The 57671-nt window shown below is 56.0% G+C and carries 44 protein-coding genes and 1 tRNA gene (1 of these 45 running past the window's edge); 21 read left to right on the forward strand and 24 right to left on the reverse strand.

Features of this window, described 5'->3' with window-relative positions; genetic code table 11:
- The first annotated feature begins 491 nt into the window (after positions 1 to 491).
- Complete coding sequence (locus RBB82_RS00005) at positions 492 to 3626, forward strand: TonB-dependent receptor domain-containing protein (protein WP_433973072.1); 3135 nt, start codon at positions 492 to 494, stop codon at positions 3624 to 3626.
- 252 nt (positions 3627 to 3878) lie between these two features.
- Here RBB82_RS00005 and RBB82_RS00010 read toward each other — a convergent pair whose 3' ends face one another.
- A complete protein-coding gene (locus tag RBB82_RS00010; protein ID WP_433973073.1) occupies positions 3879 to 5075 on the reverse strand; it encodes an anti-sigma factor in 1197 nt (398 codons plus the stop codon).
- Complete coding sequence (locus tag RBB82_RS00015) at positions 5065 to 5703, reverse strand: sigma-70 family RNA polymerase sigma factor (protein ID WP_433973074.1); 639 nt, start codon at positions 5701 to 5703, stop codon at positions 5065 to 5067. The genes RBB82_RS00010 and RBB82_RS00015 overlap by 11 nt, the downstream gene beginning before the upstream one ends.
- A gap of 392 nt (positions 5704 to 6095) precedes the next feature.
- Here RBB82_RS00015 and RBB82_RS00020 point away from each other — a divergent pair, with 392 nt between their 5' ends.
- The 5 genes from RBB82_RS00020 (at position 6096) to RBB82_RS00040 (ending at position 14308) form a co-directional block, all read left to right on the forward strand.
- Entirely contained in the window at positions 6096 to 7754 is a 1659-nt protein-coding gene (locus RBB82_RS00020; protein WP_433973075.1) for a DUF1254 domain-containing protein, read from the forward strand.
- Between the two features lie 270 nt (positions 7755 to 8024).
- Positions 8025 to 10379, forward strand: a complete 2355-nt coding sequence (locus tag RBB82_RS00025) for an arylsulfatase (protein WP_433973076.1) — start codon at positions 8025 to 8027, stop codon at positions 10377 to 10379.
- Between the two features lie 25 nt (positions 10380 to 10404).
- Positions 10405 to 11322, forward strand: a complete 918-nt coding sequence (locus tag RBB82_RS00030) for an OmpA family protein (protein ID WP_433973077.1) — start codon at positions 10405 to 10407, stop codon at positions 11320 to 11322.
- Positions 11323 to 11460: 138 nt separating this feature from the next.
- The gene (locus tag RBB82_RS00035) at positions 11461 to 12516 is read left to right on the forward strand and encodes a DUF481 domain-containing protein (protein WP_433973078.1); all 1056 of its coding nucleotides are present in this window, start codon (positions 11461 to 11463) and stop codon (positions 12514 to 12516) included.
- A gap of 895 nt (positions 12517 to 13411) precedes the next feature.
- Positions 13412 to 14308, forward strand: coding sequence for a mechanosensitive ion channel family protein (locus RBB82_RS00040; RefSeq protein WP_433973079.1), 897 nt, complete (start codon positions 13412 to 13414; stop codon positions 14306 to 14308).
- 219 nt (positions 14309 to 14527) lie between these two features.
- Here the strand turns inward: RBB82_RS00040 and RBB82_RS00045 are convergent, their stop codons facing one another.
- The 14 genes from RBB82_RS00045 to pqqA all read right to left on the reverse strand — a co-directional run bounded on the left by RBB82_RS00045 (position 14528) and on the right by pqqA (position 30084).
- The gene (locus RBB82_RS00045) at positions 14528 to 14884 is read right to left on the reverse strand and encodes a YceI family protein (RefSeq protein WP_433973080.1); all 357 of its coding nucleotides are present in this window, start codon (positions 14882 to 14884) and stop codon (positions 14528 to 14530) included.
- A 203-nt stretch (positions 14885 to 15087) separates the two neighbouring features.
- Positions 15088 to 17280, reverse strand: a complete 2193-nt coding sequence (locus RBB82_RS00050) for a patatin-like phospholipase family protein (protein WP_433973081.1) — start codon at positions 17278 to 17280, stop codon at positions 15088 to 15090.
- A gap of 56 nt (positions 17281 to 17336) precedes the next feature.
- The gene (locus RBB82_RS00055) at positions 17337 to 18323 is read right to left on the reverse strand and encodes a SphA family protein (protein WP_433973082.1); all 987 of its coding nucleotides are present in this window, start codon (positions 18321 to 18323) and stop codon (positions 17337 to 17339) included.
- A gap of 202 nt (positions 18324 to 18525) precedes the next feature.
- The gene (locus RBB82_RS00060) at positions 18526 to 19119 is read right to left on the reverse strand and encodes a hypothetical protein (RefSeq protein ID WP_433973083.1); all 594 of its coding nucleotides are present in this window, start codon (positions 19117 to 19119) and stop codon (positions 18526 to 18528) included.
- A gap of 83 nt (positions 19120 to 19202) precedes the next feature.
- On the reverse strand, positions 19203 to 20597 hold the full coding sequence (locus RBB82_RS00065; RefSeq protein ID WP_433975450.1) for an endonuclease/exonuclease/phosphatase family protein: 1395 nt from the start codon (positions 20595 to 20597) through the stop codon (positions 19203 to 19205).
- A 608-nt stretch (positions 20598 to 21205) separates the two neighbouring features.
- Positions 21206 to 22039, reverse strand: coding sequence for a phosphatase PAP2 family protein (locus RBB82_RS00070; protein WP_433973084.1), 834 nt, complete (start codon positions 22037 to 22039; stop codon positions 21206 to 21208).
- A gap of 287 nt (positions 22040 to 22326) precedes the next feature.
- On the reverse strand, positions 22327 to 23436 hold the full coding sequence (locus RBB82_RS00075) for a Fic family protein (protein WP_433973085.1): 1110 nt from the start codon (positions 23434 to 23436) through the stop codon (positions 22327 to 22329).
- A gap of 652 nt (positions 23437 to 24088) precedes the next feature.
- Positions 24089 to 26332, reverse strand: a complete 2244-nt coding sequence (gene katG, locus RBB82_RS00080; protein WP_433973086.1) for a catalase/peroxidase HPI — start codon at positions 26330 to 26332, stop codon at positions 24089 to 24091.
- 63 nt (positions 26333 to 26395) lie between these two features.
- Positions 26396 to 26842, reverse strand: a complete 447-nt coding sequence (locus RBB82_RS00085; RefSeq protein ID WP_433973087.1) for a Fur family transcriptional regulator — start codon at positions 26840 to 26842, stop codon at positions 26396 to 26398.
- Positions 26843 to 26915: 73 nt separating this feature from the next.
- Positions 26916 to 28040, reverse strand: coding sequence for a pyrroloquinoline quinone biosynthesis protein PqqE (gene pqqE / locus RBB82_RS00090; RefSeq protein WP_433973088.1), 1125 nt, complete (start codon positions 28038 to 28040; stop codon positions 26916 to 26918).
- 5 nt (positions 28041 to 28045) lie between these two features.
- A complete protein-coding gene (pqqD, locus tag RBB82_RS00095) occupies positions 28046 to 28333 on the reverse strand; it encodes a pyrroloquinoline quinone biosynthesis peptide chaperone PqqD (RefSeq protein WP_433973089.1) in 288 nt (95 codons plus the stop codon).
- Positions 28330 to 29100: a pyrroloquinoline-quinone synthase PqqC gene (gene pqqC / locus RBB82_RS00100; RefSeq protein ID WP_433973090.1), complete on the reverse strand. Its 771-nt coding sequence runs from the start codon at positions 29098 to 29100 to the stop codon at positions 28330 to 28332. Before pqqC ends, pqqD begins: the two co-directional genes overlap by 4 nt.
- Positions 29073 to 29987 carry a pyrroloquinoline quinone biosynthesis protein PqqB gene (gene pqqB, locus RBB82_RS00105; RefSeq protein WP_433973091.1) on the reverse strand — a complete coding sequence of 305 codons (915 nt, stop codon included), beginning with the start codon at positions 29985 to 29987 and terminating at the stop codon, positions 29073 to 29075. Before pqqB ends, pqqC begins: the two co-directional genes overlap by 28 nt.
- Positions 29988 to 29997: 10 nt before the next feature.
- Positions 29998 to 30084, reverse strand: coding sequence for a pyrroloquinoline quinone precursor peptide PqqA (gene pqqA / locus RBB82_RS00110; RefSeq protein WP_179586853.1), 87 nt, complete (start codon positions 30082 to 30084; stop codon positions 29998 to 30000).
- A gap of 234 nt (positions 30085 to 30318) precedes the next feature.
- On the opposite strand from pqqA, the gene mutS reads away from it, so the two are divergent.
- From mutS to RBB82_RS00125, 3 genes are all read left to right on the forward strand, one after another.
- The gene (mutS, locus tag RBB82_RS00115; protein ID WP_433975451.1) at positions 30319 to 32985 is read left to right on the forward strand and encodes a DNA mismatch repair protein MutS; all 2667 of its coding nucleotides are present in this window, start codon (positions 30319 to 30321) and stop codon (positions 32983 to 32985) included.
- A 54-nt stretch (positions 32986 to 33039) separates the two neighbouring features.
- Complete coding sequence (locus RBB82_RS00120; RefSeq protein WP_433973092.1) at positions 33040 to 34233, forward strand: anhydro-N-acetylmuramic acid kinase; 1194 nt, start codon at positions 33040 to 33042, stop codon at positions 34231 to 34233.
- 122 nt (positions 34234 to 34355) lie between these two features.
- Positions 34356 to 35849 (forward strand): ABC transporter substrate-binding protein, encoded by a 1494-nt coding sequence (locus RBB82_RS00125; protein WP_433973093.1) that lies wholly within the window; start codon positions 34356 to 34358, stop codon positions 35847 to 35849.
- 229 nt (positions 35850 to 36078) lie between these two features.
- Here the strand turns inward: RBB82_RS00125 and RBB82_RS00130 are convergent.
- Positions 36079 to 36152: transfer RNA gene (locus tag RBB82_RS00130), tRNA-Gln, on the reverse strand.
- Positions 36153 to 36286: 134 nt separating this feature from the next.
- Between RBB82_RS00130 and RBB82_RS00135 the strand changes: the two genes are divergently transcribed.
- Positions 36287 to 36790 carry a DinB family protein gene (locus tag RBB82_RS00135; RefSeq protein ID WP_433973094.1) on the forward strand — a complete coding sequence of 168 codons (504 nt, stop codon included), beginning with the start codon at positions 36287 to 36289 and terminating at the stop codon, positions 36788 to 36790.
- Here RBB82_RS00135 and RBB82_RS00140 read toward each other — a convergent pair.
- Positions 36726 to 37580, reverse strand: a complete 855-nt coding sequence (locus RBB82_RS00140; protein ID WP_433973095.1) for an ABC transporter substrate-binding protein — start codon at positions 37578 to 37580, stop codon at positions 36726 to 36728. The two genes, RBB82_RS00135 and RBB82_RS00140, sit on opposite strands and share 65 nt — an antisense overlap.
- A 468-nt stretch (positions 37581 to 38048) precedes the next feature.
- On the opposite strand from RBB82_RS00140, the gene RBB82_RS00145 reads away from it, so the two are divergent.
- Positions 38049 to 39587 (forward strand): glycoside hydrolase family 1 protein, encoded by a 1539-nt coding sequence (locus tag RBB82_RS00145; RefSeq protein WP_433973096.1) that lies wholly within the window; start codon positions 38049 to 38051, stop codon positions 39585 to 39587.
- Positions 39588 to 39671: 84 nt separating this feature from the next.
- Here the strand turns inward: RBB82_RS00145 and RBB82_RS00150 are convergent, their stop codons facing one another.
- The 4 genes from RBB82_RS00150 to RBB82_RS00165 form a co-directional block, all read right to left on the reverse strand.
- Positions 39672 to 40484: an SDR family NAD(P)-dependent oxidoreductase gene (locus RBB82_RS00150; protein WP_433973097.1), complete on the reverse strand. Its 813-nt coding sequence runs from the start codon at positions 40482 to 40484 to the stop codon at positions 39672 to 39674.
- 125 nt (positions 40485 to 40609) lie between these two features.
- Complete coding sequence (locus RBB82_RS00155; RefSeq protein WP_433973098.1) at positions 40610 to 41197, reverse strand: TetR family transcriptional regulator C-terminal domain-containing protein; 588 nt, start codon at positions 41195 to 41197, stop codon at positions 40610 to 40612.
- A 199-nt stretch (positions 41198 to 41396) separates the two neighbouring features.
- Positions 41397 to 42569: a VWA domain-containing protein gene (locus RBB82_RS00160; protein WP_433973099.1), complete on the reverse strand. Its 1173-nt coding sequence runs from the start codon at positions 42567 to 42569 to the stop codon at positions 41397 to 41399.
- A 46-nt stretch (positions 42570 to 42615) separates the two neighbouring features.
- Entirely contained in the window at positions 42616 to 43113 is a 498-nt protein-coding gene (locus tag RBB82_RS00165; protein WP_433973100.1) for a YybH family protein, read from the reverse strand.
- Between the two features lie 70 nt (positions 43114 to 43183).
- Here RBB82_RS00165 and RBB82_RS00170 point away from each other — a divergent pair, with 70 nt between their 5' ends.
- The 10 genes from RBB82_RS00170 to RBB82_RS00215 all read left to right on the forward strand — a co-directional run bounded on the left by RBB82_RS00170 (position 43184) and on the right by RBB82_RS00215 (position 56798).
- Entirely contained in the window at positions 43184 to 45031 is a 1848-nt protein-coding gene (locus tag RBB82_RS00170; protein ID WP_433973101.1) for a SpoIVB peptidase S55, read from the forward strand.
- A 167-nt stretch (positions 45032 to 45198) separates the two neighbouring features.
- Positions 45199 to 46206 (forward strand): NAD(P)-dependent alcohol dehydrogenase, encoded by a 1008-nt coding sequence (locus tag RBB82_RS00175; protein WP_433973102.1) that lies wholly within the window; start codon positions 45199 to 45201, stop codon positions 46204 to 46206.
- Positions 46207 to 46319: 113 nt separating this feature from the next.
- The gene (locus RBB82_RS00180) at positions 46320 to 48536 is read left to right on the forward strand and encodes a hypothetical protein (RefSeq protein ID WP_433973103.1); all 2217 of its coding nucleotides are present in this window, start codon (positions 46320 to 46322) and stop codon (positions 48534 to 48536) included.
- Entirely contained in the window at positions 48533 to 49183 is a 651-nt protein-coding gene (locus RBB82_RS00185; protein WP_433973104.1) for a trimeric intracellular cation channel family protein, read from the forward strand. The genes RBB82_RS00180 and RBB82_RS00185 overlap by 4 nt, the downstream gene beginning before the upstream one ends.
- Before the next feature lie 141 nt (positions 49184 to 49324).
- Positions 49325 to 50593 carry an FtsX-like permease family protein gene (locus RBB82_RS00190; RefSeq protein ID WP_433973105.1) on the forward strand — a complete coding sequence of 423 codons (1269 nt, stop codon included), beginning with the start codon at positions 49325 to 49327 and terminating at the stop codon, positions 50591 to 50593.
- Positions 50586 to 51101 (forward strand): carboxymuconolactone decarboxylase family protein, encoded by a 516-nt coding sequence (locus tag RBB82_RS00195; RefSeq protein WP_433973106.1) that lies wholly within the window; start codon positions 50586 to 50588, stop codon positions 51099 to 51101. Before RBB82_RS00190 ends, RBB82_RS00195 begins: the two co-directional genes overlap by 8 nt.
- Complete coding sequence (locus RBB82_RS00200; RefSeq protein WP_433973107.1) at positions 51098 to 51901, forward strand: ABC transporter ATP-binding protein; 804 nt, start codon at positions 51098 to 51100, stop codon at positions 51899 to 51901. The genes RBB82_RS00195 and RBB82_RS00200 overlap by 4 nt, the downstream gene beginning before the upstream one ends.
- A gap of 153 nt (positions 51902 to 52054) precedes the next feature.
- Positions 52055 to 53401, forward strand: a complete 1347-nt coding sequence (locus tag RBB82_RS00205; RefSeq protein ID WP_433973108.1) for a glycosyltransferase — start codon at positions 52055 to 52057, stop codon at positions 53399 to 53401.
- 397 nt (positions 53402 to 53798) lie between these two features.
- Complete coding sequence (locus RBB82_RS00210; protein WP_433973109.1) at positions 53799 to 56267, forward strand: ATP-dependent Clp protease ATP-binding subunit; 2469 nt, start codon at positions 53799 to 53801, stop codon at positions 56265 to 56267.
- Positions 56268 to 56345: 78 nt separating this feature from the next.
- On the forward strand, positions 56346 to 56798 hold the full coding sequence (locus tag RBB82_RS00215) for a cupin domain-containing protein (protein ID WP_433973111.1): 453 nt from the start codon (positions 56346 to 56348) through the stop codon (positions 56796 to 56798).
- Positions 56799 to 56858: 60 nt separating this feature from the next.
- Here RBB82_RS00215 and RBB82_RS00220 read toward each other — a convergent pair whose 3' ends face one another.
- Positions 56859 to 57155: a YtxH domain-containing protein gene (locus RBB82_RS00220; protein WP_433973112.1), complete on the reverse strand. Its 297-nt coding sequence runs from the start codon at positions 57153 to 57155 to the stop codon at positions 56859 to 56861.
- 350 nt (positions 57156 to 57505) lie between these two features.
- On the reverse strand, positions 57506 to 57671 hold the end of the coding sequence (locus tag RBB82_RS00225) for a uracil-DNA glycosylase (RefSeq protein WP_433973113.1). The gene runs 551 nt beyond the window's last position; only the last 166 of its 717 coding nucleotides appear in the window; its start codon lies beyond the right edge, outside the window; its stop codon occupies positions 57506 to 57508.

Here is a 57671-nt window from a genome sequence, read left to right on the forward strand (position 1 = left end):
CCAGCCGATGTCCTCTGCGAGCATGAGAGTGGGGATTCCGCACAGCAAAAGCACATATGCAATGACCTTTCTCATACCACCCTCTTTCGTTGAAGAAAATTTACTTGTCATCTCAGGAACCTCAGTTCAAACTGAATGTCGATCTTGATTGCAGACGGCCAGGGCCCAGCTTCTCGAACTGCTGTAGCGTTGATCAATTTGGCATCACCATCTACGCGGGTCCATTCGCGTCAGTCTTATCCTTCCGAATCCACGTTTATTCGTAGAACCACCATCACCGCGAGATTCGGCAGTTGGTGGGCTTTCACCGGGAGTCGGTTGTCTCATTCAGGTATGCCGGACAACGGCCTGATTTGTGCCACGTTATTTTTTCTCCAGATTCATATCGCGAGATGAGTCGAATTTTAGGCAAGCAAACGATTACAGGTAGTCCAACGGCCAACAAGTCCCACTAGCGAAGTCGAGCACAGCAGCACAAGGGGAAAGCTTCGATGAAGGGCCTGCTCATCCTGGCACTCTCTGTGATATCTGCGACGGTCTTCGCGCAAACAGAAGGCGCGCGTATCTCCGGCAGAGTGACCGACGTAGGCGGCGCAGTGATCGTCGGGGCCAAATGCACGGCCACCGACATCGACACCAACATCTCGGCCTCTACTGCAACCAACGAAGACGGGATCTACGTCATCCAGGGCTTGCACCCGGCCCACTACCGGTTGACCATCGAAAGGGATGGCTTTCGCACCGTCGTCCAACCCGACCTCGAACTCTACGCACAGGACGCCGCCAACGAAAACTTCATGCTCGCACTCGGTCCCAGGACCGAGACGATAACCGTCGAAGATAGCGTTCCCCTGCTTCAAACCCAATCGGCATCTGTCAGCACAGTGGTCAACCAGCAGTTCGTGGACAACATGCCGCTGAATGGACGAAGCTTTCAGTCCCTGATCTCGGTGGCGCCTGGCGTAGTCTTCACCGCCTCCCAAAGTGAAGGACCAGGCCAATTCAGCGTGAATGGACAACGTAGCGACGCCAACTACTTCACGGTCGATGGTGTCAGCGCAAACTTCGGCGTTCAAGTAGGGCAACTCAGTCAATCGCTGGGCGGCGCGATCCCCGCATTCACCTCGCAGGGTGGCACCAACGGATTCGTCTCCGTCGATGACATGCAGGAGTTTCGCATCCAGACCTCATCGTACGAAGCCGAATTCGGACGTACTCCCGGCGCACAGATCTCCATCGTTACAAAATCCGGTGCCAACAACTTCCACGGGTCGGCCTTCGACTACCTACGCAACGACATCTTCGACGCCCGCAACTACTTCGACGCGCCTCCGCTCCCCAAACCCCCGCTCCGCCAGAATGACTTCGGAGGAACCTTTGGCGGGCCCATCGTCAAGGACAAGACGTTCTTCTTCTTCTCCTACGAAGGGCTGCGGTTGAGCCTGCCCCAGACGGCCTCACAGGGGTTCTATACCGCGTCTGCACGCGCCGCCGTTGCGCCGGTCTATCAGCCGCTGATCAATGCGCTTCCGCTCCCGGATCCCAACGCACCACTCATCGACCCCTCGTGCGACAACATCACGAATCCATGCCTGGCGAACATCGTCGCTGCCTACTCAGACCCCTCCAGCATTGACGCAATCAGCTTCCGCATCGACCATAAACTGACCAAGAAAATCAACCTGTTTGCGCGCTATAGCCACGCGCCGTCGTATGACGCAACCCGCTATTGGGAAGAGGTGGACTATAGCAACGTCGGTATGGATACCTTCACCGCGGGTGCCACGATTCTGCTCACTCCCGCCATACTGAACGACTTCCGCGCAAACTGGAGCCGAAGCTCCGCGAGCAATACCAACTACCTCACCGACTTTCATGGTGCGGTGGTGCCTCCTCTGGCGGCTCTATTCCCGACATCTTCCCCCTATCCTCCCGGCACAGGCCAGGCTCTCATCTCCTTTCCGGATGGCGAGGTCAGGCAGGGTAGGCTGTACGACAACTCAGAGCGACAGCTCAATTTCGTGGATACGCTCTCCTGGGCCTTCAGGACACATCTGTTCAAGTTCGGCCTGGACTATCGACATTTGACCGCCACGGCTGGACCCGATAGGGGGTATGCTTTTTTCCCATCAAGTTTCCCGCTATTGAGAGCAGGGACCGTAGACACAGCCGTTTTATCAGCGGGCGATCCTTTTGCCGTAAACGTGAATAACTACTCTTTGTTTGCCCAGGACACCTGGAAGATATCAAACCAGCTGACGCTCACCTATGGGTTACGGTGGGAGATCAATACTCCGCCCGTCTCCGCTTCAAGCCAGCCTGTCTACGCGACACAGGGAATCTTCGACTCGAATCCGCTTGCGGTGGTACCCGGTGCCCTCTGGCACACCAGATTTAACAACTTCGCCCCACGGATTGGAGCTGCATACCAGGTCACACCAAAAACAGTGGTAAGGGGAGCGTTTGGCCTCTTCTATGACCTGGGCTACGGCAGCTTCGGAGACACCTCTGGTTTGTTTCCTTATCAGCGCTCGAGCTTTGTCTCCCTCTCCTCTCCTGTGCCACTTGATCTGACCAGTCCAGTCTTCCAGCCTCCGCCACTGTCAACCACCATCGATGCGAATGTACTCTACATCGTCGCCGTCGATCCAAACCTGCGCCTTCCCCTAATCCTGCAGTGGAACGCAGCCATTCAGCGGGAACTGGGGACGAACCAGAGCTTATCGGCAACCTATGTGGGTGCTGACGACATGCGCCTGTTACGCGAAGACAGTATCTATCCCCCGCTGCTTGTGAGCCTGGGCACTGGCGGCCATGTTTTCGCTATAAGGAACGCCGGATACTCCCACTTCAATGCTCTTCAGATTCAGTTCCAGCGCCGGATGTCTCACGGCTTGCAGGCGCTCATCTCGTATAACCTCGCGAAGACAAGCGATCTAGGGTCCTCTGATGAGAGCGGCCTTGCAGCAGGAAGCATCAGCCAGGTTGTTCTGCCACCGCTGACACCCTCCGACTTCGACATACGAAATTCAGTCGCCGCAGCCGTCTCATACGAGCTGCCTGCACCCGCGTGGGGCCGCATCAGCAATGCAATCCTGAAAGGCTGGGCAGTCGACGGTCTGGTGCGCGTAAGTTCGGCGCCACCGATCAATATCACCGTAGGTGTGGTCTCGCCCGTATTTGGTTTCTATAGAACACAGGCTCAGATCGTGCCGGGTCAGCCCTTTTGGATTCCAGATTCGACCCAACCCAGCGGCACAGCATTGAATCCAGCCGCCTTCACGACACCCCCCGCAGGGCAGGTTGGAGATTATTCCAGGAACAGTCTGCGCAGCCCCTACTCCATAAACCAAACCGACCTCGCCGTGCGGCGTCGTTTCAAGCTGACCGAACGCCTGAACCTCAGTGTGCGCGCGGAGTACTTCAACCTCTTCAACCATCCCATGTTCGGAGCCCCTGGATCGCCCGAACCAGGCAACATCTTCGATTCCACTTTCGGCAAGATAGGCCCCGGCTCCACAACGAACCTCCTCCTGGGCGGCGGCGCAGCTCTTGGAGGACAAAGCCCCTTATATGCCTTAGGCGGACCCCGCTCCGCACAGTTCACCCTCAAACTTCAGTTCTAAGACGCCCCGCGCCCAACAGAACCACCACCCACCATTCCCAAAACGGGAGCCACCAAAAATAAACGCAAAATCAGTGGCATGATTTTCAAACCAGAAAAACGACTGTCAACACACCATCTTTCACCAGCATTCCACCACGTTCTCCCCACCCAAAAACCACGTCCTAACCACCCATTTTCCCCAAAACCCCCAACAAAAACGCGAATTCTCGCGCCAGAAAAAAATTCACAAATACAGTCTGGCGAAGTAAGCCTACGGATGATTCGCTTCTCCAAGATAAGCAAACAAGAGACGCTGACCGCTAGGCGTCGTAGCGCCACCCTGCGGCTCCACGGTAACAAATAAGGAGTTAATCTCCTTAAATGTCGCCGTATCGTTCGACTTCAGCACCCATCGTTGTTGCGCCTTGTTATCAACATTCAAGAAACCCAGACTACGCACCGAACCCGCTCTACCCTCGGTCTGCCCCCATACCTGATACGTCTTTTTTGAGCCATTCTTCGTCGGGTCATTCAGATCAAAGGCATAGAAAACAAGCGACTTTCCTTCAGTCAAAAAGATCCGCCCGAAAGCTTTTCCAGGCTTTCCATTTGGACCGGAGTCTCGAACGTCCACCACATGCAACTGACGCGCTCCCATCAAATTTGGAACATCTCCCGTCGCCAACTGCCTCTGCAGATTCGCATTCACTTTCGCCGTTTTCAGCTGGTCGGACAGTTCGTTGATTCGTACTTGGTCAGCAACGATCGACGCTTGGTCAGAAGCACGCGCCTTCTTCAATTCCGCTAGCTCCGCTCTGGCATCTTCCAGCAGTTTTTCCTGCTCGGTTCGTTGATTCCCAGCCTCTTCGAGCGAGCCGTCGACGCCAGAAGCTAGTGGCGCGGTGTTCGCCGGTTTCCGCGCATCGACTCGAGAGGCGTTGCCCGCAGCAGCGGTTAGTGTAGCTACTTGATTTCGCAATCCTTCCGTTTCACGCTTCAGTTCTGCGTTTGTTTGTTGCAACTGGGAGATAGTAGATTCAGGTGCGGAGCTTTGCTGGCTAAGCTGATGAGAAGGCACATCGCGATGATCCGAGAGAAACAACACTCCAGCAACAATCGCGGCAGCGACGCCAGCGCTCGCAGCAGCAAAGATAAACCGTGGTCGCGGAGAGGCGGCAGTGGCTCTGACCTCGGGCGAGAAAGTTATACCTTCGAGCGACGCTCTCCTGATGAACCGCTCTCTTGCACCGGGATCGGGGCGGCTCGTGATCATGTTGATGCTCCGACGGAGGGCGCTCTGCGCCAGGGGAAGTCCAAAACTTACCACTTCATGGAATTCTGCCAACGCGTTTTTGCACTCCGCGCAGGTTTCAGCGTGCCGCTGAACGTCCATCAGATCCTGGTCGCTTAGGTGGCCCCCAGCCGCAAGCGCGGCTAACTCCTCATAGTGTGAATGGTCAATCATCATTGCTTACAATCTTGCCCGAATTCAGAGGTCGTGTCATGAAGGAACGCAATTGCTTTAGGCCTCGATAATAATGATGCCGCACGTTCGAAAGAGTATTTCCAGTCTTATCCGCAATTTCTTTCATCGAAAGTCCATCGTAGCTAGCCAACTCAATGACCCGTTTTTGGGATTCGCCCAACGAGGCTAATCCTTCTTGCATCAATCGTTGAAGTTCCGCAGGTGCATATTTTTCAGGTGTCGATTCAGCAAAAGCAAAGGAATCTACATCTTCTGGGCTCTCCTGACTGTAAAAGTTCCTCACGTTCAAATGCTGTTTGCGGTTGAAAGCGCGGTGGTAGGCGAATTGCAGGAGCCATATCTTAAGTGTGCCCTTCGCAGGGTCGAATTGTGCCACCGAGCGGAAAATTTCAAGGAAGACCGTTTGCGTGACGTCCTCAGCCTCGCCTCGGTCCCGAACAATTTTGAGCGCGATGCTGAAGACAAGCCGTTGGTATCGATCAAACAACACCGCAAGACAATCATTCGCGCCATCCCGCAACAGAGCCATCAACTGTTCGTCAGTAAGCAGTTTCAGGTCAGCAAGGGTCGGTCTTGTTGCGCCAGAGGTCGAATGAACTCCCGGATTCACTACTGATCCTCCGACTTGCGTGCTAGAGAAAGCTTGATCCGCGGGCATCCTTCAGGTCCATACAAATGATAACCACTTGACGGCACATATCGACTAGTAGGATTAGCAGTTTTGCGGCATTTTTTCTTTGTGCAACCGTAGGACACACCATATCTGGATTTGATGGAAAAGTCCCATAACTGACATGTAAATGAACTGTCTAAACGTTGCTGCTCCGTCCCTAATCCGCATTCTCGTCCGAGAAGTGGAGAAAAGCTTTGGGACCTTGGCACAAATCAATCCACCAAGCGGCATTCATAAACAAAGGGCCTGCCAAATGCTCAACACAGCTCGTTCTGATTTTTAGATCAAGCGCGCTACGGTCTCGCTTTGTCCGCGGGTATCGGAACTTTTTGCAGAGACAAGCAATTTTCATCGGTCCTAACGCGATATCACCGGAAGAGGCGAAAGAAATGCCGCTAACAAGATCTGCTGGAATCGTGAGTTCGGTTGTGCAGAATATTCGACTCGCGCCTCGCTCCCTCACCTGCATCGTCGCCTTCACCTTCATGGCTACCCTCGGCTGCAACGATAAGTCTGCGCCTTCCTCTGCAACTACTAACCAGACACAGTCCCCGCCGAAGATGAAAATGACGACGGCCATACCGCCATCGATCACGACGCCTGACACCGTGGACACACGCCTCGGCACCCTCAAGTTCAACGACGGCTTTCCGGACGACGCCACCGTTCAGAAGGTTTATGACAACCTCGATTTCTCGCGTGGGGTGCAAGCGTTTATGAGTGGCATGCCCGGCGCGTCGCTGGTCGCAATGCGCACGGGTTTCCAGAAGCTACGCGTTGTCAATGGCACTATTTTGATCTACGAGGACCGTCTGGACTCCAAGTCGCTCTTTCTTACCGGTAACACCGATTCCGTCTATTTCAGCACCTGGCTCAATTTGAAGGACGGTCCTTTAGTGGTTGAGTCGCCTCCCAAAGTGCTCGCATTCCTCGACGATGCTTGGTTCCAATACGTTACCGATATCGGCAATGCAGGTCGTGACAAAGGTCAAGGCGGCAAATATCTCGTGCTTCCGCCGGGCTATAAAGGCGAAGTTCCCAAAGGTTACCTTGTCACGCAGCCGCGCACTTATAACCTCTGGCTTATGGGCCGGGGCTTTCCAGTGAACGGCGACATCAAACCGGCCGTGGAGGGCATCAAGAAGAACCTACGCATCTATCCGCTGGCGCAGGCGAAGAATCCGCCCGAAACGAAGTTCATTAATGGCTCCGGTGTCGAATTCAACACGGTTCACTCGAATGACTTTAATTACTTTGAAGAGCTAAACGAGGTCGTGCAGGCGGAGCCCAACGAAGCGTTAGATCCTGAGAGGCTCGGGTTATTCGCATCCATCGGCATCGAGAAAGGCAAGCCCTTTGCGCCCGATGAGCGAATGAAGAAAATTCTGACCGAAGCGGCTGCGGTGGGAAACGCTACCTCGAGGGCAATACTCTTCCGTACGCGGTCGAACGATGCCCACTTTTTCCCGAACAGTGCGTGGGTGACAACCTTTGCTGGCGGCTATGAGTTCTTGTCTCAACCCGGCGTGCGCAATCTCGACGCACGAACTATGTTTCATTACTATGCCACCGGTATCACCCCGGCCATGGCTTTGAAGATGATCGGTATCGGCTCGCAATACGCCGCCGCGTTCGTGGACTCGGAAGGCAAGCCGCTGGATGGAAGCAAAACGTACAAAATTCACTTGCCATCTAACATCCCTGCGAAGGACTTCTGGTCATTCGTCGTCTATGACAACCAAACTCGCTCGATGCTGCAGACCGATCAACAATTTCCCAGCATTGGCAGCCAAACAAAGGGTATCGTCGTGAACCCTGACACCTCAGTCGATGTCTGGTTCGGTCCCACCGCGCCAGCAGGCCACGAAGCTAACTGGGTGCAAACCGTACCTGGAAAAGGCTGGAATGTCCTACTGCGCCTCTACGGCCCGTTGCAACCGTGGTTTGACAAGACGTGGAAGCCCGGTGAATTTGACTTGGTCAACTAAGTGAAACCGTCCCGGTAACGGGCCGCCAAAGGAAAGGATCATGCTCCCATGTTTAGACACGGATCACTCAAAAGCAAGAATAGCCAACGAGAGGTTTTGGTTCGAGTTTCACGAACAGTTGCGGACGTGGTTGAGAAGCTTACGAGGGGAAGCGTTGAAAAACAAAGAATTAGGCCAACAGCTCAATCCACGTCTCCTGATCTACGGCTCAGCGCGATGAAAGTAAATCGTTCATTCGTAGCGCTCTGGTTCATATTCAGTATTCCGGCCATGGCACAAGAAGTCCTGCCATTCCCGCCTACTCCGTCTGCCTCCACTCCCGGGCTGACGATGAAAGACTCCACCTACAAGAAGCGCGTCGACCCGAAGCATTTGCCTTCCGATGCGCCGAACATCCTCATCATCCTGATGGACGATGTTGGTCCGGGACAGGCCTCTACATACGGAGGCGAGATCAACACGCCGACTCTAACGCGCGTCGCCAACGCGGGTATTTCGTATAACCGCTTCCACTCCACTGCAATGTGCTCGCCGACGCGTGGCGCGCTGCTCTCAGGCCGCAATCACACGCGCATTGCTAACGGTCAGATCGCCGAACTTGCGAACGACTTCGACGGCTTCAGCGGTACGATTCCGAAGTCTGCAGCAACCGTAGCCGAGGTGCTCAAGGACTATGGTTACAACACAGGAGCATGGGGCAAGTGGCACAATACGCCCGCTGAACAGACAACATCAAAAGGTCCGTTCGACTATTGGCCGACGGGCTATGGGTTTCAATACTTCTACGGCTTCCTCGCGGGTGAGGCCTCGCAGTACGAGCCCCGCCTCGTACGCAACACGACCGTACTCGACCCGCACGAATATGAGCACCCGGGGTATCACCTCTCCGAGGACATCGCTACCGACGCCATCAAGTGGCTGCGTGAACAGCAGGCTTTCACGCCAGACAAGCCATTCCTCATGTACTGGGCTCCCGGCGCGGCGCATGGTCCGCACCAGGTTCCGCAGGAATGGGCCGATAAGTACAAAGGCAAGTTTGACGACGGGTGGGATAAGTATCGCGAGCGCACCTTCAAGCGCGCCAAAGAGATGGGCTGGATTCCGCAGAACGCTCAACTCACGCCACGCCCGCCGACGATGGCCTCATGGGATTCCATCCCGGAGAGCGAAAAGCCCTTCCAGCGCCGCCTGATGGAGGTCTTCGCAGGATTTGCGGAGCACGCCGACTACAATGCCGGCCGCGTGATCGACGAGATTGAACAGGAAGGAAAGTTGAACAACACGCTCATCTTCTACATCTGGGGTGACAATGGCGCCTCGGCCGAAGGTCAGAACGGCACGATCTCCGAACTGCTCGCGCAGAACGGTATCCCGACCACGATTCAGCAACACATCAAAACAGTCAATGAACTTGGCGGACTTAATGTGATTGGCTCCGCGAAGACCGACAACATGTATAACGCGGGTTGGGCCTGGGCTGGGGGGACGCCATACAAATCCACCAAGCTTGTCGCCGCGCATTTCGGGGGCACGCGCCAACCGATGGCTGTCTCCTGGCCGGCGAAGATTAAACACGACGGCACCCCTCGTTCACAGTTCCACCACGTCACCGACATCGTGCCGACGATCTACGAGGCAGTTGGCATCACGCCGCCCCGCGTAGTCAACGGTGTCGACCAGATGTCCATCGACGGTACCAGCATGGTCTACACCTTTGCCGACGCGACAGCGAAGGGCCGCAAGACGACGCAGTTCTTCGACATCATGGGTAGCCGCGGTATCTATCAGAATGGCTGGTTTGCCGATACCTTTGGCCCGCGAACGCCGTGGATGCCGGGACTGCCCAAGGGCATCGGGGAGTGGAACCCGGAGAATGATGTGTGGGAGCTCTATAACCTCGATGAAGACTGGTCTCAGGCGAACGATCTTGCCGCGAAGATGCCGGAGAGAGTCGCCTACATGAAGAACCTCTTCCTGATTGAGTCCACCAAGAACCAGAATCTGCCCATCGGCGGAGGTCTGTGGACGCCCGTATTCCATCCGGAAGATGGGCCCTCCACGCCGTATACCGAATGGAACTTCAGTGGTCCAATCACGGGGATGCCGGAGTTCGCGGCACCGAAGCTCGGAAAGTTCAACAACACCGTCAGCATGGAGATAGATGTACCTGATAACGCCAACGGTGTTCTTTACGCCCTTGGCGGATTCTCCGGGGGACTGTCTTTATATGTCAAAGATGGCGTACTCCATTACGAATACAACCTCTTTGAGATCGACCGGACAAAGATCAAGGCAACAGATAAGTTGCCGACCGGCAAGGTAAAGATCGAAGTAGAATCGAAGCTCGCTACACCCCAACGTGGCGGTCCGCTGGACGTCACCCTTAAGGTCAACGGTCAGGTTGTAGCCCAAGGCCGCGTACCGGTTACTGCCGCAATGGCCTTCACCGCGAACGATTGCCTCGACATCGGAAGCGATCTAGGCTCGCCCGTATCCCTCGAATACTTCGATCAGGCACCCTTCGCCTTCAATGGAAAGATCATCACGACGAAGATCTCCTATCCAAAGAAAGAAGTGAAAGAAGATCAAAACTCTCTTTCCGCTTCTCCAGACGAAGGACAGTGAAGGTCAGCAAACTAAGGAGCAGACAATGAAAAGAAGCCGCCAAGCAGTTGTCCTATCAGGATTGTTAGCCGCCCTTCTACTACTGTGCCATGTCGGGAGCGCTCAGACCGTCAAAATCAGTGGACTGATAACCGGGCGAAACGCAGCCAACATGACGGTGCAGACTTCAACGGACCCTAGAGTAGTGGTCGTACTGACTGATACCACCCAAGTGGCCCAGATACAGGGCGTGTTCAAAGCGCGACGCAAGCAAATGTCGATGACCGCGCTTATACCTGGTCTCCAGGTACAGGTAGAAGGGTCTTACAACGGTCAGAACGAACTCGTAGCAAGCTCCGTCAAGTTCAAGGGTAATGACCTTGAGGATGCTCAAACCATCCAGGCGGGCTTGCAACCGGCAAAGGAACAGATCGAGCAAAGCCAAGCGGAACTAGAACAGCAGAAAGCGGCGCTTGATCGGCAACAAAAAGAGATGCAGGAACAACAGCAGCAAATGGCCGCAGCACAGGAAAAGATCGATGCGAACAAGGCCGCGATCCAGGCCGCCAACAAACGTTTCGGACAACTCGATGACTACAACATCATGGACGAGGTGACAGTTTACTTCGCCAACGGGAAAGTGACTCTCGATTCGAAGTACAAGCCACAGCTTTTGCAGCTGGCAGAAAAGGCCAAAACAATTACCGCATTCACAATTCAAGTCAAAGGCTATGCCTCATCGGCAGGCAGCGCTTCTCTGAACCAGAGGCTAAGTGAAGATCGGGCCAACAGTGTCACGCAGTTTCTTCAGCAGCAGGGTCACGTTCCTTTGACCAATATGCTGGCGCCCGGAGCGATGGGTGAAAGCAGGCAGGTAGGAAATGACAAGACAGCTGAGGGACAGTCACAAAATCGGCGCGTGGTAGTCAGAGTACTCCAGAACAAGGGAATCGCTGGCACATAGCACAAAGCCGTAAGCGAGGGGCAGCATTGCCGAGTGAAGGTTCACGGTGGAAGATTCAACGAGCTCTTCCGCAGCATGGAAATCTTGTGACTATCGAACTCGCCACGAGCTAAAGCTGGCTTCGAGATAGGACGCGCTGTGATCATACGAGCCATCATTCTCTGCTGCACCTTGCTTGGCACTATGCCTCTATTTGCGCAGGAAAGCACGGATGTGATTGTGATGAAAAATGGAGATCGGTGGACGTGCGAGATTAAAGGCCTCAGTGGAGGAGTACTTTCCGTAAAACTAAACTATGTGGACGGTACTGTCGCAGTGCAGTGGTCGCAGGTTGCTCACCTAGACAGTAATAGGCTGTTTCTCGTCAAAACCGAAAGCGGCGCGGTATACACCGGAAGGATATCGACAACTGGGGCGTCCAACGATCCTCCCATAGAGATTGCAATTGCAAAAGTGCCCGGGAAGGAAGTAGAAGTTGCACAACGTAAGATCATCAAATTGAGTCAGACCTCTGAAGGCTTTTGGCGTCGTTTCGATGGCGCGTTGAACACTGGCTTTCTCTATTCGAAAGGCAATGAATCGGTGCAGTACAACATAAGCTCGCAGGTAGCGTACACCAGAGAGCGCTGGTCGAGTCAGCTCAACTTCAACTCGTCGTTCGCATCCAACAGTGATTCAAACCTCTCGACCCGAAATCAAACAGACATAAATATGTCGAGACTCTTGCGCTGGAATAACTGGTTTTACGCAGGAACTGCTTCCTTTCTGCAAAGTTCGGTGCAAGGGATCAATCTACAAACGACACTTGGTGGCGGAATTGGACGTTACCTAAAAAACACCAATCGAGCGAGTATCGCCGTGATAGGGGGGATCGGTTGGCAGAACGTAAACTATGGACCGAAGACCGCCGATCAACAGATACAAAACACTGCAGTTGGCTTTGTCGCCACCCAAATCAAAGCTTTCAAATTTAAAAAAACGAACTTGGACATTTCAGCCTCGCTCATTCCCGCAATCTCGGATCCTGGACGCGTGCATTTCAACACAAACGCTATTTACTACATTAAGATCGTCAACGATCTCTCATGGAATTTTTCATTTTACGGAAGTTGGGACACTCGGCCTCCAGCGACATTTCCGAAGAGCGACTACGGCACCAGTTCGGGCCTTAGTTGGACCTTCGGTAACCGATAATGGCGGCTATATCATACTCGGTCTTCACCTGCCATTGATTGGCAAGATTTGGGGGGAACTCTGAAAAGTCAAACCCATCGAAGCCGTCACGGAGTCGGTTATCTGCTGTTTATCGTACTTGCCATGTTAATGGCAGGCAGCCGGGCAGCCACCAACGCCGAGCAGCTACCGCTCCCAACAGGCACAGCAAATACCCAAGGCGACACGCCTGAGGTTCCACCTGCAACGCCGCCTCAAATCCCCGTTTTACCTTCGACCAAGCCAGTAGCCGCTCTTACACCTCCTCCAACACCAGTCGACCCGCTAGGCCGCGCCACTCCTCACGGCTGTGTCCTCGGGTTCCTGCGCACGGCAGAAGCAAAGGAATACGAGAAGGCTGCAGATTATCTCGACGGAAAGCGCCCCACCAACCAGGCCGCAGAGCTCGCGCGACAGTTGAAGTATCTGCTTGATCAAGGATTATCTACCAGCATCGACGATCTATCTAACTCACCGAATGGCAATGTTGAAGACCAGCAGCGCTTATCACGTGACAGCGTTGGAATCGTAAAGACACCGGGTGGCGATCTCAGGGTGATGTTGGATCAGGTGGAACGGCCTGGCCAGCCAACCATTTGGCTGTTCTCTCAGGAAACCCTTCATCGTGTTCCCTCCGCATACGCCAGTTTGCACCCTACCGACTACGAACATTATTTTCCAGCCTGGACGGCACGCGTTCGTTTCCTATCTGTACCGCTGTGGCGCTGGTCAGCTATTCTTATTAGCCTCGTCGTAATGTTTGTCGCCGCATTCCTCTTTACCAGGGCCGGGATATGGTTGCTCTCCGGTATCATGGGAAAGCGACTGTCTCCTCGAGTTGACGTCCATTCTTGCCCTGAAGACCCCTATTTTTTGTGTGACTCTCGCAGTCATTGGCCGTACGGCAGGGGAATACGCCATTACGGCACTCGGTCGGCACTATTGGAAAATGGCCGGGCTTGTTCTGGGATGGGTCAGTGCTGCTTGGATTCTGGTGCGCATCTCAGACATTTTCATCAATTTCTTGCGAGATCGCTACTTCCAGCGGTCGCAGGTCGAGCTGGCGACCTTCGTCAGCCTTGTCGGTCGCATCTTCAAGATCTGCGTTGGTCTGGTTCTCATCGTCGCATTGCTGACGCGTGCCGGTGTAAATGTCTCAGCCCTCATAGCCGGCCTCGGAATTGGCGGTATTGCACTGGCACTCGCAGCGCAGAAAACTCTCGCCGACCTCTTCGGCGGCCTTTCGATCATCATGCGCGGCGCGGTCCGCGTTGGTGACTTTTGCCAGATTGACGGCATTATGGGAACCGTTGAAGACATCGGAATCAGCGCTCTAAGCCTTCGCACCTTGGACCGCTCGATCGTATCCATCCCGAACGCAAAAGTCGCTGAAGCCAGCCTGAAAAACTTGCAGCTTCGTGATCAGTTCTGGGTACACCAGGTATTCAACTTAAAGTTTGACACCCCTCATGATGTGGTTAGGATCGTGCTCGACCAGATCACAGAGATCCTAAGTGGGCATACGTACATCGATAAAAGTTCGGCAAGAGCACGACTTATTCAACTGACTGCTTCTGGACCGCAGATCGAGATTTTTGCCTACTACCGCAAACCCGGTGTCGACTGGGCAGCGTTTCTAGCCCAGCAAGAAGGTCTGATACTAAATGTGATGGGCGCGATTGAAGCAGCAGGAGCAAGCCTTGCCTCCCCTTTGGCGGCACTCCGAGTGGAAACATCGAACAACGTCAATCCTTCGCCCCCATCAACGGTATAAACCCAACGTCTAGCAAACTGCGACTGATTCCTGTCGGGTACTAGCTGCTGACTGGAATTTATCGATTCTTCCAATCTCTTAGTTCGGTGAGATCTGGGATGAACATAATCGACAATTAGAACTTCTTCAAAGAGACGGGAGGACCGCTGATGCGCTTCGCAAAGATGTCGACATTTACCTCGACGCGGTCAGCGATTTTGATGAACGGGATTCCACTATTCATGCCGTAGTCTTCCGGTCGAAGGCCATAGTTCCTTTGATGTCTCCAGACCCTGTACCTGCGCCACTGACTGTAAGAGTCAAGGTCTCGGGTTTAGAAACGCCACGTATGGTAAAGGTTCCCGGCACGTCGAAGGTCGTTGGTCCCGTTTGGACGATCTTCGTTGACTTGAATGTGATGAAAGGGTTTTCCGAGACGTTGAAAAAGTCTTTACTTTTGAGTTTGCCATCCTTCATCCCGCTCCCGCTGTCCACAGAAGCTGCTTGAATCTCGATATCAAGCGCGCCCGATGCAACGTCGGCTGACTTGAAGGTCAAGGCCGCATTCCATTTCTTGAAGTCCCCGGTCAGGGCCACTGAAGACTTAACCTAGAACTTGATCGAGCTCTGTTGGGGGGTGACCTTGAACACAGGGGCTTGTGACAGGCTGAACGATGCTTGAAGAGCAGTAAAGACTATTGTGACTATGAGATATTTCGTTTTCATCTGATTGTCCTTTCGATTGCTTTTCATGGGTAAGTCCGTTCACGCGCAGAAAGTGCATTTGACGACGGCAGAGCTCAAAATACACGCCCTATTCGGAAGTAGAACCGTGCATGGCCGTAGTCGCCGACCGAGCCTGCTACAAGAACCGGTCCAAATATCGTGTTCACGAGCAGACCACCCGCGACATCCATGGGAAGATTAGGTGGGCTCGGCGCATTGGGGAGCTTGTATGTCTTTCCGAGCTCCAACACTCCGAGAAAGTCGACGGTACTTCCAAGCAGCGGCGGCAATTTTGCCAGCTCCCGGATGTAGCCCAACTGTCCGAGAAAGTATTGGTTTGTGAGCAGTTCATTTGTGTTCCAGGCTACGAGACGTTGCGAACCGCCCAAAGAGAACGCGGGTACGCCTGTTCTATACCCGTAGCTGCTTCCACCGTACACTCCTACAAAAATGGAGGAGGGAGCACTCAACCGGAAGAAATCCTGGGCTTGGATTTCGGTAACGGGAAATGCCCCGGGCGCCGCAGGATTGACCGTATATCCCTTCGTATAAGCCAAGAGATTGATCCCTGAGCGCGGAACAACGGGTTGATCCAACGTGGTCAGGCGGTATTGGATTCGTAAGTCTCCAGTCGCCCCGGAGGTCGTAGGCAAAGTTGGAACGTTGCCTATCTCTGGAGAGATTCTTTGATAGCCCCCTTCGTACCCAAATCGAAGTTCACCTGTCCGTCCAAAGGCATAGCCAGTATCGATAGCCCCGAGGACCTCTCGCAGACGGTAGCTAGCCTGAAGTGTACTGCCGGAATAAACATTCAGTTGCTGACTGTTGAGCCCTACCCTGGGCGCGATGAACCAATTACTAGACGGGGTATATGGATGGTAGTACTCGCTGTCCAGCAAGTACTGCGACCCAACAACGATGTCATTGCGTAGCTCGGATCTATAGTTTCTAAAGTCCAGAAAGGTTACTCTGGCGCCGATGCTGAACAATACGTTGTTGTAGTCTGATCCATCAATCAGGATGAGAGGTCTCACGATTGGTGGCGCGTACGGCTTCTGCTCGGTCTGAACTTGCAAACCTTGTTCACCATCTTTTTCGATCATGGAATAAGTGGAGGTTGTGAACCGCCCCTGTCCGACGATTGACATCATGTCCTGGTCCAACTTCTCCGTGTCGATTGGCGTCCCTACTGAGACGGAAAGCTGCTTCTCCATACCGTTCTTCATCTCAGGAGAGGATGTTCCGGTCACCTGTACAAAGGTTGGCGTCGGTACGCTTCTACGCCGACCATTGCGCACTGCTAAGTACTCTTCCCATTCGGCTGGACTTACTGAATATGCGGCCAGAACAAATGCCTTGGCGGCAGCCGCGTCGTATCCAGCCTTGATGATGGCGTCGGCCTTGTTGTAGTCCATAGTGCTGAACTTCTGTAGCGGGACCGTCACCAGGATGTCAGCCTGCTCCATCGAACGAAGTTCATTGGCCGCGATCATCACCGAGATCGACTGTCCCAGCACACCATAGCTTGGAAGGGTTGCGCTTGGACTGAGTGGCTCTGTCTCCAGATGTATTCCGAGAATGACATCGGCGCCCATCTCCTTTGCAACATCGACGGGGATGTTGTTGAGCAGGCCGCCATCGGCATAAAGATGATCTCCCGAGCGGACGGGTGAGAAGACTCCAGGCAGAGACATCGTCGATCTCATGGCGAGCGATAGAGGACCGTCACGAAAGACGTGTGGCTTGCCGGAGATCAGATCCGTCGCTACACACGCGAATGGAATAGGTAGATCGTTGAAGCTCTTCAACTCCGAATAAGGGAGAGCTACACCATCTAGAATCAGATCGACCTGCTCACCTGTGTTAAAGCCGGCAGGAAATTGCAGGCCTTTGCGGAGACCAAATTCCAGCGAACCTGGGACCTCATGAGCATCTTCTTTGCGTCGGAAGGAAAGATCGCGAAACGGAACTGTACCGCTTAGGACCTGATCCCAGTCGATACCGTTAATGAGCTCTTTTACCTCGTCTGGGGATCGACCCGTCGCATAAATTCCACCGACTAGACCGCCCATGCTGGTTCCGGCGACATAACTGACCGGGATGCGGTGCTCTTCCATCCAGGTGATGACTCCAATGTGCGCGAGGCCTAACGCGCCACCACCCTCGAGCACTAAGCCCAGCTTGGGTCGGACTGCTTTCTTTTCCTCCGGAAGCGCTTGCGATAAACAGTGAACACACGTCAGAGCACCAAGCAGTAGGAGTATCAAGGGTCTCGTGACGGGGGTATACATGGCCGCCTTTCTCAGCGATGCTGCTTGACGGATCATGGCTTGGGAGCCGCTACCGGTTTGGGAATCCGCAAGGTCCACGAACCCCCGAACGCTATCGTCCGACCCTCGGGACGTGAGATAGCTCTGTATTCATCGAGATATTTAAAGAAGAAGTTGAGGTTTTTCGCGGGAAGGATAAAGTTGCTCTGAAGACCAACTGCGTGAACCGAGTAGAACGGTACACTGCTCGCAGGTAGAACGCCTATCGTTCCGCTGCTAGCAGTGACCTGCCACTGGTCATATCCGATCAAGCCTAGTTGGAGCAGTCTGCTGAAATCCTTCTTGAGTGGTAAAACTTGTCCTACTCCCCACTCAGTGGTGAAGGCTTTCCCCGGAGTAAGCGTAGTCCCCGTCTTCTGTCCATGAGTCTCCCAATCGCTAAATAAGTTTAGGGTGGTCCCTCTATTTTTGGTTACGTAGACCGTGGCTCCAAAATTGAGATTATTACCCCAATAACCGGAGCCCACGTTGTCACTGGCGCCGGCAACAAACCGTCCAGTAGGAGCCATGAATGCGTAGCCACCGACAATGTCGGCGCGCTTGAGGTGCCAGCCCAGATTAACAGGCTGAACAAACAGGTCCGCAAACCCGGACCCACCGCCAGACGCCCCCAGGTTGGTGCCGGAGATGTCAGCAACCAGGCTGCCGCTTGCACCATTAAGGGAGATGTAGGGGGCGAACGATGCGCCCAAGATCTTCTTCTTTGGCACGAAGTAAAAGATGTTTTCGTCGACCCAAAAGCCGTAAGTGCCCAACACGTTGGGACGATGGTTGCCGTTAGCATCGTTCAGTGAGCTTGCGGAATAGTTGAGTGCTAAGTTGGCGTAGGTCAATCCCGCAGCCGGCACTACACCAGCATTCAAACCAAATTGGCCGGGCACATATTGCCCCTTCTGCTGTGCTTGACATATTCCGACGCATATAAATATCACAATAATGAAGCAGCGGTGTAAGGCGAGCAGGTTGATGTTCTTGTCCATGTTCTTTTCCTTTGCTTTTTGGAGCACGCTATGAAGAGCAACCATATCCATTGACTGAGCGAAACATTGAAGCCTTGAGCTTTTACCTTTAGATCTGGCATTCACTAGCTTCAAGGCGGATTCCGCCGTTGCAAAGATTCGGACAATTGCTTTCCTTTGCGGCCAGCGACGTCACCCCTCAAGTCACGTCCTTTGCCTTCCTTCATTTTTGGAGATATACGTTTGCGAGCCGAAAGGGCTTCTGCCCGAAGTTCTCTATTTCGATCTCATTTTTCTTGTTGAATTTGATTTTGCAGACGGGTGCGAGTTGGCCGGTGCCCTTTCCATCCTTGTCGACATTTAGGACGACTATCCCAAATTGATAGTCCGTCGACCGGCCATTGTTATACAGCTCTCCGAAAGACATCGGACGGTTCGTCACCATCACGATGTGCAGACCTCCATTTACGGTTGGCCTATAGCGAGCAAAGCGAAAGCCAGTACCTACAAATCCAGCGGGAGAGATTCTGCCAACGTCGCTTGTCTTCTCCATAGCACTTACTAAGCCGTCCGGGCCCTTTTCCTTCAGGACGCTAATGTAGTCACGCACCTGTTGATTGGTTGTCCAGCCGGTGATGTACAGATTCAGCCCAAAGCTCCTGCCGGCCACCGTTCCTGCCTGACCGAACGCGGTGGCTGCAAATTGTCGGGGCAGAATGGAAAGCGACTTATCATCTTCTTTTTGGGCATACGCAACGGTTAGACACATCAATAAGATCGACATGATTGTCATCGTCCGCAAATTCTTGATGCGCATTTGTCTTCTCCTAGTTCCGATCGGAAGCATCGTTTCTGGTGACTCTGTAAAAACGTTTGCACTGACTCAGCAGACCGATCGCCTCATTTTTTTGTACCTAACAAGGCAGGCTGAACGAGCGGCAAATCTACACTGATTGCGGCATGGTCTGAGAGTGGTTCAGCCAGTGCTTCGTTTGCGTCATCCAAAGTGCGTGCAAAGCCGGGCGCAAATCGATAAGAATCCGGAGAGGCCGAATCTTCTTTCAAATACGCTTTCACGAATATCCAGTCGAGCTTGAACTTTCCTTTCGCGCCAAGGGTTCGTGGCAACGAAAACGTGGTAACAAACCCTTTGCTTGCTCGCTCGTTCGAATTGCCCAAGGTTCCGTCTCGGTGATTAACGGAGAGTTCCTCATCACCTCTAAAGTCGAGCCGGGTACCGTCATCGAAGCGGTACTTTTCCAATTGATCAAAGAACGGCTCCTCGGGATTGGGCGCCAGTAAAGGAACTCCAGACGCCGTTGGGTCGCTTTGAAATTTGGTCGACTTGAAGGTGAAGGTGACAGCGTCCATGACGAATCCAACGCCGGTCGCATACTTGACACCTTGTGTAGCCCAAAATGTGGGACTGTTTAGTTTTTTCACGACGGCAGACTTTATGTTGAGAACCGATCCGTCCATCCCTGTTGTGTTCATATCTCCGGCGACGACTAACGGGTTGCTAATCGGCCGAATCATGTCAAGAAGTTCCTCAGCCTGTTCGATTCGGCCCTTCGGCGTGGTGCGATTCTCAAGATGAGTTGCAATGAGAGTGACCCGCTGCTCTGGAAGATCTGGAATATCGAGGGTCGCGATCAGGTTGGTGCGTCCTCCGCGGCGTACTTCGCGCACGATCTCTTCTCCGAAGAGTAGGCTCGCCCCCTTACGTTTCCCGGCTTCAATCGCCCCATACTTCTTCTCGGCGCTGTACCAGTCGTAGGCCTGGTGTTTGAATGGAACCAGCTTAACGTCCCGAAGAGGATACCGAGAAAGAATAGCTGTACCATGCAGTCCGAGCACGAGATTCTTATCGACGCTGAACAGTTGCTCCAACTCCTTACGCTCGGTCTCATTTTTCACATTGGAAAACGATTGCGTACCCAGCACCTTCGGATCGACTTCCACAAATTCGACCCCGTAGGCCCAGTTCATCTTGAGAGTGTCGGCAAGCTCTTTTACCACTGCCTGGTAGTTGGTTCTCTTCATTCCCCAGTCAAGCTCATTGAGGATGATCACGTCTGCCGATTGCAACGAGTCCATCTGTTTGCTGAGTTCGTCGTCCGTCGGCTTCTTTATGTCCTTGCCCGTCGCAACCTCACTATGCACTTTGGCAAGGAAGGCCTTCTTGTCGGTCATTAGGAGCTTGATATCGTCGAGTTCTAGTCCCCTCTCAATATTCCATTGCACAAGTCGCAGACTGGGGCCCGTGCCATTGAGATCGGGGCGAAGAGGCTTCATGCCGCCGAAGTACGCCTCATTGTTCACAAACGGGGTCGTCAATAGTGTGTTCAGTTTGGCACCCAAAGCAGGCGCAATCGCTTCTTGCTCGCTAAGAGCCAGAAGTTCCCGGTAAGTTAAGAGGCTTGGTTGCGAATTGCGTATGTACTCCGGATTTCCATTCTGTGCCGATGCCGTCGGACAAGAGACTAACGTTAGGAGCAGGAAAAGATGAGCACCGACTGCAGAAAGGAAGACATTGTCTATCAGTAGATGAGGCACGATCTTCCGATACGCGTTAGGTAAATTGTCAAACTTCGCCACAGATTCCTCCGATTCACAGGCCTACTTCGGCTCTTCATCCCATTCCGTGTGACATCAAACCATCACCGATGGCTAGAACAATGGTCAGCGCAAGTCGCAAGAGATAAGTTGTCGAGTGCTCTTGTCGCTGAATGTTCTGTTCAAATATGAATGCCGGGGCAAGCGTCTTTTTGTGCCAAGGTCCTTGCAAAATTTCATAGAAATATCGGAGAGATGAATTGTTTGACCAAGGATTATGTACTTGCGAGCAATTTAGCCAGTCGGGACCATTGCCCTCACTGCCGTTAGGCTGCCTGGTCCGAGGCTCATCTTTTAGACTTCGAAATGTGCTTTACCTGATGTTTCTCGAATACGTAGTGCCCGATCATCCATCCGGTGACCGCGCCAATGAGAACATCGCTTGGAAAATGTTCCTGTCCGAGGACGCGGGTGAGACTAACGCCCGAGGCGATGGTACACATGCCCACCTGAATCCATTTAGAGGGATATTCCGCCGTCACTATTCCTGCCAGAGTCCACGCTAGCATGCTGTGCGAAGAGGGAAACGATCCGTTTGCACCTACATGCGGTGCAAAAAAATCGCCGGCAGCGTCATTGTAGAGAGGACGCTCGCGTAGAAAAATAATCTTCCCGACCTGCTCTACCACGACACTATCCGCTAGCGCTTCGGCACTGAGGATACCCGTCTCGCGTCCATGTGCGTTGCCATTCAAAAGCCCAAAGCCGTATAGGCCGACCGGAATTGCAATTTCGCCGCCCAACAGAATGTTCGCTGCATTCACGTTGTCCTTATTGAAACTTCGATCGCGTGATATGTCGCGCATGACGTCCGTGTCCGTCGCCAGCGCGACACCCGTCGCCGCTCCTAGTGGCAACAGCCACCATAGATCATGCGTCCTGATCCTTACAGGGCTGGTCCAGATTGGGATCTGGTCCTTAAATATCGCCAGCGGCAGGCCAAGCTCGGTCGCAGAATTTACAGGTCCCGGAGCATCGGGTAGCGCATTTGCAGAATTGACCGAAGGACTCTGACCAACGGTCGCTGGATCAGAAGCAAGCGCAGTACTCGCTGGGCCGACGCCCGCAATGATGCCGAAAAATAGTAATAAGCATGGGAGACAGCCCCGAGTAGAAAACAATAGTTTCACCTAAGCGCCAATGCTCAACGCCTTCCTCACGCGCAACTTCCTTTCTGTGGCATATCTGGATATAGCGGAACAACCTCCGATGCTAAGCTCCACGGTGAAGCGGATGGACTGAGTTCCTGTAATCTGTGAGGTTCTGATGAACCGACAATATAATTTGACGGGTCAGGAACCCTTTGCTCGAGAATGCCGCTGACCGTGTTCATTTGTGCCACGCAGATTCTCAGACTTTGGTCTCTATTCCTTGTTTGGCAAGTTCCGCTGATCGCTTTTCAACGGATCTATGGTTGGAGAGCAATTGAATAGCTCGTGCTTCTACCACCCTCGGCATTGCGCTTCAGGACACCTTGGCGGACGAGGGCAAGGATGTCGCGAGTGGCCGTATCCTGTGAGCACTTCGCCAGCTTCGCCCACTTTGACGTCGTGAGTTTTCCCTCAAATCCGTCCAGAAGGCGATTGAGGACGAGCCTCTGGCGCTCATTGAGGGAAACGGCTGCGATGGATTCCCAGAAGCGAGCTTTGACAAGAACGGTCCCGAGCGTCGTTTGCGCGCAGTTAATGGCATGACCCAGACAGTCGAGAAACCATGCCATCCAATTCGTGATGTCCATCGCGCCGCGCTGGGCCTGCTCAAGATGATCGTAGTAAGCGCGACGTTCCTGTTGGATCTGCGCCGACATGCTGTAGAAGCGCTGTGAGCTCCGTTCCGACCGAGCAAGACTCATATCTGCGATAGCGCGCGCGATGCGGCCATTTCCATCGTCGAAAGGATGAATTGTTACGAACCAGAGGTGCGCCAGGGAAGCTTTCACGACCCAGTCTTTTTCGTTAGCTTCGTTGAACCAGTTGAGAAATGTCTGCATCTCGTGATTCAGACGCTTGGCGACCGGTGCCTCGAAGTGAACGTGTTGTCGGCCTGCCGGACCGGAAACGACTTGCATGGGGCCTTCGGCGTCGTCGCGCCAATTGCCGACAGTGATCTTCTTCATTCCGCTCCGGCCGGTTGGGAAGAGCGAGGCATGCCATCCAAAGAGCCGCTCCCCAGTCAGGGGCTCGTCATATTGGCGCGTCGCATCGAGCATCATCTCGACCACACCCTCGACGTTTCGATCGACGGTCTGGAGGCCGCCGATATCCATGCCCAGTCGTCTTGCGATGGAGGACCGAACCAGTTCTTCGTTGAGCTTTTCGCCCTCGATCTCACTGCTCTTGAGAACGTCTTCCGTGAGGGTCACCAAGAGGGCCTCCTGCTGAAGCCGAAAGCCGAGATTTTCCATCCGGCCCAGTAATCGCCCCTGTTCGTGGCGCACGGTAGCTAGTGGTTCAATCAGGCGTTTGCGATCCCAATCGAAGTTGGGCCAGGCCTTGAGCTCATGGATGTACCTGCTCAATCTCCGCACTCCTTGCGGAGATTATAGGCCCTAATCTCCGCATCTGGAAGGATTATCTCCGCGGGACATGCGGAGATAACTTAGGCACATCTCCGCAAAAAATCGCTAACGAACCCACGACCTCTGCCTTAAGGCAAAGGTCGTGGGCAGAGGTCTACAGGAAAGAGGTCGTGGGTTCGATAAGGGTTCAATAAGGGTTACTTTGGGTGTCTCAGGGCGCTAAAGGAGCCATCCGCTACGCCTGTTTCCAATAAGTTACGTCTTTCCAGTTCACTGTCACGGCAGAGGTCGCGGGTTCGAGCCCCGTCGTCCCCGCCATCATTCTGAAGGACTTTCGAATGATGGGTGGCCCCAAGACAAAGGTCGCGGGAGTCATAAGGTGCAATAGTGTTTTCCCGCCTTTTGAGAGTGTGTGCAATCCTCCGTTCCAAACAGATTCGGAACATGATCCTTACAACATTGCTTGTGCAGCTCGCTTGTCGACCGCACTGCCTTGCGGAAACATTCCGCGTGATCCTCGGCGTTTCTTAAGAGTTCCTAAACCGTCTTTACATCCTTGAACTATGTGCCGAAGGTAACAGGAAAGGGATATGCAGAAGGGCTACCCTTGGGTAGCCCTTCTTTTTTGCGGAGTTGAGGTACAACCGACGAACTACGCTTTGCGCAGGTCGTAGCGGTCGAGATTCATGACTTTGTTCCACACGGCTATGAAGTCCTTCACGAAGATCTCCTTCGAGTCGGCCGATGCATAGACTTCCGCGATGGCCCGTAGTTGAGAGTTGGAACCGAAGATCAGATCCACACGAGTGGCGGTCCACTTAATCTCACCTGTCGCGCGATCTAATCCTTCAAACGAGCCCTCCGCTGTAGAAGATGCTTTCCAGTCTGTCGCCATATCGAGCAGGTTGACGAAGAAGTCGTTTGTCAGAGTCTCGGGCGTCGTGGTGAGGACACCGTTCTTCGAGCCACGGTAGTTGGCACCGAGGACGCGCAGGCCTCCAACGAGGACGGTCATCTCAGGAGCGGTCAGAGTCAGCAACTGCGCCCGGTCGACGAGCAACTCTTCGGCGCGCACGGTGTGGCCGAGCCGGAGGTAGTTGCGGAAGCCGTCCGCCGTCTGCTCCAGGGGAGCGAAGGCCTCAACATCCGTCTGCTTCTGCGAAGCGTCCGAGCGGCCAGGCGAGAAGGGGACAGTAACGTTGTATCCGGCCTTCTTCGCAGCCGCTTCAACCGCAGCGCAACCGCCCAGAACGATCAGGTCGGCGAGCGAGACCTTCTTGCCCGTCGCGTTGAAGTCATTCTGAACTCCCTCGAGCGCACTGAGAACCTTCGCGAGCACGAGAGGCTGGTTCACTTCCCAGTTCTTCTGCGGCTCGAGGCGAATGCGTCCACCGTTCGCTCCACCGCGCTTATCAGAGCCGCGGAAGGACGACGCCGCTGCCCAGGCAGTCGAGACGAGCTGCGAGATCGAGAGACCGGATGCGAGGATCTTCTCCTTCAGTGCGGCGAGGTCCGATTCGCCGATGAGTTCGTGATCGACAGCGGGGACGGGGTCCTGCCAGAGCAACTGCTCCTTGGGAACCAGCGGTCCGAGGTAGCGGACGATCGGACCCATGTCGCGATGTGTGAGCTTGAACCATGCACGAGCGAAGGCGTCGGCGAATGCGGCGGGATCTTTCTGAAAGCGCTTGCCGATCGTTTCGTAGGCCGGATCGAACTTGAGTGCGAGGTCCGACGTGAACATCATGGGCAGGTGCTTCTTGTCTTTGACGTGTGCGTCAGGGAAGTTAGCTTCCTCGTTCACGGCGTACCACTGCCAGCCACCGCCTGGGCCTTTCTTCAGGGCCCAGTCGAAGTTGTAGAGGTTGTCCAGGTACTCGATGTCCCACTTAATGGGGTTGCTGGTCCAAGCGCCTTCGAGGCCGGAGGAGATGGTGTCTTCCGAGTGGCCCTTGCCCTTGCCGTTCTTCCATCCGAGGCCCTGCTGCTCGACGGGTGCGCCTTCGGGTTCAGGGCCGACGTTCGGACCGGGGTCATATGCGCCGTGGCCTTTGCCGAAGGTGTGGCCACCGGCGATGAGGGCGAAGGTCTCTTCATCGTTCATGGCCATGCGGCCGAAGGTCTCGCGAATGTCACGTGCGGAGCCGACGGGGTCGGGCTTGCCATCGGGGCCTTCCGGGTTCACGTAGATGAGACCCATCTGCACGGCAGCGAGAGGATTGTCGAGATTACGCTCCCCCTGATAACGGTCGCTACCGAGCCACGTGTGCTCTGAACCCCAGAATATGTCTTCTTGCGGAACCCAGACGTCGGCGCGACCGCCGCCGAAGCCGAAGGTCTTGAAACCCATCGAGTCGAGCGCGACGTTGCCGGTAAGGATCATGAGATCGGCCCATGAGATCTTCTTGCCGTACTTCTGCTTGATGGGCCATAGCAGGCGGCGAGCCTTATCAAGGCTGACATTGTCGGGCCAACTGTTTAGCGGCGCAAAACGCTGCGTGCCCATGCCTGCGCCGCCGCGGCCATCGTGGGTGCGGTATGTGCCGGCGCTGTGCCATGCCATGCGAATGAAGAACGGGCCATAGTGGCCGTAGTCCGCGGGCCACCAGCTCTGTGAGTCGGTCATCAGGGCGTGAAGATCTTTGATGACGGCGTCGAGGTCAAGGGTCTTGAACTCTGCCGCGTAGTCGAAGTCCTGCCCCATGGGATCGACCAGCTTGGTGTTCTGATGCAGGACGGCGAGATCGAGGCGGTCAGGCCACCAATGCTCGTTGCGCGTGATCTTACGCGAGTTGAGCGTGACAGCGCCATGCTTGGGCGAGGCCGTCTCTGTGGCGGTGACGTTTGCGCTTGGGCCGTTGCCGTGTGGTACCGGGCACTTCATCTCATCTGACATTTTTGCTCCTTCGTTCTCATTGCTGGGAACCGTGTCCCACGGTTGGTTAGCGAGTGGATAGTGTTAGCTACGTTTGGTTTTCTGGCACGCGGAACAGATTCCGATGACGTCAATAGCGTAGCGTTCGGCTCGAAAGCCTCCGGGCAATCGTTGCAGCGCGGGAAGAACGCCGAGATCCTTTTCTTCGATGTCGGTGATGGCCTTGCAATGCGAGCAGACCATGTGGTGGTGGAGGTGGCGGTTCAGTTCGACTCGGAGGGAGCCGTGATGCATGCTGACTTCTTTTAGCACGCCTCTTTCGACGAAGAGATGAATATTTTTATAAACCGTCGCGAGGGAGATCGCGGGTATACGCTTCTTGACCCGTGCGTAGACCTCTTCCGGGCTGGGGTGGCCAGGCATTGTTTGCATTATTTCGTAGAGAACCTGGCGCTGGTGGGTCGCGGTTAGCCCGTGATCCACACAAAGTTCACGAAAGGAACGAGTCTCGACGCTGGAAGAAGTCTGCATCAGAAGCTAGTAAACGATAATTATTGTTGTTCGTCAAACTGTGGAAATATCACACCATGAGCGATGGGTTGGACTACGAACTTGAGAGGATTCTGTAGACCCACTGTGCGGTGTTCACTGGAGGCGCTTGAGTAATAGCGACTAATTTTTCGTGTTGGTCGCTTAGACTGCAGGCGGGGTCAGTATTTGCGGCATCGCCTGTCAGCTGAAATGCCTGGCATCTGCATCCGCCGAAGTCTATCTCTTTTCGATCGCAATCGCTGCATGGCTGAACCATCCAGTCGTGGCCGCGAAAACGATTGAACGCAGGCGATTGTTCCCAGAGCCATTGCACGCTGTGCATACGGATCGAATCGAACTCCAGGCCGGGGATAATACCGGCAGCATGACATGGGAGCGCCTGTCCTGAAGGATCGATGAGCATCATCTGCCGCCCCCATCCGCCAACGCAGGTCTTGGGGTAGCGCGCATAGTAGTCCGGCAGCACAGCTTGTAGCTGGATACGTCCACTCAGTCTCGATTGAGCCTCCGCAATCAACCGGACAGACCTCTCCACTTGCGATGGCGTTGGCATGAGTCTGTCGCGGTTGGTCAGAGCCCATCCGTAGTACTGGACATGAGCAACTTCGATTCTTTGCGGTTCGAGCGATTCGGCCAGAGCAAGAATGTCTTCAAGGTGGTCGAGATTTTCGCGATGCACCACCACGTTGACGGTGAACGCCATGTCTCGCGCGCGAATCAATTCAGCGAGCTTTAACTTGTGGGCGTGTGCACGAGCGCCTGCGAATTCGTTTGCTTTTTGCTCATCTGAATCTTGCAGGCTCAGCTGAATGTGTTCGAGGCCGGCGTCTTCAAGTTCACGCAGACGGTCGGCAGTAAGCCCAAGGCCCGATGTGATCATATTGACGTAGAGATTCGCTTCCCTGCCTGCCCTTACCAGGTCTGCTATATCGTGGCGCGCCAAAGGCTCACCGCCAGTGAGATGAAGATGAAGCGCCCCTAGCGTTGAAGCCTGCTGAAAGACTCGCACCCATTCTTCCGTGCGCAACTCACCTTCGCTTGACTGCATCTGGAGCGGATTGGAGCAATAGACGCAGTGCAACGGGCATCGATGGGTGACCTCCGCCACCAGCGAAAGCGGCCCCGGAATGGAGTTCGCAGTGCTTGCTGTTGCGTGAGGTGTGACTGCCAGTTCCATGGAACCTAATCCTTGTAGAGGAGGACGCTACGTGCGTGAAGCTTTTCGATGAACTGCTTCACCTCAATAGCGATGCGGGGAGCCTCACTGGAGGCATGTTTTTCCTGGAGCAGACTCGCGATGGCATCAACGGAACGATGCCCGTCGATCAGGGAGATGATCTCGCTGGCTGCACCCTTGAGGCGCAACGCGCCCTCCGGAACCAGAAGCATCGCTTCGTCCGCCGAGAGAGTGCGTACACGACATCCGATTGCCAGACGCGGCACTCTCGAGTCGGGGATTGCTTCACTCATGATGCCTCTGGTCGAAACAAAAGAGGTTGCGGGGGAAGTGATCCCGGGTCGACGTAGCAGTATTGAAGAGCGTCGAGCTGAGCCCAGAGTAGAGCGCACTTTCGCTCCAGAGATCGAACGACCACCGACTGCAAGTGAGGTGTGTCGGCATGCTCGAAGGCGTAGTCGAATGCAAATGCGGCATCTTCCGGAGCCTGGGTCAATCGCCCTTGAAAGTAAGCGAGGCCGTGTTGCAGCCACGGATAATATTTGGCGAGAGCGTCCATACGCAATGCAATCAATTGTCCGGCAAACAACTCGGTGAGCGACGAGGAGACTGCCTCCAGCAGACTGCCATTGCGAACCAGATCGATGTAGGCGTCGACTGCATAGCGAACTCCGGGAAGAATGGCATTGCCCCGGGCGACATAACTGCGGTCGAGACCTGTGGCCTCAGCTAATTGCAGCCACTTCTCGATGCCGCCAACTCCGGTGTCGCCGTCGTGATCGACGATGCGTTTTCGCCATGCCCGACGAAAGCCGGCATCATCGGACTTGGACAAGATAATGGCGTCTTTGATGGGAATCGAGCTTTGATAGTAGTAACGATTTAATACCCATGCCTGCATCTGCCCTCGTGTCAGTTCGCCTGCGTGCATACGCAGATGAAAAGGGTGGCGGTGATGGTACATCGCTTCACCAACCTGCTGCAGGCGCTGACGCAACTGTGTCTTGTCGAGCAAAACGACTTCAGATTGCTCTAGATCGTTATCTCTAGTCCGTCCCATGCCACTTCCCAGCCTGCGTCGTCCACTTGCCGACGCGCCGAACTCTGCTCATTCAAGATCGGGTTTGTGTTGTTGATATGTGTGTATATCTTCCGCATGCCGTTCAGGTCGCGAAGAGTCGAAAGAGAGCCATCCTGGCCGCTGATAGGAAGATGCCCCATGGAACGGGCCGGAGCAGTTCCTGGTTGGATGCTCTGAAGCTCGTCATCACTCCAAAAGGTTCCGTCAACAAGGATAGCTGAACAGGTACGAAGAAGTTCCTTCAATGAAGGTGAGACGGATGAGAGTGCAGGCAGGTAGGCAATGCGAGCACCGTTAACTTCTTCAAGAAGAACGCCGATGGTTGCGCCGGTCAGGTCCAGATCCGCCCTCTCTTCTTCTCGGACGTAAGCAGGGAGACTGCCGGACAAGGCGATGGGAGTGCAGACTAAATTTTCTCCAGCATGAAAGCTGACACCCGGTTCGATGGTGGTCCAACGACTCTGCCCTGGGAGACGATCAAGCATCTGGAAGAAGCTATTTTTCTTGAGGATGCTTATGACGGGCCGGGTGGCGTAGATGCGAACCGGAGTAAACTCACGCATCAAGAGAAGACCAAGAACGTGGTCGAGATCGGCACTCGTAAGAATCACTCCGGCCACGGGAGTGTCGCGCAGGTGATTCGTTGAGTTTGGATGAAGTTCTGGGTTATTGATCAGCTGGTCCCGAAGGTCTGGAGATGCGTTGACCAGAAACCACGAGTCATCTCCAGCAGAAACTGCCAACTGAGACTGGCTGCGTGCACGGATGTTTGGTTCATTGTTCCGTACAGCAGAGCAGTTAGTACAAGCGCAGTTCCATTGCGGTAGGCCGCCACCTGCAGCGGCCCCCAGTACTTTAATCCTCACACAGCCCTGCTTACAGCTCTACAGGCGCGTAAGAGTTGATCTCACAGTTAAGGGAAATTTCTTCGAAGTCGGGTGTGGCCCAGGTCGATTGTGTCATGAAAAACCTCTCGGGAAAGATCAGAACAACTTATCTCCGAGTCTAGGCCATCCTGTCCTTACGTGCAAATGGGCGAACCGTTTTGTATCGAATATTCGAATAGAAAGAAATCTCTTATTCATAAAACGACGGGATAGCGGGTGGATTGGCTCGTGCAATGTCACCGGTTTTGAACAGGCAGAGCGAACGAAACCGCTCTTTATGAGTGCCAGTACGATATTCTGCGGTTCTGCGATGACGAACGATACGATAGCAAATTTGGCGAGTGAAGCAGCTGGGTTGACTCCGGTAATGCGCCAATATTTTGCGGCCAAAGAGCAATACCCGGACTGCCTCATGTTTTGCAGAATTGGCGACTTCTATGAACTGTTCTATGAGGACGCCATCCTGGTCTCAAAGGAGTTGCAGCTAACTCTGACGGCTCGCGATAAAGAAAAGAAACAGCCGATGTGCGGAGTTCCGTACCACGCGGCGGAGACGTATCTGCAGCGATTGCTGCGCAAAGGCTACAAGATCGCCCTGTGCGAACAGATGGAGGATCCGAAGCAGACAAAGACGATCGTGCGACGGGAGGTGACCAGGGTACTGACGCCTGGGACAGCGCTTGATCCAACATTGGGTGCGGAACAAAGTAATTATTTGGCAAGTGTGGCGGTGCTTGGTGCAGGGTCAACGATGGTCTGTGGGTTGGCACTGGTGGATCTCTCAACGGGGGAGTTCAAAGCAACCGAATTCAGCGGACAGGGTGGTTGGGCAAGTGTCGTCGATGAGTTGGGACGCGTGCGCCCTGTCGAACTGCTCTATGGAAACGGATTGCTGGGTGGAGTGAATCTAGCAGGCGAAGACGAGACGGCAACCGGATTGGACGCGATCCGGACCAAGACTGCGGTCGAGGAGTGGGTGTTTACCGCAGAGTATGCGATACCGCTGGTGCGAAACCATTTCAAAGTGCACTCGCTGGATGGGATGGGATTGGGCGGCCATGAGGCTGCGGCAGTCGCTGCAGGAGCGCTTCTGCACTACATGCGCGCGACCAAACAGGGCGGATTGGAACATGTCGATGGACTGCGGTTTTACGAGCGGTCGACCTGTCTCGAACTTGATGCAGTGAGTGTGAGGAATCTTGAGCTGGTGGAACCGCTGTTTTCTGGTGAGTCGGTGCAGACGACGTTGTTCTATACGATGGATGCTTGCTGTACGCCGATGGGAAAGCGCCTGCTGCGGGCGTCGCTGCTGAGGCCGGCGAGCGACTTGGCGGAGATCGAGGCGCGACTCGATGCGGTCGGTGAAGCTGCAAAGGATCTGCGACGGCGTGAGGGCTTGCGGCGGTCGATGGATGGGCTTCTCGATCTGGAGAGGCTTTTGGGAAGGGTAGCGTTGGATTCTGCCGGGCCGAGAGAGGTCATGGCACTGGCGAATACGTTGGGCTGTGTCCCGGGAGTCGTAGCGGGAGTGAACATGTTTGAAGCGGGGCGATGGCGGGAGCTAGCCGCGAGCGTTGATCCGTTGGAAGACCTGCACGAGATGATTGTGAGGACGATATCGGATGAGCCGCCAGTGTCACTGGGTGACGGCGGGGCGATTCGCGAGGGTGTCGATGCAGAGCTGGATGAGCTTCGTGAGTTGAGCCGGAGTGGGCGGCAGGCACTCGCGTCCATTGAGGAACGTGAACGTGAGAGAACGGGAATTGGCTCACTGAAGGTGCGCTTCAACAGCGTCTTTGGCTATTACCTTGAAGTAACCAAAGCGAATGCGAAGGCCGTTCCGGCTGACTACGAGCGCAAGCAGACGTTGGTGAATGCCGAACGATTCACGACTCCGGAGCTGAAAGAGTATGAGACGAAGATTCTCACCGCACAAGAACGAAGCGGAGAGATCGAGCGCAAAATATTCGCCGAGTTGAGGAGACAGTTGCTGGATGCCGCAGGCCGAATGCGTGAGACGGCTCGGAAGATCGCGGAGATCGATCTGCTTGGCTGCTTCGCACACCTTGCGGCGCTGCGTGGGTGGGTCAGGCCGCAGGTGGAGAGTTCAGGAGTGCTTGAGTTTGTGCAGGCTCGTCATCCGGTCGTGGAGAGGCGGCTTGAAGAATCGGGTGGCGGACGGTTCGTGCCTAACTCGGTCCACGTAAACGCTGACGCAGGACCTGCCGTACTGCTGATCACGGGACCGAACATGGGAGGTAAGAGCACTTACCTTCGGATGGCGGCACTCCTGGTTGTGATGGCACAGATGGGCTGTTTCGTTCCCGCTGAAGCGATGCGACTTGGCCTCGTGGACCGCATCTATACGCGGATTGGGGCGAGCGACAACGTGGCGCGGGGACGGTCCACCTTTATGGTCGAGATGACCGAGACGGCAGCAATTTTAAACACTGCAACGAATCGGTCTCTGGTACTGCTCGATGAGATGGGACGAGGTACGGCCACCTATGATGGTCTGAGTCTGGCATGGGCCACGGTTGAACATCTCCATGACCGGATTGGTGCACGGACGTTGTTTGCAACGCATTATCATGAGCTGACGTTGTTGTCTGAGCGGCTGGCCCGACTTACGAATCTGCGCGTGACGGTTAAAGAGACCTCAGGGGGAATTGTGTTTTTGCACACGGTTGAAGCTGGGCCGGCAAGCAAGAGCTACGGAATCGAGGTGGCGAAGCTAGCTGGCTTGCCTGCAAGCGTTATCGCACGAGCGCGCGAGGTATTGAAGGTGCATGAGCGAGCAGAAACACAGCAGGTCAGAGAGGCTTCGCCAACTCAGACAGTACAGATGACGATGTTTACACCTTTGTCGCAAAGGATTGTGGATCGGCTGGCAGAGGCGGATGTCGACGGGTTGACCCCAAGGGAAGCGTTGAATTTGCTTGCCGAGCTGCAAAGGGAGTTGAAGGGCAGTGCGTAGCTGCTCTGACATGAGCTAACAAAGATTCGTTGAGAACTCTCGGAGGTTGTTGAGTTGGCTAAGACGATGGTGGTGGCAGGGGTGATGAGTGGAACCTCGGTGGATGGAGTAGATGTCGCGATTTGCAAGGTCTCCCCGGCGAAAGATGGGAGTTCAACACCTCGCGTGAAGCTGTTGGGGCATGTGGGTTCGGCATATCCAAAGGCATTACGAGCTGCAGTTCTCCAGGCAATGGATGCAAATGCGATCTCGGTTGCCGAGCTGTCGAGGCTGAATTGGCGACTAGGCGAAATCTATGCGGATGCGATTGAGAAGGCACAGATTCAGCTTGGCTTGAAGGCGGCGCTGGTGGGGTGCCATGGACAGACGGTATATCACCAGGGAGTTGCAGAAAAATATCTGGGAAAACCTCTTCGAACAACCTGGCAAATCGGTGAAGCGGCAGTGATCGCGGAGCGATTGCGAGTGCCGGTCGTGAGCGATCTGCGACCTGCAGATATCGCTGCCGGTGGGCAGGGCGCTCCTCTGGTACCGATGCTCGATTACTGCATGTTTCGTTCAGCGAAGGTGAGCCGGGTGTTGCAGAATCTCGGTGGGATTGGAAATTTGACCGCGATTCCTGCGGAGGGCGGTGTGGACGCCATCATGGCGTTCGATACGGGACCTGGAAATATGGTGATCGACGCTTGCATGAGGCGATTGTACGAGCGAGAGTTTGATCGAGGCGGAGCGGTGGCGCGTAGCGGGCAGGTGGTGCCGGGAGTGGTGGAGCAGGTGCTCGCAACAGAGTACTTCGCTTCCCCGCCGCCAAAGTCGTGCGGGAGAGAGCAGTTTGGGGAGAGGTTTGTCTCTCAGTTTATTGCTATGTGTCGGAACGCTGCTCGTGATGTGCCTGATGAAGATGTGATTGCGACCGCGACCACATTAACCTCCGCTTCAATTCTGGATGCATACCGCAAATTTGTGTGGAGACATGTAGGACAGGCGGCTCCACTGTCGCGAGTAGAGTTTGTGGTGGCAGGAGGTGGAACTAAGAATGGCGCCCTTATGGGGATGTTGCGTGATGGCCTTGAACCTCTCGGCGTAAAGCTCCGCTTGATGGACGAGTTCGGAGTCCCTGCCCAGGCAAAAGAAGCAATTGCGTTTGCGCTACTGGCATGGTTGAGTTGGAGTGGATTCTCTGGGAATGTGCCGGCGGCAACCGGCGCACAACGTGCTGTTGTGCTGGGGAAGGTTAGCTACGGATGAGTTGTGCGTTGAATTGGTCAAGCGTGGCGTGCAATCGCGAATATTTCAGAAGGTTGCTATGTCTAGGACGTCGAATCTGCGGCGGCTTGATAGTACTGCTTGGCCTGAATTTGTGTGGATGTATGCGACATGTCGATGATCCATCCACGGTCGTTATGATTCTCGAAAGCAGTCCGAACAATCTGGATCTGCGGCAAGGGACGGATGCTCAGTCGGAACGAGTGGGTGGACTTATCTTCGACGCGCTCGTCAAGAAAGATGAGCACTACGAACTCCAACCCTGGCTAGCCGCGAGTTGGGATCAGCCGGATGCGCTGACATGGGTGTTTCATCTGCGAGACGGGGTACGGTTCCACGATGGGCGGCCCCTTGAGGCGCCCGATGTGGCCTATACCATTGAGAGCCTCATTGATGGCTCACTCGTGACGGCAAAGTCTGGGAGTTTTGCGACAGTTGATCGGGCGGAGGCGAAGGATCGGCTAACGGTGGTAGTCCACATGAGGCGACCCGATGCGGGGCTGCTGTTCAATGTAAGCGATGGATTGTTTGGAGTAGTGCCTCGGGGCAGTGGAAGAGACCTCGGGTTGCGCCCAATTGGGTCTGGGCCGTTCAAGTTTGTGAGTGCAGTGCAGGATAAAGAAGTAATACTGGAGCGAAATCAGCACTACTGGTCGATATCCCCCGAGGTGCCTGCAGATGCACGAAGAATCGAACGAGTGCGGTTCGAGGTTGTGCCGGATGCGATAACGAGCGCGCTGGAGTTGAAGAAGGGATCCGCGGATCTCGCCAGCAACGTGGTGACTTTGGACATGGTGCACACGCTGGAGAGCGCGGCCAATCTACAAGTGGAATCGGGGGTGGGTTCTCCAGTAGTTTATGTGACATTCAATGTTACAGATCCACTGTTGAAGGATAAGAGGGTGCGTCAGGCAGTCGCTTGCGCGATCGATCGGCAGGCGATTGTAGACGCGATCTGGCGAGGGCAAGCAAGGTTGGCTGACACACTGCTGCCTACAGGACACTGGGCTGCGGCTTCAGATGCGGAGTTGGAGCAATATCCCAATGACGTCGGTAGGGCGCAAAGACTATTGGATGAGGCTGGCTTTCCTGTTGGCAAAGGCGGGGTCAGGCTGCGGCTGACCCTGAAGACGAGCACGGACGAGACGACACGGCTGATGGCGGCGGTGCTGCAACAGCAGTTGCGTGCAGCAGGGATTCGGCTGGAGATTCGGTCGGCGGAGTTTGGAACGTTCTATGCCGATGTGACCAAAGGCGCGTTTCAGATCTATGCGCTGCGATGGATTGGGAGCAACGAAGATCCGGATATCTTTCGGTATGCGTACGGTTCGGGCAGCTTTCCGCCGAAGGGAGGAAATCGTGGCCGGTATTCCAACCCCAACGTGGATGCGCTGCTCGCAGATGCTGCGGGTTCAACGGACCGAACCGTGAGAAAGGCTGACTATGTTGAGGTGCAGAAGATTCTGTCGGAAGAGTTGCCGGGAATACCGCTTTGGTATCCGAATAACGAAGTGATTCACACTCGTCGCGTGCAAGGAGTTGTAGCGCGGGGTGCAGGAAGCTTTGATTTTTTGCGGGACGCATGGGTGGTGCGGTAGCACGATCGCATGGGTTAGTTGCCCCTATGGATTCGCACGCAACGATGGTAATAGGAATATCAGGCTTCTTGTAGCAACCTTAGTCGTTCGACCTCGACTTGTGCCATCTCATATGTTGGCCAAGTGAATTTTTCGCCGTGTTTACATCCGAATCCGGCAGGGATTCACAGGGAATTCCCAGTCCAGGGGGTTCAACTCCGACCCCGTGAGCCTTATGGGGTAATGCCGTTGGTTGCCCCCCAGGGATTCGAACCCCGATTGATCGGTTCAGAGCCGACTGTTCTACCATTGAACTAGGGGGCAAAGTGCGTAGCGTGGTGCGCTCTGCGTCGCGAACGGGTGCTCGCTGACTGCCTTCTAAGAGTGTACGAGGTGAAGGAGATAAGGTCAACGTTTGGGCCGCTACCATATGTTCCGTTATGGGTAGAATTGCGGTTATGACTATGTTGCATGATGCGATTGCTCGTGACTTTCTGGAAGTTTCCTGTCGCAGGCTGGATCAGATGACCGAGTGCCTTGAGGTCTGTCTGCGCAAGTTGAGTGATGAACAGGTTTGGCAGCGACAGGGAGCACATGAAAATGCTGTCGGAAATCTTGTTTTACATCTTTGTGGAAATGCGCGGCAGTGGCTGATCCACGGGGTGGGTGGGGCGACTGATATCAGGGTGAGGGATACGGAGTTTAGTGCCGATGGGGGCAGGACTGGAGGGGAGTTGATCGCTTTGTTCCGAAGTACGATGGCTGACGCTAAGAGCGTGATCTCTGCTGTGTCGGCTGAGCGGATGGCCGAGAGAATCACTCCGCAGGGACGCGATGTGAGTGTGCTCGAGGCGATCTATCAGGTGGTTGGGCATGTGCAACAGCATGTGGGCCAGATTATTTTGCTGACCAAGCAGATGACAGCGACGGATCTTGATCTGACGATGCCTCGTCCCCGCTGAGATTGCGGAGTTGAATCACACCGGGGTGGGGTGGGTGGAGGCCGGGATGGGTTGTCGCCGCGATGCACGCGAGGCCCTCAAGTAGTGTGTGGGCCGGGGTGTTGAGGAACTGGTCAGGAATGCAGAAGACTCTGCGCTCGCGGACGGCTCGAAGGTGGTGCCAGCTTCGTTGCGCGATGACTCGCTCCAGCGGGACGCGGGAACCGGCTCCGCACCAGGAGAAGAGGAGGACGTCGGGATCGGCAGCGGCGACGTCCTCTGCAGTGGTGTGGGCTCCGGGTATGCCGAGGTAGCGGCCACCCGCGGCTTCGACGAGTTCGGCGACCCAAGATTGGGAGTGGATGAGAGGCTTTCCCCACTCTTCGCAGTAGACAGTTGGTGTATGGGAGCGTTGCGCGCTGCAGAAGCGTGTCGCTTCGACGGCGGACTGCATCTCGGCGACGAGGGCTTCGCCTTCAAGCCGTGCGTCGACGACTGCGGCGATGAGGCGAATGTCGTTGTAGACATCGGCGAGGCTGTGAGGTGCGAGAGTCAGGACGGGTAGCCCGGATTTGAGGATCGCCGCGAGCGATTCCATACGGTAGGGCACGCTGGCGATCACCAGATCAGGTTTGGCCGCGAGGATCTCGTCGGTGTTTGCGGTCCAGCTGTCGTGGAGGATGTGAGGATTTCGCTCTGCCAGTTCGGGGAGGGCCTCGAGGCAGTAGCGGGTGCAGGCGCTGAGGTGATCCAGACGCTTCAGGGCGGCGAGCGTGATGGTGATCGAGGGTTGCAGGGAAGCTATTCGCATTTCATCTCTCGGAGTCGTCTCGTTTGTTACGCGTGTAAATTAGTGTTTCGCGTTCGGAGGTACCCCCTCCCCCCTGGGGTATCCTGCGCGTAAAATATTTATTTTCAGCAACTTAACAACCGAACATACCTGCAAAATATTCATTCAAAATGACTTACGTGCAAAATATTGATTTAAATAGGTTTACTCCGCATTCAGCGTGACTCTGTCTTATTCGCCTTGTCTTTTGACCTCTACATCCAGTATAGCTACCTGGGTCAAGGAAATACGCCATGCAGAAGTCCTTATCTTGCAATGGGTTGTGGCGTTTCAGGGCTTGACAGAATTGTCTCTGCTGCATGTTCCAGTCGCAGTGAAATTTAGAAGCGGTTGCGATCGAGGTTTCTGGTATTGATACGATGTGTCTCTACTGAAAGTGCAATATACAGGCGTTCGCTGACCGTTACCGTCTGCAAGTAGGAGCATTCTGTGGACCGTCGCCAATTTGCATCACGTTCATTAGCCGCAGTCGCAGGGGTCGCACTGCATCGTCACTACGGCTATGCCGCTGTGCCAGCCTCGGCACAGCAAGTTCCCGGGAAGGTGCCAGATTCCTTGATAGAGGCGGCGCGGTTCCCCGAAGGTTTTCTCTGGGGCACCGCCACCGCCTCATACCAGGTGGAAGGCGCGTGGAACGAGGACGGCAAGGGCGAATCGATATGGGACAAATTCACTCACACGCCTGGAAAGGTAAGAGGTGGCGTGACAGGCGACGTGGCTTGCGATCAATATCATCTCTATCCGCAAGACATCGCAATGGCCAAACGCCTCAACCAGAAGAGCCACCGCTTTTCCATCTCCTGGCCGCGCATTCAGCCTACGGGCGTTGGCACCCCGAACATGAAGGGCCTCGATCACTACAGCCGTTTCGTGGATGCTTTGCTCGCTGCCGGCATACGGCCCTGGTGCACGATGTACCACTGGGATCTCCCTCAGGCACTCGAAGATCGTGGAGGCTGGCCCAATCGCGATCTTGCCAACTACTTCGCAGACTATGCGGGCATTCTGGCCAAACATCTCGGGGATCGAATCACAATCTGGGCACCCTTCAACATGCCCTGGGCGATCGCCTTCATGGGGTATGCGGCAGGCGCTGCACCTCCTTGCCGAACCAGCTTCAGCGACTTCCTGAAAGCTGCGCACACCCTTGCGCTCGCTCAAGCCGAGGCACACCGCTCAGTCAAAGCCGCCTCACCCAAAGCAGCATTCGGCAGCGCATACGAGATGGCCCCCGCATACCCGAAGACGGATTCAGACGACGATCGCGCAGCCGCCGCTCGATACCATGCCATGAACAACGTCTTCTTCCTCGAAGCAGCTATGTATGGCCGCTACCCGAAAGCCTTCGTCGGAGAGCCGCCGTACGACGTGATGGGCTTCAAAGCAGGCGATGAAAAACTGCTTCACGCGCCGCTGGACTGGGTCGGCTTTCATTACTATTCACGCCGCATCGTCGCGGATGCCAGCAAGGAGAAGTTTCTCGGCGGCGGTAACTTCAGCGGCACTGAGATTGAAAACAACTCACCGGGTGGCCGCGATCCCTACACACGCTTCCGCGCCGCCATGCCCACCGAGGGGCCGCTGACCGACTCAGGTCTCGAAGTATGGCCGCGCGGAATCTACGACCTCGTCACCCAGATCTCGAAGGACTACAACCACCCCATCATCGAGATCACCGAGAGCGGCTGCGGTTATCTTGACAGTCCCGACGAGCAGGGCCGCGTACCTGATGTGCGCCGCATCCAGTGGTACCGTGAGGTGCTCGCCGAGTTGGCGCGCGCGATCGCCGATGGAGCAAAAGTTCGCGCGTACCATGCCTGGTCCCTCCTCGATAACTTCCAATGGGCAGAGGGCTATACCGAACGCTATGGATTGATCTATACGGACTTTCGCAGCCAGAAGCGCACGATCAAGGATTCGGGCCTATGGTACGGGCGAGTTGCTGCCTCTAATCGGCTGGACGTATAACGCTCGCGGACAAGAAACGAGAAACAGGGATCTCAACTTGTTTGAAGTTGAGATCCCTGTTGATGATGCCGGTGTGTCTTTGAGTTAACTGCGGACTCCGTACCTTGCCGCTGAGTGTTTGTTCGAGAGCAATGGAGTGAGCGCGACGCGAGCGGCTTCAAACTTCTGCCAGTCTTCGACGTTGGGAAGCGCAGGAATGGTGACCAACTCTCCACGGTCAAATGCCACGAGCGACGCATCGACCATCTCTTCTGAACTCATCACGATCTCGGAGGGAAGATTCTGATGTCCGCCGATGCCTGCACGATCCCAGAACTCGGAGGCTGTTGCGCCGGGAAGGACAGCCTGCACCTGAACGCCCTTGCCGCTGACTTCTTTGTGCAACGACTGCGTCAGGTTCAAGACAAAAGCCTTGGTTCCGCTATAGACGCCGTTCAGCAGCTCGGGATGCAGCGCGACGACCGATGCGATGTTGATGATGGCACCATGTTTGCGCTCGAGCAGGCCAGGCAGCGCCGCAGAGGTCAGCCGGAGGAGCGCGGTGATGTTCAGGTCGACCATATTCTCCATGTCGTCGATCTTCGAGTCGATCAGGGAGGTGACACCACCGAAGCCAGCGTTATTCACCAGCGTGGTGATGGAGGTGTCCGTCCGGAGGCGATCTTCGAGTTTGCGCAGGTCGGCCTTATTGGTGAGATCTGCTGCGATGGCTTCGACTTTGCGGCCGGTCTTTGCAGAGAGTGTGGTTGCGAGTTCGCTGAGGAGTTTGCCGTTGCGAGCGACGAGGATCAGGTCATAGCCGCGGTGTGCAAGACGGTCCGCGTAGACGGCGCCGATACCTGTCGATGCGCCGGTGATGAGAGCTGTGCCTTTGGAAGAAGAGCTTGAGGTCGACATGATGATTCTCCATGAAGCTGAGATGTAAACCGGTGTGCTGGTTTGCTTATTTAGAGTAGACCGGTTGGTTCCAAGATTCATGAATATTTTTTTCTTTTTGTTAGGGCGTGTTTCGGGCTTCCCTGCTATTTCTTCAAGAGGACTTCGAAGGCGAAGCGCAGGAAGATCTCAAGTGGAGCTTTGCTCTTATCCGCCTTCATGCGCACTAAAGCGCCCTCGTAGCTGTTCAAGAGAAACTCTGCCAACGCATCTGGATCGGTGGATCGTTTAAGTTCGCCAAGCTCGATTGCTTCGCGTAGAACACCTGCAACTCCGCTTTGCCAGACGACGAACACGGTATGCAGTTGATTTTGCAGCTTCGCGCTATGGTCGGCGACCTCAAGGCTCAGGTTGCCGATAAGACAACCGCTGATCTCGGCGTCTGGGCCGTAGACGCGGATCAACTCCTCAAAGTACGTCCGCAGGCGCTTAAGTGGAGGCACCGATACATCTCCCAACACTCGTTGCGCGCGACGGGCTTCCTGGTCTGCGTATCGCTGCAGCACCTCCACCGCAAAGGTCTCTTTGCTGGGAAAGTAGTGATAGAAGGAGCCTTTTGGCACTCCGGCAAGATCCAACACTTCCTTTACGCCGGTTGCCGTGTAGCCGGACAGATGAAGTTGCTTAAGGCCAACCTCGATGAGGTGCTCGCGGGTTTTGAGCTCGGAGCTCACAATCTTTATATTAGACTGGTCGGTCGATTATTGCAACCGTGCATACGGTTCGGAGGATGATGATGTCAGCTTTCCTATGTTCAGGGTGTTTTGGTGACGACTCGCTCCAAAATGGTGTCATTTGGGTGGTGTTATGTGGTCTTTTGGTGGTCTTTTGTGGCTGGTTCGGTGGTGATACGGCCAGAGACTGCGGCGACAGCTACTCTACGGGGAGCTTGGCGTTGTATCCATCGCGGGCGATGACGGAGTACTTCTGGGGTTTGCCCTTCTCGTCCTGCATGCGGAGGGGGTGGCCTTCGTTGTCGACCAGAAGGACTTTGACCTTGCGATAGCTGCCGTCGTTTTTGTTGTTGGTGGGGCGGTAGGTGAGGACGTACTCGTTGCGGATGGAGTCGTTGATGGTGCCGAAGATGTCGGGGAGCTCGCCCTGGAAGACGGGAGCGAAGCTGAGGCCGCCGGTCATCGAGGCGAAGGTCCTGAGCTGGTTCTGGGCCTGCAGGTAGTCGAGTTCGCGAGGACCGCCGCCGCCGCTCATCTCGTTGAGCATGGCTCCGGTGCTGATGGTAAAGATGGTGACGTTTTGTGCGGCTTTGACCTTGGCGTAGATCTTGTCGAGGGTGAGCTTGGAGAAGGTGTCGCGGCCGGAACCGATGAGGATGATGTACTTGCGGCCTTCGATGCGGCTGGTGCGGTCAAGGGTCTCGTAGAGGGCGTCGAAGAGGTTGGTGTCGGAGAAGCCGGGGATCATCAGGGACTGAAGCGACTGGGCGATGAGGTCCTTGTTGTTGGTGAAGTCGGTAAGGATGTGCGTGCGGAGGTCGTAGGTGATGACGGCGACGTAGTCGTCTTTGCGCAGCGTGCGGAAGAAGGTGTAGGAGGCGTTGCGCATGTCGTTGATGAGGTAGTAGCTGTTGGCGGCGAACTCAAGCAGCATGACGGCAGTGATGGGCGTCTGGGTGGTGCGGACGCTGGTGACGGTCTGGGGCACGCCGTCTTCGAGGATAAGGAAGTTATTGGCCTTGAGGCCGGGGACGAACTGGTGTGTCTTGTCGAGGATGACGTTGGCGTCGATGTTGACGATGGGCACATCAATGCGGAGAGAGTAGGTGTCGTTGTTCGGGTTTTTGACCTTGGGGGCTTCGGGAGCCACTGGAGGCGGCGGAGGCTCGTCGGCCTCCTTTTTCTTTTTGAGGACGATGTCGCCGCTGTCGGTTTGTGGGCCGGGCTCGTCGGTTGGCGCGGCGGTGGGTTTTTGCGGTGGATTCTGGCTGGAGGGGGCATCCTGCGCGTGGGCGCATGGGAGGGCGGGGATGGAGAGGCAGAGGGCTAGAAGAAGGCAACGGGCCTGATGGTGAGAGGCGATGGTCATCATCTGAAACTTTACTCCGAATGTTGGACGGCTCTTCTATTCGTTTTGTTTACGTCGCAGGCTGCACGATCTCTCGGATCGAGGCCCAACCTGTCGGACTGCGGGGATAGCGCACGTAAACCACCATGGAACGACCTTTGAAGGTGGTCGAGGCGCCCCCTGCCTTTGGGGTTATTTTTATTGCGAAGAGGCTCTCTTCAACCGCCGTTTCACCTTGAAAGAAGGTGCTTTCGATCTGGTTGTCGATGAACTCCAGCTTGACGGCTTCGAGCGTTCCGAGCAGGTCGAGCCTGAGAGCCTCGATTCCATTCAGATACTTCTGGTAGCTGAGCGCTTTGATCACTTCTGGATGGTGGTATGCAAGGATGCCGGCTACATCGCCGCGCGCGAACGCAGATCGGATGGCGTCGCCGGTCTGTTTGAGTGACTCTCTTTGCTCGGCAAAACCCGAGTACTGCTGTGTAGTTGACGATTGACCGCTGGCGGTCGTCAGCAGCACGCAGGGCGCGGCACGGCAGGCGGTCGTGAGCAGGTCCCTCCGGTTCATCGTGCCTCATATATTCGCATACCGCATAACTGACGGGCCGTTCGATGGCCGTTTCTAGTAGTCTGTAGACGTGATTGCGGCGGTAAAGACTCGATGGTGGATGTTCGGTCTGGCATTGGGCGGGATGGTTGCGGGTTCAATGCTGGTGGGTGAGGCTCGGGCACAAACGCCGAGCGTTGGAATGGTGGCTACAGCAGCGGGTGGATGGAGTCCGGTGCCGATGCCTCCGGCTGCTCCTGCGGTGACGAAGTTCTTCCCTTTGTCTGAGGTGAAGCGTGGAATGCGCGGGGTCGCTTACACGGTCTTTGAAGGGGTAAACCCGGAACCGATGCAGGTGGAGATTCTTGGCGTGTTGAAAGAGGCGCTGGGGCCTGGGCAGGACATGATTCTGGCGCGTCTGCATGGCGACAAGCCGGAGTATACGGGCGTGGTCGCGGGCATGAGTGGCAGTCCGGTGTACATCGAAGGACGATTGGTGGGTGCGCTGAGCTATCGCATCGGACAGTTCAGTAAAGAGCCTATTGCGGGGATTACGCCGATCGAGTCGATGCTGCAGGTTCGCGATGATGACGGCGCAGGGGGGATGAAGCTGGCGAGCGTGAGCACGGAGACTGCGGGCCAACCGGAGATGCGGGCCATGGAGACTCCCCTGGTCTTCGGCGGGTTCAGCGAAGAGACGGTGGAGCGGTTTGGCGATCGATTCCGCGCGATGGGATTGACGCCGGTGGTTGGGTTGGGTGGTGCGGATTCGGCAGCGGTGCAGCCGGAGCCTCTGGTGCCCGGAAGCGCCGTGAGTGCGATCCTGGTGCGAGGGGATCTGTCGATGGCGGGGACCTGCACGGTGACATATCTTGACCCGAAGCGGTTGCTGGCGTGTGGGCACCCGATAACGCAGTATGGGCCGGTGGATATGCCGATGACGAAGGCGATGGTTCTGGCTACGCTGGCGTCACCGCTCAATGCGTTCAAGATCATCAACACGACGGAGACGGTTGGGGCGTTTACGGAAGATCGTGCGTCGGCGATTATGGGCCGCTTCGGTGTTGAGGCGCGGATGATTCCTGTCGTGGTGGAGGTGGTGCCGCCGCCGAATATGGATAAGGCAGCGCCGTCACAGACGAAGACGTTTCACTTTGAGGTGCTGGACAATCGGCAACTGACGCCGTCGGCGATGCTGGTATCGGTCTATCAGAGCCTGCAGACGAACAACACTGCTGCGGAAGAGTTGAGCTACCGGATGACAGGAGAGATCGACGTAAAGGGTCTGCCGCCGGTGCGGATGCAGGGGTTGATGGCGCAGAGTGAGTTCAATCCGGCAACGATCAATGCGGCACTGCTAGTGAATGACCGCTTCAGCAAGGTATATGGGAATGCGCTGGAGCAGCCGGTGGTGACGGGATTGCGGCTGAAGGTTGAGGCAATTCCATCGCGCATGACGGCGGTGCTTGAGTCAGCGCGACTGGGCCGGATTGAGGCGCATGCGGGCGACGAGATTGAAGTAGAGGCGACGCTGCACCCTTATCAGGCAGAGGCGAGGCTGGTTCGTTTGAAGGTGAAGCTGCCTGCGGAGTTGAGTGCGGGACCGATGCGGGTGGTGGTGAGCGATGGCGGGACGGTGGATCGTCTGACGACACGAACGGGAGCGGACCGCTCGGTGGGGCTGGCCGATGCGGTGGCTGCGATGAACCGGATGCATGCGAACGATCGCGTGTACGTAACGTTGCTGGATCATGCGGCGCAGGCGGTGCTGGATGGCGAGGCGTTGCCGGGTGTGCCGCTCTCGATGGCGAATGTGTTGGAGCCGTTGAAGGAGGCTCAGAAGATGCAACTAACGGGTGAGAGCGTGGTGGAGGCGGGATCGGTCGATGCAGGGTATGCCGTGAGTGGATATCAAGTGTTAAATCTTGTAGTGAAATAGGTTGGGCGTCGTGAGTTTTTGCAAGTGCTGACGAACGTTTTGTTACAGGGACGTAATGCTGGTGGGCTTGGTCTGTCGATGTTTTTCTTTTTGCTCGGCCGGGTGTTGTAGCATCAAAGAGTAGGCGCTGCGAGTAACGCGATGCGCCAAAAAGGGAAAGATTTCGAATGAGTGAATTACATGGTCTCGCTGTGCACGCGGCCGGCGCACATTTGCTGCCTTACAAATACGATCCGGGTGAGTTGAAGGCCCATGAGGTAGAGATCAAGATCTCGCACTGTGGTGTCTGCCACAGCGATGTTCACCTGATCGATAACGATTGGGGGATCAGCAAATATCCTTTCATTCCGGGACACGAGATTGTGGGCACGGTTGTGGCGGTAGGCTCGGGCGTGACCGACCGCACGATGGGAGAGCGCGTCGGTGTGGGCTGGCAGGCAGATAGCTGCGGCATCTGCGAATGGTGCCGACAGGGTGAGGAGAATCTCTGCGCGAAGGCGCAGCCGACGTGTGTCGGGCGTAACGGCGGATTTGCAGATCGGGTTCGTGTGAATTCGCGGTTTGCGGTTCCGGTGCCGACCGCGCTTGAGAGTGAAAATGCCGCTCCGCTGATGTGCGCGGGAATCACGGTGTACTCTCCGCTGCGCAACTACGATGTGCGGCCTTCGTCGCGCGTTGGCGTGATCGGGATTGGCGGCCTGGGACACCTCGGAATCCAGTTTGCGAAGGCATTTGGCGCGGAGGTGACGGCGTTTTCAACCTCGAAGGATAAAGAGGCCGAGGCGAAGTCGCTGGGAGCGCACAACTTTGTGAATACCCGCGATACAGGCGCGCTGAAGAAGGTAGCGGGATCGTTCGATCTTCTGCTTTCGACAGTGAGTGCGGATCAGGACTGGCAGGCGTATGTGAATGCGCTGCGTCCGAAGGGGATGTTGTGCCTGGTGGGCGCGTCGCCAGCACCGGTACAGGTTCAGGGTGCGTCGCTTATCACGCACCAGAAGGCAGTCTCGGGGAGCAACACCGGAAGCCCACATGATCTGGCCGAGATGCTGGATGTTGCAGCGCGTCATGGGGTCAAGGCGATTACGGAGCGGTTTGCCATGGCGAAGGCGAACGATGCTGTGACCAAGGTGAAGAAGAATCAGGTGCGGTATCGGGCTGTTCTGGCTAACTGATGCCTGGAGTTTCGCGGTTTAGATAAAGTATTGGATGAAGGCGAGGGCTTTGGCCCTCGCCTTTTCCGTTTGCGCGTCGAATGATGGGACGGTGCTTTAGACTCAGGATCAGAATGATACGACGCGTATTGGTGACAGGATTGGTGGCGGCCGCTGGGCTGCTGCCCGGGTTGGTGAGTGCGCAGGGCACGAAGCTCTGGAGTGTCGAGCGCTACGACGAGATGGAGAAGGGGTCGACCGACGGCGTGGCTATTCGCAGCGACGGGCGGCTGGAGGCGGGACCGGCCACTTCCCTGCTCTATGAGTCAGGCAAGAGCTATGTCTGGTCGATGGCGAGCGATGGTGCCGGAAGTAGCTATGTGGGGTTGGGCGGGACGGCTGCCGGGTCGGCTCTGGTGATGAAGGTGACGTCTGATGGAAAGGGCTCACAGGGCTCACAGATCTTTGCGGGTAAGGAGCTTGCGGTGCAGGCGCTGCGCGTAGCGGCAGATGGAAGCGTGTTGGCTGCGACGTCGCCGGATGGAAAGGTGTATCGGATTCCGCAGGGTGGTGGCACGGCTACGGTTGTGTTCGATCCGTCGCTGACGGAGGAGAAGCCAAAGTATCTTTGGGATCTGCAGGTGGGTAAGGCTGGGGAGATTTATGTAGCGGCGGGAGCGCCGGCGGTGGTGTATCGCGTGCCTGCCGGTGGTGGCAAGGCGGAGGTGTTGTTCAAGACGGCGGATCAGCATATTCGCAGTCTGCTGCTGGCAGCGGATGGAACGCTGTGGGCGGGATCGGATGGGTCGGGCGTGATCTATCGATTTGCGACGGGGACGGCCGGGGCGAAGCCGTTTGCCGTTTATGCCGCCGGGCGGCGAGAGATTACGGCGTTGGCGATGGATGCGGCGGGGAATGTGTATGCAGCGGGTGTTGGGACCAAAGGGCACACGGCGCTGCCACCGTTGCCGGTGACGGGTGGTGTGGGAGTGACGATCACGTTTGTGCAGCCGGGGTCTTCTACCGCGGCTGGGTCGAATTCGCTGGTGCCGGATGGGTCGGAGATCTACAAGATCGCGGTGGATGGTAGTCCGCAGAGGCTGCTGACGCTGAAGGATGACGTGGTGTATGCGTTGGCAGTGCGGAATGGGAGTCTGTTCGCGGCTACAGGAAATCGGGGGCGCGTGTATCGGGTTGATACGAAGGACGCCGGACGATTTACCGATGTTGCGCACCTGGAGGCGTCGCAGGGGATGGCGTTTGCTGCTGGGAAAGACGGGTTACTCGTTGCGACCAGCAACAGCGGAAAGGTGTTTCGTCTGGGCGATGCGATTGCTCCGACCGCAACGTACACGAGCGATGTATTCGATGCACAGGGATTCGCACAGTGGGGACGTGCGGAGGTGAGGGCGAGCGCGCCGTCGGGGTTCGATCTGTTCGTGCGGAGTGGGAACGTTGAGTCTCCGCTGATGGGATGGAGCGATTGGGCGCGTGTAGGACCGGATGGGAGTTTGACGGTGCCGGCGGGCCGGTTTGTGCAGTGGAAGGCTGTGCTTCGCGAGGGCGGCCTGGTCGATACGGTGGCGTTGAATTATCTGCAGAAGAATGTTGCTCCGGTGGTGGATGAGGTTGTGGTGCAACCGGGGGCGCGGGTCGCTGCGAATACTCCGGCTGCGGCGAATGCGACGGTGCAGATTGGGTTTCCTCCTGTTGCCGGAGCTTCGCCGGCTGCGGTCTTCACGCCGGATGCGAGTGCTACTCCGTTGACTGCGCAGAAGGATAAGACTGCGGTGACGGTGCGGTGGATGACGCATGACGACAACGGTGACGACCTGGTGTTTGCCGTGTGGTATCGGGGGGTGGGCGAGGCGAATTGGCGGCTGCTGAAGGACAAGATCTCAGAGAAGTTCTATAGCTTCGACTCCGCGCTGCTGCCCGATGGAAGATACGAGGCGAAGGTGGTCGCCAGTGATGCTCCGGACCATACCGATGCCGAAGCGCTGACGGGCGAGCGGGCGAGTGAGGCGTTTGTCGTCGATACGACTCCGCCGATGCCCGGAGCGCTGGCGGCGACGTTGGTGACGGGCTCGCCGATGAAGATTCATGCGACGTTGGAGGCTCGCGATACTACTTCGCCGATTGCACATGCAGAGTACTCGGTGGATGCCGGGCCGTGGCAGTACCTTGAGCCGGTGGGCAAGGTCTCGGATTCGCTTACAGAGAAGTATGACTTTACGGTAGAGATACCAGCCGCGACTACTCCTGTGCAAGATGTGAAAGAGCATGTGCTGGCGGTGAGGGTGTACGACCGATATGACAATGTCGTGGCCGTGAAGGCGGTCGTGCGGTGAAGGCGCTGCGCGACTGGTTTCCGAAGTACAGGCAGGATGTGGTCCTGTTGGCGGTCGATCTGGTGGGGACGTTTGTCTTTGCCGTAGAAGGTGCGCTGGCAGGTATTCGTGCGGATCTGGATCTGCTGGGGCTGCTTGTGCTGTCGTTCGTGACGGCGCTGGGCGGAGGGACGGTGCGCGATCTGTTGATTGGAGCGGTGCCTCCGAACAGCATTCGGGACTGGCGGTATGGAGCGACAGCGTTTGCCGGTGGTGGAGCGGTGTTTTGCTTCTATCGGGCATTTGAGCACGTGCCGCTGCAGGTGTTGATTACGCTGGATGCAGCTGGGCTGGCGTTGTTTGCGGTGGCTGGTGCGGGCAAGGCGCTGGAGTTTGGAATCAATCCCATGATCGCGGTGCTGATGGGCGTGTTGACAGGGGTCGGTGGAGGGACAATTCGCGATGTATTGCTGACGACCGTGCCAGGGATATTGAATACAGACATCTATGCTTCGGCGGCTCTTCTCGGTGCGGCGGTGATGGTGATCGGACTTGCGTTGAAAGTGCCACGAACGATCGCGATGACTGTCGGTGGCGTGTGTTGCTTTACGTTGCGGATGGTCGCCGTGGCGCTGCATTGGAATCTGCCGAAGGTGATGGCGCACTGAGGCTCGAGTGTCCTGCCGGACGGGCCCCCTGCGCGTGGGGCGGTCACTTCGTGACTTTTGTACCGGTCGGGGTGGTAAAGACTTTATCCGTCCGAGCGTTGCTCGGCACGGGCGGAGTGCTGGATAGTAAGCTGAGACTCGATGCGATTTGAATTTTTTATTGCGGCGCGGTACCTGCGGGCGAAGCGGCGGCAGGCTGTGGTTGGGGTGATCACGGCTATCTCGGTGATTGGAGTCGGCGCGGGCGTGGCGTCACTGATCATCGCGTTGGCGATTACGAATGGAATGCGCAGGGATCTGCAGGAACGGCTGGTGGGATCAACGTCGCATGTAGACCTGATGCGGGTGGCAGGAGATGGAATACGTGATTGGCGGCCGTTGTTGGCGCAGTTGCGGCAGGTGCCGCATGTCGTGGCCGCAGCTCCGGGGCTTTATGGGCAGGTGTTGATCTCGAAGGGCGCGCGTAGTGGAGGGGCGCTGGTGAAGGGCGTGATTCCAGCGGACGAAAAGACCGTAGGCGACCTGCTGCAGAGTGTGACACAAGGATCGGCTGCAGCATTGGAACCAGTGAGCGGCGAGTCGACTGCACAGCAGGTGAGCGGATCGGCCATGCAGGCGATTCCGCCGATTGTGATCGGGCAGGATATGGCCGAGACCCTGGGAGCAAAAGTTGGAGATGGTGTGTTGGTGACGAGTCCGCAGGGAGAGTTGACGCCGCTGGGATTGGTGCCGCGCTATCAGCGATTTCAAGTCGCTGGAATCTTCAAGTCGGGGTTCTATCAGTACGACTCGAGCTACGCGTTTCTGCGGCTGGTGGATGCGCAGAGGCTGTTCAGCGAACCGGATCTAATTTCGGTCGTCAGCTTCAAAGTGGATGATCTGTACCACGCCGATCGTGTGGGGCGGGCGATTGAAGATGCTGCTGGTAAGGGTTTTCAGACGACAAACTGGATGGAACAGAATCGCGAACTGTTTCGGGCGTTGAAGCTGGAGCAGGTAGTGACGTTTATCGTGCTGGCGTTGATTGTTTGCGTCGCTGCACTGAATATTTTGATCGCGCTGACCATGATGGTGATGGAGAAGACGCGTGACATCGCGGTGTTGATGAGCTTTGGCGTGAGGAACGATCAAGTACGCAGGATTTTTTTGCTACAGGGTTTATTGATCAGTGTGATCGGGACGGTTCTTGGATTGATTTTGGGGTATGGGTTGAGTTGGCTGGGCGGGCACTATCGTTTTATCCGGCTCGATGCGGCGGTCTATTCGATCGACTATCTGCCGTTTGCCCCGAGGCTGTTGGATGCGGTGATTGTGGCAGCGGTGAGCCTGGGTGTGAGTTTGATTGCTACGATTTATCCCAGTGGATCGGCGGCAAAGGTGCTGCCAGCGGAGGCGTTGCGGTATGAGTAACCCGAGATTGAGGTACGGACAGTTGGCGCCGGAGGGTTTGGCGAAGATGACGGCGCTTGAACACTACCTGAATACAGAGGCGGCGCTGGAGGCTTCGCTGCTGGGGTTTGTAAGGCTGAAGGTTTCGTTGATGAATGGATGTGAGTACTGCATTCATCTGCATACAGGGGAGTTAAAGAAGCTGAACGAGACGGATGAACGGATCGCTGGCGTCGCGGACTGGCGCGGGCTGGAGATCTACACGAAACGGGAGCGGGTTGCGCTGGCGTGGGCTGAGGCCGTGACGGATATTCAGGACGGCCATGCACCAGACCCGATCTATGACGAGGTGAGAGCGCACTTTAGCGAGGTCGAAACCGTGAATCTGACACTAGTAGTCACGACGATCAATGCATGGAACCGGATTGCGATCTCGTTGGGGGCGTTTCCCGGTCATGCGGGTCAGGATTATTCCAGCCATAGTGAATCGAGTCATAGTTCTGGAGATGCGAGCGGGGTGGTCGCTTGATCGATCCGATCGATGGCGATGTGCAGTTTGAGAATGAAGGCACGCTGGAGCCTCTGCCGATCGTAAAGGAGCGGTCCGTCGTAATGCGGGCCGTGGGCCTGTCGAAGACATACGCGGCGGTGTCTGCGGGACGTGGAGCGGGGCGGCCTGCGCTTGAGTTATTTCGCGGGTTGGATCTGAAGGTGCATGCGGGCGAGATGGTCGCGATTGTGGGGGAGAGCGGCGCCGGGAAGAGTTCTCTGCTGCATCTGCTGGCCGCGCTCGATACGCCGACGGCTGGAGATGTCTGGTGCGGCGAGACCAGGCTGAGCGGATTTACGCCGAAGCAGGCAGCGGAGTTTCGCAATCGCGACGTTGGATATGTGTGGCAGTTTCACTATCTGCTGCCGGAGTTTTCTGCGTTGGAGAATGTAGCGATGCCGCTGCTGGCTCGTGGCATGGGACACAGTGAGGCCTTGGAGAAGGCACGATACTGGCTGGGCGAGGTAGGGCTTGCGGATCGGGCAGACAATCGCTCGGGAGAGCTGAGTGGTGGAGAGCAACAGAGGGTGAGTCTGGCGCGGGCTTTGGTGACGGAGCCGAGGCTGCTGCTGGCGGATGAACCGACGGGCGATCTGGATGGCAAGACAGCCGAGGCGGTGTTCACGTTGATCCAACGATTGCATGAGACGCATGGGCTGACGAGCGTGCTGGTGACACATAATCTGGAGTACGCGGAGAGGTGCGATCGCGTGTTGAGGCTGCGTGAGGGGCGGCTGGTCGATGCGCGAACGGCAGGTGGAGTTTCGACCGTCGGTTGAACGAGCGAGTCTGGCCGAAGGTTGAAACAAAACTGACACGAGCATGTCTTTGGCTTTCTTTCTCTGTTCCGATTTGGTTTCCTGCTGCGCTCTTGCTCGCGCTGGTAAACAATGACATGGAAGGATCTCAGCCGAGCGGCCGATAAACCTGTCATGAGGCAGCCGACGCTCGGGGTTTCGATGATTGTGAAGAACGCCGAGGCGACCCTGGCACGGTGCCTGGAGAGCGTGCTTCCCTTGGCGGATGAGATTGTGATCGGCGATACCGGTTCGACCGACACGACCGTAAGCATCGCACGGAAGTATGGTGCGCGAGTGATTGATGTTCCGTGGGAACGGGACTTTGCGCGGGCACGAAACAGAGTGCTGGCGGAAGGTCGTTGCGACTGGGTTCTGGTGATGGACGGCGATGAGATGCTCGACCCTGAGGGTTTATCGCAGATTCCACCGCTGCTCGAAGGCGGGGAGATCTCTGGCTACGCCGTGTGCCAGTGGCACTATGTTCGCGAGCTGCACAATCGATCCGGTGCTGATGCGGCGCTGCCGAATCCGGTGCGTGTGAAGCAGTCGCGTGAGTATCCGGCGTACGTAACGTCGATTAATACACGGCTATTTCGGCGACGTCCGGAGATATATTTTGAACACCCCGTCCACGAGACCGTTGCGGAACGGCTTGCGGCGCTGGGACGGAGGACTCCGTTGGCGCCGTTCTTGATCCATCACTTTGGATATGTGGAGGATCCGAAGTCGATCCGGCAGGGCAAGAACGAGCTCTACCATCAGCTTGGGGAGGAGAAGCTTCGTGCTGATCCGGACGATCCGCATGCCTGCTTTGAGTTGGGGAAGAGCGAACTGGAGCACCGTCGTGACGCCTCTGCTGCTCTGGGGCTCTTCGAACGGGCCTGCGGGCTGGATCCGCATCGTTCGGAGTTCTGGATCTTTGCCGGAGTCAGTTTGTTGCGCCTTGGGCGGCCGCAGGAGGCCCTCGTTCGTCTGCAACATGCGCGAGCGCTGGGGTCTCAGAGTGCGGTGCTCTATGAGGCAATGGGAGATGCGTTCTACCACCGTGGGGAGTTCAGCCTAGCCTGTGCTGAATATGAGGGTTGCGGTGGAGTTTCGGCGCTGGTGGAGAGCAAGTACGGGGCGGCTGAGGTGCGGATGGGCCAGACGGTACGCGGAGTGGAGCGGATACGCGACGCCGTCGCCAGGGCTCCAGAGTATGCCGAGCTATACGACATCTTGGCAGCGGCAGCGTGGATGGCCGGGGACCGGACGCTGGCGATCGAAGCGGCTCGGATGCGGCTCTCGGTGGGGACGCCCACGGCTGACAACTTTTTGCTTGCCGCGAAACTTTGCTCCTTGTCGGATAGAGCTGGGGAGGCTCACGCGATTGTTACGATGGGGCTTACGCGATTTCCCGAAGACGCCGGACTGCGATCCGCTCTTCGCGGGCCTGAGGTCGCATCGCCTGGCATCGCTCTGAACCTGACTTCCTTCTGAAGTTGGTTCGCGGGACGAATCAATCAATTCAGCGGGTGAGGTGCCAGTCTGTGGCCTCGACGCTGACGACTCGACTTGGCCAATCCACCTTCGTTTGTCTAACGTAGAGAAGATCATCAGGTTGTTGATCCGCTGTGGGGTATCGAATTGGGTTGCACCTGATTTGGTGCTAGTTTTGCACAGGCCACGTCTAACGAAGAGTGCTAAGTTATGCATAACTTTTGAGGGATTTCGAATATTTGGTGCAGACGACTACACTGATAGGAGTGGGATGGGTGCTTCGCAGGTTGAGGTAGCCTGATTTGTCTCCGGGAGCGAGCGGCACGGAGACGGTTGTTGGGACCAACGGCGCTATGGGGCCTTCGGGCTTGCGTGGTGGCTGGCTTGAGGGGATGACATGTTCGAACGCTATACGGAGAAGGCACGACGGGTGATTTTCTTTGCTCGCTATGAGGCTAGTCAGTTTGGATCGCCTTACATCGAGACTGAGCATTTGCTGCTTGGGTTGCTGCGTGAGGACAAGGCTCTGACGAACCGCTTTTTGCGGTCGCACGCATCGGTGGAGTCGATCCGCAAACAGATTGAAGGGCATACAACGATTCGGGAGAAGGTGTCGACCTCGGTCGATCTGCCGCTGTCGAATGAGTGCAAGCGGGTGTTGGCGTATGCCGCCGAAGAGGCTGAGCGGCTGTCGCATAAACATATTGGAACCGAACATCTGCTGCTTGGTCTGCTGCGTGAAGAGAAGTGCTTTGCCGCAGAGATTTTGCAGGAGCGTGGTCTGCGGCTGCCGGCGATCCGCGAGGAATTGCAGCGGACGACGCAGGAGAAGGCCCCAGCTTCAGGCAGCGGTAAGGGACAGCGCGGCGAGCAGAGCATGCTGGCAGAGTTTTCGCGGGACCTGACGCAGTCTGCAATGGATCAGCAGCTTGATCCGCTGGTTGGGCGCGATGCAGAGGTGGATCGGGTAATTCAGATTCTTTGCCGCCGGACGAAGAACAACCCAGTGCTGATCGGTGAGCCGGGTGTCGGTAAGACCGCCATCGTTGAAGGCCTGGCCCAGAAGATCGCCGATGGCGAGGTGCCGAGTTTTCTCGCGGACAAGCGGGTGCTTGCTCTCGATCTCTCGCTGATCGTTGCGGGTACGAAGTATCGCGGCCAGTTTGAAGAGCGGCTGAAGACGATCATGAAGGAGCTGATGGAAAACCAGAACTCCATCGTGTTCATCGACGAACTGCATACGTTGGTAGGCGCGGGATCGGCGGAGGGCTCGCTCGATGCAGCGAACATTCTGAAGCCTGCGTTGAGCCGTGGCGAGATTCAGTGCATCGGCGCGACGACTCCTGCGGAGTATCGCAAATCGATTGAGAAGGATCGCTCGCTCGAGCGCAGATTCCAGGCGGTAAAGGTGCCTCCGCCGAACGAGGAAGATGCGATCAAGATCATCATGGGGATCAAGGAGAAGTACGAGAAGTTTCACGCGGTCAGCTACACCGACGATGCGATTACCTTCTCGGTGTCGCACTCGAGCCGGTATATTCCTGATCGGTTCCTGCCGGATAAGGCAATCGACTTGATCGACGAAGCTGGTGCGCGGGTGAAGCTGCGCCAGACCTCGATGCCTGAGGAGTTGACCGAGGTACAGAAACGGATCAAGTTCATCGTTCATCGCATGGAGAACGCGATTGCGAATCACGAGTTCGAGAAGGCTCGGTTCTACTCGGATGAGGAGCGCAAGGAGCGGGAGAATCTGCGGGCGCTGCGCGACAAGTATCACCTGGATGATTCTTCGGCGGGCATCGTGACGCGTGGAGACATCGAGGACGTCGTGAGCCGCTGGACGGGCGTTCCGATTACATCGCTGAAGGAAGAGGAGACGCAGCGGCTGCTGCGCGTCGAAGAAGAGCTGCACAAGCGTGTGATCTCGCAGGACAAGGCGATCTCTGCGCTGGCGCGTGCGATTCGCCGGTCACGAGCTGGTTTGAAGAACCCAGCGCGGCCGATCGGCAGCTTCCTGTTCCTTGGACCTACCGGCGTCGGTAAGACCGAGATGGCACGGACACTGGCGCAGTTCCTCTTCGGCAGTGAGAAGGCGCTGATTCGCTTCGACATGTCGGAGTTCATGGAGAAGCATTCGGTGTCGAAGCTGATCGGTTCGCCTCCGGGTTATGTGGGCTACGAGGAGGGCGGCCAGCTGACGGAACGCGTGAAGCGGAATCCGTACTGTGTGGTGCTGCTCGACGAGATCGAGAAAGCGCATCCCGATGTCTTCAATCTGCTGCTGCAGGTGTTTGAAGATGGGCAGTTGACTGACGGGCTGGGCAACACGGTCGACTACAAGAACTGCATCATCATCATGACTTCGAACATTGGGGCGAAGCATCTGCAGAAGCGGCAGGGGCTGGGCTTCCAGAGCGATAAGGAAGACATGGTGATGGACAAGATGGAAGAGCTGGTTCGGGGCGAGGTCAAACGGACCTTCAATCCGGAGTTCCTCAACCGTCTGGATGAGATCATCATCTTCACGTCGCTGTCGGATGCCGACCTGATGCAGATTCTCGAGCTGCTCGTGCAGCAGTTGAACGTGAATCTGGTACATAAGGCGATCACGATCTCTGTTGCCGATGACGCCAAGAAGTGGATCATCGAAAAGACAGCGTCAGACCGCAGCTATGGTGCACGCCCCTTGCGTCGCGCGCTCCAGCGGTTTGTCGAGGATCCTCTGTCGGAGGCGCTGATCGGCGGCGGTATCGTCGAACGGCCAGCGTTCCTCGAGGTGTACATGGAGAACAACAAGCTGTTCTACCGTCCGATCTCCTCCGATGGCGAAGAGAAGATGGCTGGGCTTGAATTGACGACCGTATAGTTTCAAAACAGAGTGGAAACGATATGCCCCGGCTTATATGCTGGGGCGTATCGTTTAACGCGGAGGACTTTCCTGCTCATGGACCGTCGTGAATTTGCTGTTTTACTTCCTGCGCTACTGGCTGGTAAAGCTTTACTGCCCGAGGCCGCCGAGGCGCAGGCGCCTGCCGCCGGTGGCCTGGCGGTAATCGAATCAGGAGTGTTCCACCCATCGCCGTCAAAGGCCGGCGCCCAGGAGGGGCACTCATCGCGACGATATCTTATGGGTCTTCTGGAGGCCGGAAATATCCGACTGGAGATGCACGAATCGACGATCCAGGCAGGCGCGCCACATGAGCCGATAGGAACTCATCTGCATAGTGAGATCTGGCTGGTGCGTGAGGGGACCGCGGAGCTGACAACCAACGGCATTGCAAAGAAGATGGTGCCGGGTGATATCGGAATCTGCGTCGCGGGGGATAAGCACTACATTGCGAATATCGGCGACACGCCGGTGACCTATTTTGTGGTCACGGTCGGCCCTCCTGAGTAGGGCCTGACGCAGAACATCCCGGCGGATCAGGCCGGGATGCCCTCGCTGCATAATCTTCAGTTAGACGAGGGATTGTGCGGTCTTGACTGCGCTCTGGACAACATCGCCAGCCTTGTCGACCGCGTTATCAACCTGGCCCTTGGTACGTTTGATTGCCTTCTGGGCCTCGTCGCTGAGACGCTCTGCCTGAGCCTTCAGGTAGTTCCCGGCATCTTCCAAGTAGTCACCGGCGTCTTCCGCTCTCTTGCGAAGCTGTCTGCGGGTCTTGGTTCCGGTTTGTGGAGCGTAGAGGAGAGCGATTGCGGCTCCCGCGCTGACGCCAATGCCGAAGGCGAACCAATAATTCTTTGCACTCATTCGAAGTACCTCGTAAAAGAATTTGCTTCTCAGTTTTATTGCTCTCTAAATATGCTTTCCTTGTTGATTGGATTCGACTCTGTGGAGATTGGTTGGTTATTTTTTAGTCATCTCAAAAGCCGGAAGCGGCGTAAAGGGAATCCTAACAGGTAATGGCTGCAGCAGTTCCTACTCTGCCGTTCGGCGTAAAGACCATCACGGATCAGGCTAGAGTGAAGTTGAGGTGAAGCGTGAAAGACATTTTGATGATGACCGTCTTCGTTGCAATGATCGTAGGACCAGCGTTCGCGGCCTTGAGCATGTTTGCAGAGAAGAATCGTCTCTAGACGGCCATCGATAGACAGCCATCTTTAGACAGCTAGACCAGCCAGTTCCCTTGCCCGCAAAAAAACCTTCGTGAACATCGTGCTGTTCAAGCGGCCCGTGTTGGTGTTGCGTAAGGATGGATGATAGGTCGCGAGCAGATGCAGCCCGTTGGGGAGAAGATACTGTGCCCCGTGCGAAAAGTGATACTCG

The organism is Tunturiibacter lichenicola (assembly GCF_051013355.1).
Lineage (GTDB): Bacteria > Acidobacteriota > Terriglobia > Terriglobales > Acidobacteriaceae > Edaphobacter > Edaphobacter lichenicola_F.

Coding starts and splice junctions, on each gene's coding strand:
- RBB82_RS00175 (WP_433973102.1), top strand. CDS start 45,199: ATGAGTGAATTACATGGTCTCGCTGTGCACGCGGCCGGCGCACATTTG.
- RBB82_RS00030 (WP_433973077.1), top strand. CDS start 10,405: ATGAAAAGAAGCCGCCAAGCAGTTGTCCTATCAGGATTGTTAGCCGCC.
- RBB82_RS00190 (WP_433973105.1), top strand. CDS start 49,325: ATGCGATTTGAATTTTTTATTGCGGCGCGGTACCTGCGGGCGAAGCGG.
- RBB82_RS00055 (WP_433973082.1), bottom strand. CDS start 18,323: ATGGACAAGAACATCAACCTGCTCGCCTTACACCGCTGCTTCATTATT.
- mutS (WP_433975451.1), top strand. CDS start 30,319: ATGACGAACGATACGATAGCAAATTTGGCGAGTGAAGCAGCTGGGTTG.
- pqqE (WP_433973088.1), bottom strand. CDS start 28,040: ATGGAACTGGCAGTCACACCTCACGCAACAGCAAGCACTGCGAACTCC.
- RBB82_RS00010 (WP_433973073.1), bottom strand. CDS start 5,075: ATGATGATTGACCATTCACACTATGAGGAGTTAGCCGCGCTTGCGGCT.
- RBB82_RS00195 (WP_433973106.1), top strand. CDS start 50,586: ATGAGTAACCCGAGATTGAGGTACGGACAGTTGGCGCCGGAGGGTTTG.
- RBB82_RS00210 (WP_433973109.1), top strand. CDS start 53,799: ATGTTCGAACGCTATACGGAGAAGGCACGACGGGTGATTTTCTTTGCT.
- RBB82_RS00215 (WP_433973111.1), top strand. CDS start 56,346: ATGGACCGTCGTGAATTTGCTGTTTTACTTCCTGCGCTACTGGCTGGT.
- RBB82_RS00060 (WP_433973083.1), bottom strand. CDS start 19,119: ATGCGCATCAAGAATTTGCGGACGATGACAATCATGTCGATCTTATTG.
- RBB82_RS00160 (WP_433973099.1), bottom strand. CDS start 42,569: ATGATGACCATCGCCTCTCACCATCAGGCCCGTTGCCTTCTTCTAGCC.
- pqqA (WP_179586853.1), bottom strand. CDS start 30,084: ATGACACAATCGACCTGGGCCACACCCGACTTCGAAGAAATTTCCCTT.
- RBB82_RS00005 (WP_433973072.1), top strand. CDS start 492: ATGAAGGGCCTGCTCATCCTGGCACTCTCTGTGATATCTGCGACGGTC.
- RBB82_RS00140 (WP_433973095.1), bottom strand. CDS start 37,580: ATGCGAATAGCTTCCCTGCAACCCTCGATCACCATCACGCTCGCCGCC.
- katG (WP_433973086.1), bottom strand. CDS start 26,332: ATGTCAGATGAGATGAAGTGCCCGGTACCACACGGCAACGGCCCAAGC.
- RBB82_RS00150 (WP_433973097.1), bottom strand. CDS start 40,484: ATGTCGACCTCAAGCTCTTCTTCCAAAGGCACAGCTCTCATCACCGGC.
- RBB82_RS00085 (WP_433973087.1), bottom strand. CDS start 26,842: ATGCAGACTTCTTCCAGCGTCGAGACTCGTTCCTTTCGTGAACTTTGT.
- pqqC (WP_433973090.1), bottom strand. CDS start 29,100: ATGGGACGGACTAGAGATAACGATCTAGAGCAATCTGAAGTCGTTTTG.
- RBB82_RS00165 (WP_433973100.1), bottom strand. CDS start 43,113: ATGAACCGGAGGGACCTGCTCACGACCGCCTGCCGTGCCGCGCCCTGC.
- RBB82_RS00220 (WP_433973112.1), bottom strand. CDS start 57,155: ATGAGTGCAAAGAATTATTGGTTCGCCTTCGGCATTGGCGTCAGCGCG.
- pqqD (WP_433973089.1), bottom strand. CDS start 28,333: ATGAGTGAAGCAATCCCCGACTCGAGAGTGCCGCGTCTGGCAATCGGA.
- RBB82_RS00205 (WP_433973108.1), top strand. CDS start 52,055: ATGAGGCAGCCGACGCTCGGGGTTTCGATGATTGTGAAGAACGCCGAG.
- RBB82_RS00135 (WP_433973094.1), top strand. CDS start 36,287: ATGACTATGTTGCATGATGCGATTGCTCGTGACTTTCTGGAAGTTTCC.
- RBB82_RS00125 (WP_433973093.1), top strand. CDS start 34,356: ATGCGACATGTCGATGATCCATCCACGGTCGTTATGATTCTCGAAAGC.
- RBB82_RS00025 (WP_433973076.1), top strand. CDS start 8,025: ATGGCACAAGAAGTCCTGCCATTCCCGCCTACTCCGTCTGCCTCCACT.
- RBB82_RS00180 (WP_433973103.1), top strand. CDS start 46,320: ATGATACGACGCGTATTGGTGACAGGATTGGTGGCGGCCGCTGGGCTG.
- RBB82_RS00065 (WP_433975450.1), bottom strand. CDS start 20,597: ATGAAGCCTCTTCGCCCCGATCTCAATGGCACGGGCCCCAGTCTGCGA.